Genomic DNA, 56794 nt, shown 5'->3' on the forward strand with positions numbered 1-56794 from the left:
TAAAAATCGCGGAAGGGATGAAACAACAGCGCCTGACGGCGCTGTGTCTGGCATGCCTGCAATCCGGGAAACCGGACCAGGAAAAAACTTGCAGGCCATAACAGTATCTACCAGAGATAGCGAACCGTAGGTGGGATAAGGCGCTCGCGCCGCATCCGACAAATGTGTTCAGCGACAGATTAGCTGGCCTGCTTTTTCATCATACTGAGAATAAATAACAGTGCCGCACATAGCACTACCGACGGACCCGCCGGCGTATCGTAAAATGCGGAAAAGGTTAAACCGCCAGTTACTGCCACCATTCCCACCAAAACAGCGACACCGGCCATCTGTTCCGGCGTGCGGGCAAAGCGACGCGCTGTAGCTGCAGGAATAATCAGCAGCGAAGTAATAATCAACGCGCCGACAAATTTCATCGCTACACCAATCGTCAATGCTGTCACCAGCATCAACAACAATTTCACGCGCTGTAATTTCACACCATCAACAAACGCCAGATCCGGGCTAATCGTCATTGACAGCAAATTGCGCCATTGCCAGAACAGAATCGCCACCACGATGACCACGCCAATCGCAATAGAGATGAGATCTTCTGGCGTCACTGCCAGCAAATCACCGAACAGGTAAGCCATCAAATCAACACGAATGTTAGACATCAGACTAACGACCACCAGGCCCAGCGACAGGGCACTGTGCGCCATAATCCCTAATAACGTGTCGATCGCCAGCTGTGGACGCTTCTCCAGCCATACCAGACCGCCCGCCAGCAGCAGCGTAACGGCAATCACCGCATAGAATGGATTCACGTCCAGCAACAAACCAAACGCGACGCCAAGTAATGAGGCATGAGCCAGCGTATCACCGAAATAAGACATACGACGCCAGACGACAAACGAACCCAGCGGACCCGCGGCACAGGCGAGCATGATCCCGGCTAACCAACCGGGAAATAATAATTCAATCATGAGCGATCATTTCCCCGACGCAAAACAATTCGTCCCTGTAAATCGTGACGATGATTATGATGATGGCGATAGATACCCAGTTGTTCAGCACCACGAGGACCAAACATAGAAATAAACTCCGGATGCAGGGAAACAACTTCCGGTGTGCCGGAACAACAAATGTGGTGATTCAGGCAAAGCACTTCATCGGTTTTTGCCATTACCAGATGCAGATCGTGAGATACCATTAAAACGCCACAATCCAGTTCGCGACGCAGTTGGTCAATAAGGTCATATAACGCCACCTGACCATTCACATCCACGCCCTGAGTGGGTTCATCCAGCACTAATAATTGCGGTCGATTTAACAATGCTCGCGCTAACAGTACACGCTGCGTTTCGCCACCCGAGAGCTTTTGCATCGGTGCGTTAATCAGATGCCCGGCCTGGACACGTTTCAGTGCAGGCAAAATATCTTCTTTATGTGTGCCAGGTCGTAAGCGTAAAAAACGGTTTACGGTCAGTGGCAACGTGGTGTCGAGATACAGCTTCTGCGGTACATAGCCGATGCGTAGTTTTCCGTTGCGCTTGATAACCCCTTCATCGGGTGTTACCAGCCCGAGCACTACCCGTACCAGTGTCGACTTACCTGCGCCGTTTGGCCCAAGTAAAGTCAAAATTTTTCCAGGTTTAAGTTCCAGCGACACATCAGAGAGGACGCGGCGTTGGCCAAAAGAAACCGAGACATTTTCCAGGGAAACCAGACTTGTCATGTTAATTTTAGTCTTGCAGTAGTCATGAAATGTTATAATATCACACTTCTCATATTCATTACGATGATTGGTCGCATTATGTTACATAAAAAAACGCTTCTTTTCGCAGCATTATCCGCCGCTCTCTGGGGCGGTGCAACACAGGCCGCAGATGCCGCCGTTGTCGCTTCGCTTAAACCCGTTGGGTTCATCGCTTCTGCCATTGCTGATGGGGTAACAGAAACGCAGGTTTTACTGCCTGACGGCGCTTCAGAACATGATTATTCACTGCGTCCATCGGATGTAAAACGCTTACAGAACGCGGACTTAGTCGTTTGGGTTGGCCCGGAGATGGAAGCGTTCATGCAAAAACCGGTAAGTAAATTACCAGAAGCGAAACAGGTAACGATTGCGCAGCTAGAAGATGTGAAACCGCTGCTGATGAAAAGTATTCACGACGATGATGATGATCACGATCACGCGGAAAAAAGTGACGAGGATCACCATCACGGCGATTTCAACATGCATCTTTGGCTTTCCCCAGATATAGCGCGGGCTACAGCGGTTGCAATCCATGGAAAATTAGTGGAACTTATGCCGCAAAGTCGAGCCAAACTTGACGCCAACCTGAAGGATTTTGAGGCACAATTAGCCTCAACCGAAACGCAGGTTGGTAACGAGCTCGCGCCGCTCAAGGGGAAAGGTTATTTCGTTTTTCACGATGCTTACGGCTACTTCGAAAAACAGTTCGGACTGACACCGCTTGGTCATTTTACCGTTAACCCTGAGATTCAACCTGGCGCGCAGCGTTTACATGAAATAAGAACACAGTTGGTTGAGCAAAAAGCAACCTGCGTTTTTGCTGAGCCACAGTTCAGGCCAGCGGTCGTTGAGAGCGTCGCACGAGGGACATCCGTTCGTATGGGAACGTTGGATCCCCTGGGGACGAATATCAAACTGGGTAAAACAAGCTATTCAGAATTCCTGAATCAATTAGCCAACCAGTATGCGAGCTGCCTGAAAGGAGATTAATGAGGAAGTGATTACGTGCAACAGATAGCCCGCTCTGTCGCCCTGGCGTTTAATAATTTACCGCGACCACACCGCGTTATGTTGGGGTCGCTCACCGTTCTTACTCTGGCCGTCGCTGTCTGGCGGCCCTATGTTTATCACCGCGATGCCACGCCAATTGTCAAAACCATTGAGCTGGAACAGAACGAAATTCGTTCGCTCTTACCTGAAGCCAGTGAGCCGATTGATCAAGCTGCACAAGAAGATGAAGCCATTCCCCAGGACGAACTGGATGACAAAATCGCCGGTGAAGCGGGCGTGCATGAATATGTTGTTTCCACTGGCGATACGCTAAGCAGCATTCTCAATCAGTATGGTATTGATATGGGTGATATCACCCAACTGGCTGCTGCCGACAAAGAATTGCGTAACCTGAAAATCGGTCAACAACTCTCCTGGACATTAACCGCGGACGGCGAACTGCAGCGCCTCACCTGGGAAGTGTCTCGTCGTGAAACCCGAACCTATGACCGTACTGCCGCTAACGGTTTTAAAATGACCAGCGAAATGCAGCAAGGAGAGTGGGTTAACAATCTGCTGAAAGGTACCGTCGGAGGGAGCTTTGTTGCCAGCGCCAGAAACGCCGGTTTAACCAGCGCCGAAGTGAGCGCAGTGATTAAAGCCATGCAGTGGCAAATGGATTTCCGCAAACTGAAAAAAGGCGATGAATTTGCGGTGTTAATGTCTCGAGAAATGCTTGATGGTAAACGTGAGCAAAGCCAGCTGCTGGGCGTACGTTTGCGTTCAGAAGGTAAAGATTATTACGCAATCCGCGCTGAGGATGGCAAATTCTACGATCGTAACGGTACTGGTCTGGCGAAAGGATTCTTGCGATTCCCGACGGCGAAACAGTTCCGTATCTCGTCTAACTTTAACCCGCGTCGTACTAACCCGGTGACTGGTCGCGTTGCACCGCACAGAGGTGTTGATTTCGCCATGCCACAGGGTACGCCAGTGCTTTCAGTGGGTGACGGTGAAGTGGTGGTTGCCAAACGCAGTGGCGCAGCAGGTTATTATGTGGCTATTCGTCATGGTCGTAGCTACACCACGCGTTATATGCACTTGCGTAAGATTCTGGTGAAACCAGGACAGAAAGTGAAACGTGGCGACCGTATCGCGCTTTCCGGTAATACCGGACGTTCAACCGGGCCGCATCTGCACTATGAAGTATGGATAAACCAGCAGGCCGTAAACCCGCTGACGGCAAAACTGCCGCGTACCGAAGGGCTGACCGGCTCCGATCGTCGCGAATTCCTGGCGCAGGCCAAAGAGATTGTGCCGCAGCTACGGTTTGATTAATTAACATCCATTCGCAGCCGGTACGCAGTCAGTACCGGCTTTTTTTATTTGGTGCGGGGCAAGTTGCGCCGCTACACTATCACCAGATTGATTTTTGCCTTATCCGAAACTGGAAAAGCATGGAAACGAAAAAAAATAATAGCGAATACATTCCTGAGTTTGATAAATCCTTTCGCCACCCGCGCTACTGGGGAGCATGGCTGGGCGTAGCGGCGATGGCGGGTATCGCTTTAACGCCGCCAAAGTTCCGTGATCCCATTCTGGCACGGCTGGGACGTTTTGCCGGACGACTGGGAAAAAGCTCACGCCGTCGAGCGTTAATCAATCTGTCGCTCTGCTTTCCAGAACGTAGTGAAGCTGAACGCGAAGCGATTGTTGATGAGATGTTTGCCACCGCGCCGCAAGCGATGGCAATGATGGCTGAGTTGGCAATACGCGGGCCGGAGAAAATTCAGCCGCGCGTTGACTGGCAAGGGCTGGAGATTATCGAAGAGATGCGGCGTAATAACGAGAAAGTGATTTTTCTGGTGCCGCACGGTTGGGCCGTCGATATCCCTGCCATGCTGATGGCCTCGCAAGGGCAGAAAATGGCAGCGATGTTCCATAATCAGGGCAACCCGGTTTTTGATTATGTCTGGAACACGGTGCGTCGTCGTTTTGGCGGTCGTCTGCATGCGAGAAATGATGGTATTAAACCATTCATCCAGTCGGTACGTCAGGGGTACTGGGGATATTATTTACCCGATCAGGATCATGGCCCAGAGCACAGCGAATTTGTTGATTTCTTTGCCACCTATAAAGCGACGTTGCCCGCGATTGGTCGTTTGATGAAAGTGTGCCGTGCGCGCGTTGTACCGCTGTTTCCGATTTATGATGGCAAGACGCATCGCCTGACGATTCAGGTGCGCCCACCGATGGATGATCTGTTAGAGGCGGATGACCATACGATTGCGCGGCGGATGAATGAAGAAGTCGAGATTTTTGTTGGTCCGCGACCAGAACAATACACCTGGATATTAAAATTGCTGAAAACTCGCAAACCGGGCGAAATCCAACCGTATAAGCGCAAAGATCTTTATCCCATCAAATAAAAAAAGCCTCTCGCGAGGAGAGGCTTCCGCCGTGTGATAAGTTCAAGTTTGCTTCAGAAGATTCGAAATCTGTTGAACTATCATTGAACTGTAGGCCGGATGAGGCGTTTTCGCCGCATCCGGCAACGTACTTACTCTACCGTTAAAATACGCGTGGTATTAGTAGAACCCACGGTACTCATCACGTCGCCCTGGGTGACAATCACCAGGTCACCAGACATCAAGTAACCTTTATCGCGCAGCAGATTAACCGCTTCGCTGGCAGCTGCTACGCCGTCATTAGCGCTATCAAAGTGCACCGGCGTAACGCCGCGATAGAGAGCAGTCAGGTTCAGCGTACGTTCATGGCGTGACATGGCGAAAATTGGCAGACCAGAGCTGATACGGGAGGTCATCAGCGCCGTACGACCCGATTCGGTCATGGTGATGATCGCCGTAACGCCTTTCAGGTGGTTAGCCGCGTACATTGCTGACATGGCGATAGCTTCTTCCACATTGTCGAACTGAACGTCCAGACGGTGTTTAGAAACGTTGATGCTCGGGATTTTTTCCGCACCCAGGCAAACGCGCGCCATGGCTGCAACAGTTTCTGAAGGATACTGACCAGCAGCAGTTTCTGCAGAAAGCATCACAGCGTCAGTACCATCTAGAACGGCGTTTGCTACGTCCATGACTTCTGCACGCGTCGGCATCGGGTTAGTAATCATTGACTCCATCATCTGGGTCGCAGTGATTACTGCGCGGTTAAGCTGACGTGCACGACGGATCAACGCCTTCTGAATGCCGACCAGTTCCGGATCGCCAATTTCCACACCGAGGTCGCCGCGAGCAACCATTACCACGTCAGAGGCGAGGATGATGTCATCCATTGCCTCCTGGCTGCAAACGGCTTCCGCACGTTCAACCTTGGCAACAATTTTCGCATCACATCCTGCATCACGTGCCAGGCGACGGGCATAGTTCAGATCTTCGCCGCAGCGTGGGAAGGAGACAGCAAGGTAATCTACGCCAATCAACGCCGCAGTCTTAATGTCTGCTTTGTCTTTTTCGGTCAGCGCTTCAGCTGACAAACCGCCGCCAAGTTTGTTGATACCTTTATTGTTGGAGAGGGGACCACCGACGGTCACTTCGGTGAACACTTTCATGCCCTGGACTTCCAGTACTTTTAACTGGACGCGACCATCGTCCAGCAGCAGGATGTCACCAGGCACAACGTCAGCAGGCAGGCCTTTGTAGTCGATACCGACTTTTTCTTTGTCGCCTTCACCTTTACCCAGGTTGGCGTCGAGCAGGAATTTATCCCCAATATTGAGGAAAACTTTGCCTTCTTTAAAGGTGGATACACGGATTTTGGGCCCCTGGAGGTCACCCAGAATAGCCACATGACGCCCCAGTTTTGCGGCAATCTCACGAACTTTATCCGCGCGCATTTTGTGATCTTCAGGCGAGCCGTGAGAAAAATTCATACGTACAACGTTGGCACCCGCCGCGATAACTTTTTCAAGGTTATTATCGCGATCTGTTGCTGGGCCTAACGTGGTAACGATTTTAGTTCTGCGAAGCCTTCTGGACATGTAATACTCCGTTGACTGAAACAACCAGGTGTTGCTTGAACATGAAATCCGAATGAAATAACGCCGCGATGGCGATAAATTAATCTCATTCGGATGTCGTATAAGATTAGGACAGTGACAGTCGTTTTTAGCGATCGTCACTTAAATTAAGTAACTGCTTATCAAAACGCGATTCCTTCAGCGCTTCCTTGACCCGCTTCAAGTTATCTCTGAATTTTGCACCGCGCCGCAAAGTAAATCCTGTCGCCAGCACATCTATCACGGTCAGCTGTGCAAGTCGAGAAACCATGGGCATATAAATGTCAGTATCTTCCGGTACGTCGAGGGTAATTGCCAGCGTTGCTTCCCGGGCGAGCGGGGTACCCGCAGAGGTGAGGGCAATTACCATAGCGTCGTTTTCGCGTGCCAGTTGCGCCAGCTCGACCAGATTTTTTGTTCTTCCAGTATGAGAAATCAGCACCACCACGTCTCCGTCGCTACAATTCATACAACTCATGCGTTGCAGCACAATATCATCGGAGTACACAACTGGAACATTAAAACGAAAGAACTTATTCATCGCATCGTGGGCAACGGCGGCTGAAGAGCCTAATCCGAAAAAGGCGATTTTTTTTGCCTGAGTGAGCAAGTCGACGGCGCGGTTGATGGCAGATTTATCCAGTGAATGACGGACATGATCGAGCGTTGCCATTGCGGACTCAAATATTTTCCCCGTGTATGATTCAACGCTGTCATCTTCATTGACGTTGCGATTAACATAGGGAGTGCCATTCGCCAGACTTTGTGCCAGATGAAGTTTAAAATCAGGAAAACCGCGCGTGTCCATGCTGCGACAGAAACGATTCACCGTCGGTTCGCTAACATTGGCTTCCAGCGCCAGAGCAGCAATACTCGAATGGATCGCGTTATCGGGCGAAGCCAGAATGACCTCGGCAACTTTGCGCTCTGATTTGCTCAAATGTTCCAGCTGAGACTGGATTTTTTCCAGCATATTCATGATGTAAAGAGACTCACGGGTAATGACGATTTCCGCACTGAAAGAAATCGAAATGCAGTTTTGTCAGATATTACGCCTGTGTGCTGTGTTAATGACAAAAGCAGATAAAAAAGTTGTTATTTTTTTTCATAACATGATCAGTGTCAGATTTTTACCCAATGGAAAACGATGATTTTTTTATCAGTTTTGCCGCACTTTGCGCTCTTTTACCGTAATCGCACGGGTGGATAAGCGTTTACAGTTTTCGCAAGCTCGTAAAAGCAGTACAGTGCACCGTAAGAAAATTACAAGTATACCCTGGCTTAAGTACCGGGTTAGTTAACTTAAGGAGAATGACATGGCGGTAACGCAAACAGCCCAGGCCTGTGACCTGGTCATTTTCGGCGCGAAAGGCGACCTTGCGCGTCGTAAATTGCTGCCTTCCCTGTATCAACTGGAAAAAGCCGGTCAGCTCAACCCGGACACCCGGATTATCGGCGTAGGGCGTGCTGACTGGGATAAAGCGGCTTATACCAAAGTTGTCCGCGAGGCGCTCGAAACTTTCATGAAAGAAACCATTGATGAAGGTTTATGGGACACCCTGAGTGCACGTCTGGATTTTTGTAATCTCGATGTCAATGACACTGCTGCATTCAGCCGTCTCGGCGCGATGCTGGATCAAAAAAATCGTATCACCATTAACTACTTTGCCATGCCGCCCAGTACTTTTGGCGCAATTTGCAAAGGGCTTGGTGAGGCAAAACTGAATGCAAAACCGGCACGCGTAGTCATGGAGAAACCGCTGGGGACGTCGCTGGCGACCTCGCAGGAAATCAACGATCAGGTTGGCGAATACTTCGAGGAGTGCCAGGTTTACCGTATCGACCACTATCTTGGTAAAGAAACGGTGCTGAACCTGTTGGCGCTGCGTTTTGCTAACTCCCTGTTTGTGAATAACTGGGACAATCGCACCATTGATCATGTTGAGATTACCGTGGCAGAAGAAGTGGGGATCGAAGGGCGCTGGGGCTATTTTGATAAAGCCGGTCAGATGCGCGATATGATCCAAAACCACCTGCTGCAAATTCTTTGCATGATTGCGATGTCTCCGCCGTCTGACCTGAGTGCAGACAGCATCCGCGATGAAAAAGTCAAAGTACTGAAGTCTCTGCGCCGCATTGACCGCTCCAACGTGCGCGAAAAAACCGTACGCGGGCAATATACTGCGGGCTTCGCCCAGGGCAAAAAAGTGCCGGGCTATCTGGAAGAAGAGGGCGCGAACAAGAGCAGCAATACAGAAACCTTCGTGGCGATCCGCGTCGACATTGATAACTGGCGCTGGGCCGGTGTGCCATTCTACCTGCGTACTGGTAAACGTCTGCCGACCAAATGTTCTGAAGTCGTGGTCTATTTCAAAACACCTGAACTGAATCTGTTTAAAGAGTCGTGGCAGGATCTGCCGCAGAATAAACTGACTATCCGTCTGCAACCTGATGAAGGCGTGGATATCCAGGTACTGAATAAAGTTCCTGGCCTTGACCACAAACATAACCTGCAAATCACCAAGCTGGATCTGAGCTATTCAGAAACCTTTAATCAGACGCATCTGGCGGATGCCTATGAACGTCTGCTGCTGGAAACCATGCGTGGTATTCAGGCACTGTTCGTACGTCGCGATGAAGTGGAAGAAGCCTGGAAATGGGTAGACTCCATTACTGAGGCGTGGGCGATGGACAATGATGCGCCGAAACCGTATCAGGCCGGAACCTGGGGACCCGTTGCCTCAGTGGCGATGATTACCCGTGATGGTCGTTCCTGGAATGAGTTTGAGTAATATCTGCGCTCATCCTTTATGGTTATTTTACCGGTAACATGATCTTGCACAGATTGTAGAACAATTTTTACACTTTCAGGCCTCGTGCGGATTCACCCACGAGGCTTTTTTTATTACACTGACTGAAACGTTTTTGCCCTATGAGCTCCGGTTACAGGCGTTTCAATCATAATTTCCATGTATGAAACGCGTTGTGAATCATCCTGCTCTGACAACTCAATTTCAGGAGCCTTTATGAACCCACAATTGTTACGCGTAACAAATCGAATCATTGAACGTTCGCGCGAGACTCGCTCTGCTTACCTCGCCCGGATAGAACAAGCGAAAACTTCGACCGTTCATCGTTCGCAGTTGGCATGCGGTAACCTGGCACACGGTTTCGCTGCCTGCCAGCCAGAAGACAAAGCCTCTTTGAAAAGCATGTTGCGTAACAATATCGCCATCATCACCTCCTATAACGACATGCTCTCCGCGCACCAGCCTTATGAACACTATCCAGAAATCATTCGTAAAGCCCTGCATGAAGCAAATGCGGTTGGTCAGGTTGCGGGCGGTGTTCCGGCGATGTGTGATGGTGTCACCCAGGGGCAGGATGGAATGGAATTGTCGCTGTTAAGCCGCGAAGTGATTGCGATGTCTGCGGCGGTGGGGTTGTCCCATAACATGTTTGATGGTGCGCTGTTCCTCGGTGTGTGCGACAAGATTGTTCCGGGTCTGACTATGGCAGCCCTGTCGTTTGGGCATTTGCCTGCGGTGTTTGTGCCGTCTGGACCGATGGCAAGCGGTTTGCCAAATAAAGAAAAAGTGCGTATTCGCCAGCTTTATGCCGAAGGTAAAGTGGACCGCATGGCATTACTGGAGTCAGAAGCCGCGTCTTATCATGCGCCGGGAACATGTACTTTCTACGGTACTGCCAACACCAACCAGATGGTGGTGGAGTTTATGGGGATGCAGTTGCCAGGCTCTTCTTTTGTTCATCCGGATTCTCCGCTGCGCGATGCTTTGACCGCTGCAGCTGCGCGCCAGGTTACGCGCATGACCGGTAATGGTAATGAATGGATGCCGATCGGTAAGATGATAGATGAGAAAGTGGTGGTGAACGGTATCGTTGCACTGCTGGCGACCGGTGGTTCCACTAACCACACCATGCACCTGGTGGCGATGGCGCGCGCAGCCGGTATTCAGATTAACTGGGATGACTTCTCTGACCTTTCTGATGTTGTACCGCTGATGGCACGTCTCTACCCGAACGGTCCGGCTGATATTAACCACTTCCAGGCGGCAGGTGGCGTACCGGTTCTGGTGCGTGAACTGCTCAAGGCAGGCCTGCTGCATGAAGATGTCAATACGGTGGCTGGCTTTGGTCTGTCTCGTTATACCCTTGAACCATGGCTGAATAATGGTGAACTGGACTGGCGGGAAGGGGCGGAAAAATCACTCGACAGCAATGTGATCGCTTCCTTCGAACAACCTTTCTCTCATCATGGTGGGACAAAAGTGTTAAGCGGTAACCTGGGCCGTGCGGTTATGAAAACCTCTGCCGTGCCGGTTGAGAACCAGGTGATTGAAGCGCCTGCGGTTGTTTTTGAAAGCCAGCATGACGTTATGCCGGCCTTTGAAGCGGGTTTGCTGGACCGCGATTGTGTCGTTGTTGTCCGTCATCAGGGGCCAAAAGCGAACGGAATGCCAGAATTACATAAACTCATGCCGCCACTTGGTGTATTATTGGACCGGTGTTTCAAAATTGCGTTAGTTACTGATGGACGACTCTCCGGCGCTTCAGGTAAAGTGCCGTCAGCTATCCACGTAACACCAGAGGCCTACGATGGCGGGCTGCTGGCAAAAGTGCGCGACGGGGACATCATTCGTGTGAATGGACAGACAGGCGAACTGACGCTGCTGGTAGACGAAGCGGAACTGGCTGCTCGCGAACCGCACATTCCTGACCTGAGCGCGTCACGCGTGGGAACAGGACGTGAATTATTCAGCGCCTTGCGTGAAAAACTGTCCGGTGCCGAACAGGGCGCAACCTGTATCACTTTTTAAGACGACAAATTTGTAATCAGGCGAGAGAAAACTCTGATGAAAAACTGGAAAACAAGTGCAGAATCAATCCTGACCACCGGCCCGGTTGTACCGGTTATCGTGGTAAAAAAACTGGAACACGCGGTGCCGATGGCAAAAGCGTTGGTTGCTGGTGGGGTGCGCGTTCTGGAAGTGACTCTGCGTACCGAGTGCGCAGTTGACGCTATCCGTGCTATCGCCAAAGAAGTGCCTGAAGCGATTGTGGGTGCCGGTACGGTGCTGAATCCACAGCAGCTGGCAGAAGTCACTGAAGCGGGTGCACAGTTTGCAATTAGCCCGGGTCTGACCGAGCCGCTGCTGAAAGCTGCTACCGAAGGGACTATTCCTCTGATTCCGGGGATCAGCACTGTTTCCGAACTGATGCTGGGTATGGACTACGGTTTGAAAGAGTTCAAATTCTTCCCGGCTGAAGCTAACGGCGGTGTGAAAGCCCTGCAGGCGATCGCGGGTCCGTTCTCCCAGGTCCGTTTCTGCCCGACAGGTGGTATTTCTCCGGCTAACTACCGTGACTACCTGGCGCTGAAAAGCGTGCTGTGCATCGGTGGTTCCTGGCTGGTTCCGGCAGATGCGCTGGAAGCGGGCGATTACGACCGCATTACTAAGCTGTCGCGTGAAGCTGTAGAAGGCGCTAAGCTGTAAAAGTCAAAATGCCCGATCAAGGATCGGGCATTTTTGTAGCGTTTTTTTGCCGGGTTTAACCCTGTACTTTTACCTGTCCGGCGGCGTGCTTCGCGCGTTCAATGGCGTCAACAACACTCTCTGCAGTAGCCAGTGCTACCCCCAGACGACGGCTGCCATCAATTTCCGGCTTACCAAATAAACGAATCTGTAAATCTGCGCCTACGGCATTCTGCACATTATCAAACGTGACATTCTGACTGGTCAGTTGTGGCAGAATAACGGCAGAAGCTGCAGGACCATACTGACGGATCCCGCCAACCGGAAGTCCGAGAAAGGCTCGCACATGCAGGGCAAACTCCGAGAGATCCTGAGAAATTAGCGTCACCATCCCGGTGTCATGCGGGCGAGGGGAGACTTCACTGAAAATCACCTCATTACCACAGACAAACAGCTCGACACCAAACAGCCCATAACCGCCCAGTGCCAGCACCACTTTACGGGCAATCTCCTGCGCACGTTCAAGGGCAAGCGGGCTCATTTGTTGTGGTTGCCAGGATTCACGATAGTCGCCATCTTCCTGGCGATGACCTACCGGTGCACAGAAATGGACGCCATCCACCGCGCTGACGGTTAGCAGGGTAATTTCGAAATCAAACTTAACGACGCCTTCAACAATTACGCGGCCCGCTCCGGCGCGACCGCCTTGCTGAGCGTACTCCCATGCATGAGCAAGTTGCTCTGCAGAACGAATAAACGTCTGCCCCTTGCCGGAGGAACTCATCACCGGTTTAACAATGCAGGGATAGCCGATGTCAGCAACCGCCTCGCGGAAAAGGTTTTCGTTATCGGCAAAGCGATAAGTGGAAGTGGGCAGCTGCAGATCTTCTGCCGCCAGGCGACGGATACCCTCGCGATTCATCGTTAATTTCGTTGCGCGCGCGCAGGGGACAACATTCAGTCCTTCCTCTTCAAGTTGGATCAGCATATCGGTGGCAATAGCTTCGATCTCCGGCACGATATAATGTGGTTTTTCCAGTTCAACCACACGGCGTAATGCATCACCATCAAGCATATTAATGACATGGGAGCGATGCGCGACATGCATAGCTGGCGCGTCGGCATAGCGATCGACGGCAATCACCTCTACGCCGAGACGCTGACACTCGATTGCCACTTCTTTACCCAGTTCACCGGAGCCTAATAACATCACGCGAGTTGCTGCCGGACGCAGCGCAGTGCCTAATAACGTCATAACGAATATCCCCTGATTAATTCCGCGCGCAGTATAAACGAAAACGTTTGCGCGTGTCTTTATTGTTGATGTTGATTTCCCAACCGAGAAGAAATATACTGTATAAAATCACAGTTATTATGAGAGGCTGCAAATGGCGGTTGAAGTTAAATACGTAGTCATTCGTGAGGGCGAAGAGAAAATGTCGTTTACCAGCAAAAAGGAAGCCGATGCTTATGACAAAATGCTTGATACGGCGGATCTGCTTGACACCTGGCTGACAAATTCTCCAGTGCAAATGGAAGACGAGCAACGTGAAGCCCTTTCGCTATGGCTGGCAGAACAAAAAGATGTGCTGAGCACCATTCTGAAAACCGGCAAATTACCGTCCCCACAGGTCGTCGGTGCTGAATCCGAAGAGGAAGATGCCTCACACGCGGCCTGAAGCAACTTGCGCTCCTGACAATTTGTACCATGCTTTCTCCTGAATCATTGTGCTATGGAGAAAAACATGAAAAAAAGAGGGGCGTTTTTAGGGCTGTTGTTGGTTTCTGCCTGCGCATCAGTTTTCGCTGCCAATAATGAAACCAGCAAGTCGGTCACTTTCCCAAAGTGTGAAGGTCTGGATGCTGCCGGAATTGCCGCGAGCGTAAAACGTGATTACCAACAAAATCGCGTGGCGCGCTGGGCTGATGATCAAAAAATTGTCGGTCAGGCCGACCCCGTGGCATGGGTCAGTTTGCAGGACATTCAGGGGAAAGATGATAAATGGTCAGTACCGCTAACCGTGCGTGGTAAAAGTGCCGATATTCATTACCAGGTCAGCGTGGACTGCAAAGCGGGAATGGCGGAATATCAGCGGCGTTAATGGCTTCTGATAATTCGATTGACCGTCGGCGGATGCGGCGCGAGTGCCTTGTCCGCCCACAACACACCACAATCGTAGGCCTGAGAAGACGCAACAGCGTCGCATCGGGCAATCAGCATCAAACAGTGCCACTCAAAACGTCAAACTACTTTCACCTAAAATACCCTTATCACCTGATATACAGTAAACACCTTACCTGGCGCGAATTTCTTTGAATAACGGCCTACCGACTCGCTTATTTGCGCATCTTTTGTCTCGATATACATTTTCTGACATCCTCATCCGCTATGCTACAGGCACTAAAAATGGTTATTGAGGAGCAAATATGGCTAACTGGTTAAATCAACTGCAATCCTTGCTTGGGCAAAGCAGTTCTTCTGTCTCCTCGTCTGCGGATCAGGGATTGGGCAAACTTTTAGTGCCAGGCGCATTAGGCGGACTGGCTGGGCTGCTGGTCGCAAATAAATCAGCACGTAAACTTCTTACGAAATATGGCACCAACGCGTTACTGGTTGGCGGCGGAGCGGTAGCGGGTACGGTGCTGTGGAATAAATACAAAGATAAAATTCGCGCGGCGCATCAGGACGAACCGCAGTTTGGCGCGCAAAGTACGCCGCTGGATGAGCGTACGGAACGTTTGATCCTTGCGCTAGTCTTTGCCGCTAAAAGTGATGGTCATATTGATGCCAAAGAACGTGCGGCAATCGACCTGCAATTGCGTGAAGCCGGCGTGGAAGAGCAGGGGCGTGTACTCATTGAGCAGGCAATCGAACAACCGCTGGATCCACAACGCCTGGCTACCGGGGTCCGCAATGAAGAAGAGGCGCTGGAAATCTATTTCCTGAGCTGCGCGGCTATTGATATTGACCATTTTATGGAACGCAGTTACCTGAATGCACTGGGTGACGCGCTGAAAATTCCCCAGGACGTTCGTGAAGGCATTGAACGCGATCTCGAACAACAAAAACGCACTTTGGCGGAATAATTCCGCTCTGGATAGCCTGAAGTTGACGATTTCGGGCTATCCAGAACCGCACGGCCATTTGAGCAGGCTGATTTTCTCTGTCTGCATAACATTCGATATCCGCGCCATTACCTGTCATCATCTAAGCAATGACTACCCTGTTTCGCTTGCATCCCCGGTGAGTTTTGCCACCCTTATAAGATGTTTCAACCAGAAAGAACAATAACATGCTACCAAAAGCCGCCCGCATTCCCCACGCCATGACGCTTCATGGCGATACGCGCATCGATAATTACTACTGGCTGCGGGACGATACGCGTTCTCAGCCGAAAGTCCTGGACTATCTGCAACAAGAAAATAGTTACGGTCATCGGGTGATGGCCTCGCAACAAGCCTTGCAGGATCGCATTTTAAAGGAAATCATCGACCGCATTCCGCAACGAGAAGTTTCTGCGCCCTACATCAAAAATGGCTACCGCTATCGGCATATTTATGAACCAGGCTGTGAATATGCTATCTACCAGCGTCAATCGGCGTTCAGTGAAGAGTGGGACGAGTGGGAAACATTGCTCGATGCCAACAAGCGCGCGGCTCATAGTGAGTTTTATTCGATGGGCGGAATGGCGATTACGCCAGATAACACCATTATGGCACTGGCAGAAGATTTTCTTTCCCGACGCCAGTACGGCATTCGTTTTCGTAATCTGGAAACAGGTAACTGGTACCCGGAACTGCTGGATAACGTTGAACCCAGCTTTGTCTGGGCAAATGACTCCTGGACTTTCTACTATGTTCGCAAGCATCCAGTGACGCTGCTCCCTTATCAGGTCTGGCGTCACGCCATCGGTACGCCAGCATCGCAAGATAAACTGATTTACGAAGAAAAAGACGATACCTATTACGTCAGCCTGCATAAAACGACGTCGAAGCACTATGTAGTCATTCATCTGGCCAGCGCCACCACCAGTGAAGTTCGCCTGCTGGACGCGGAAATGGCCGATGCCGAGCCGTTTGTTTTTCTGCCTCGCCGCAAAGATCACGAATACAGCCTTGATCACTACCAGCATCGGTTTTATCTGCGTTCCAACCGCCACGGTAAAAACTTTGGCTTATACCGTACCCGTATGCGTGATGAGCAACAGTGGGAAGAGTTAATTCCGCCACGTGATAACATTATGCTGGAAGGGTTTACGCTGTTTACCGACTGGCTGGTGGTTGAAGAGCGTCAGCGCGGGTTAACCAGTTTGCGGCAAATTAACCGCAAGTCCCGGGAAGTCATTGGCATTGCCTTTGATGATCCGGCCTATGTGACCTGGATTGCCTACAATCCAGAACCTGAAACCGCGCGATTGCGTTATGGTTATTCTTCCATGACCACACCAGATACTTTGTTTGAACTGGATATGGATACCGGTGAGCGTCGTGTATTAAAACAAACGGAAGTGCCCGGTTTTGATGCGGCGAATTACCGCAGTGAACACCTGTGGATAGTCGCCCGTGATGGCGTCGAAGTTCCGGTTTCGCTGGTCTATCATCGCAAACATTTTCGCAAAGGACACAACCCGCAGCTGGTGTATGGCTACGGTTCTTACGGCGCAAGTATTGATGCCGATTTCAGTTTTAGCCGCTTGAGTTTGTTGGATCGTGGATTTGTCTACGCCATTGTCCATGTTCGTGGCGGCGGTGAACTGGGGCAACAATGGTACGAAGACGGTAAGTTTCTGAAGAAGAAAAATACGTTTAATGATTATCTTGATGCCTGCGATGCATTGTTAAAGCTGGGCTATGGCTCTCCTTCGCTTTGTTATGCGATGGGCGGGAGTGCGGGGGGCATGTTGATGGGCGTTGCAATTAATCAACGCCCGGAATTATTCCATGGCGTTATCGCCCAGGTACCGTTTGTTGATGTTGTAACAACGATGCTTGATGAATCAATTCCTCTTACCACTGGTGAGTTTGAAGAGTGGGGGAATCCGCAGGATCCGCAATATTACGAGTACATGAAAAGCTACAGCCCGTATGACAACGTCACCGCACAGGCTTATCCGCATTTACTGGTAACGACCGGTTTACACGATTCTCAGGTGCAATATTGGGAACCGGCAAAATGGGTGGCTAAATTGCGCGAGCTGAAAACCGATAACCATCTTTTATTGCTCTGTACCGACATGGACTCAGGCCATGGCGGTAAATCTGGCCGCTTTAAATCGTACGAAGGCGTAGCGATGGAATATGCTTTTCTGGTCGCGCTGGCGCAGGGAACATTACCCGCTACGCCTGAGGATTAAGTATTTTCCAGATAATGTTTTAGTGTTAAACGCAGCTCCGGGCTCATGCTGTCCAGGTTATTAAACAACCAGCGCAGATAGCCCGGATCGCGTTCGGCAACGTCGGAAACCGCTTTGCCACGGTATTTGCCAAAGGTGAAGGTCGTCATCAACGACGGACGTCCGGTGATATCGGCCATCTGTTCTGCCGTCCAGCCGGAGGTGTTCATAATATCGATAAGCAACGCAGCGGTGATATAACAGTCATACAACGCGCGGTGATGATGCAGGCCCGGCGGCGTCTGTACATTGAGCTTCCGTGTTTTATATAACGCCATATTGCTGTACTTGATCCCTGGCCACAAACGACGGGCCAGTTTCATAGTGCAAATCCACTCACCGGGCATCTCAGGCAGTACGCGGCGGTCAAAGCTGGCGTTGTGCGCGACATACCATTCACTACCGTAATAGTGTGGGATCACATCTTCAATCCACGGTTTATCGGCGACCATGGCTTCGGTGATGCGATGAATCGCCATCGCTTGTGGACTAATAGGACGATCGGGGCGCACCAGGTGGCTCATGGGGTTGACGATTTTTCCGTCAATGACATCAACAGAGGCAATCTCAACGATCCCTCCCTGCAAACCGCAGGTTTCTGTATCGATAATGCGCAACATGGCATGCTCCAGGCCGAAAAAGCCTAGCGTAATGGAATGATATCGCCTTGCCAACCCTGTGATGAACGCTGACCGACTAACAATAATGAACCACGATCGGCGCGAACGATGAGACGACCATGTTCATCCCATAGTGCACTGTTACCACGGGCATTTGCCATCAGCACAGCAATCGAGTACTGATGTGAAAAAAATTGTAAGCGACGGGCCGAAGCCAGCAGGTCGGGTTCTCCCAGACATTGCCCTGTCGTAAACAGTGAACAGGTCGGGTCCATATCCATACCTTCCGGTTGTTCATCGACCACCGTGATGGTTCTGGAACGACGGCCCAGACATGCACCATGACTCTGATGGTAGATCCCTGGCGTTTTTCGCCACGGTGCGAACACCGCAATTCCACGAATAAAGCGATCGTTATATTCAACGGGAAGACCGGCAATGATAGTCATTCGCCAGGTCGTTGCAGCATAACAAAGCGGGTCTAATAGCGAGAGATCGGGTGGGGCAGGAAGGGCACGTCGCGAATAATCACACCCCAGTAAAGAAAGCGATGGAAAAACTAACAGCTGACATTGTTGCCTGGCGGCGGCCCTCACAAACTCCAGATGATGAGCTACCTGTTCGGTGAGTGAGGTTTTACGAGGCTCATATTGCGCTGCTGCAACTTTCCAGAACGACATAATGACTTCCTTTTCAAAATGACTGCAAATTATGGGTGCGGTTTAGAAAATACTCATAATTTAGCAGGCGTTATGTAAGAAAGTGTAACTATGTATAAGTTTTATTTAAGTTTGGGCTCGTAAGGTAAACGTGACAGATTGACCGAAGCCAAACGGTGGGCGATAAGCCGCTCGCGAAACCAGCTGCGCAAATGTTCAGGCTGTTCACGTTCAACCGCTTCAGCGATCACCGGCATATTGTAGCGTTCTTTAAATGCCACCCCTGCCGCCGCCAAATCGACATTCACTTTATCCATTTCTGTTTGATCCAGTTTAGCCAGATTCTTCAGCATTCTTAATCTCCTCATCATTCGCGGGCAAAAGTTACTAAGAGTGAGCCTGGATGGCAAGCCGGAATTGATGTTCCTCAACTCAGACATTAGACAAGGTTATGCTCTGTAAAAAAGTTATTACAAAAAGGAATAGATAATATGGCTTCAACTGCACGCTCCCTTCGCTACGCGCTGGCAATCCTGACCACTTCGTTGGTGACACCTTCCGTCTGGGCACATGCGCATTTAATGCATCAGTATCCTGCAGCAAACGCGCAACTGACAGCTGCCCCGCAGGCAATCACTTTAAACTTCTCGGAAGGCGTTGAAACAGGATTCAGTGGTGCAAAAATCACGGGGCCAAAAAACGAAAATATTAAAACATTACCGGCGAAGCGAAATGAGCAGGATCCAAAGCAACTGATTGTTCCACTGGCCGATTCGCTGAAACCCGGAACCTACACCGTTAACTGGCATGTTGTTTCGGTGGACGGGCATAAAACGAAAGGACACTACACCTTTAGCGTGAAATAAATCATGCTGGCGTTTACCTGGATCGCGCTGCGATTTATCCATTTCACCTCGCTGATGCTGGTCTTTGGCTTCGCAATGTACGGTGCCTGGCTGGCCCCCTTAACGATTCGTCGCTTGCTGACGAAGCGTTTTCTGCGTTTACAACAGCACGCTGCCGTCTGGAGTTTGATCAGTGCCACTGCAATGCTCGCCGTTCAGGGCGGGTTGATGGGAACGGGATGGTCAGATGTATTTTCGCCAAACATTTGGCAGGCTGTTTTGCAAACGCAGTTTGGTGGCGTCTGGTTATGGCAAATTGTTCTCGCCCTCGTAACGTTGATCGTCGCCCTTATGCAACCGCGGAATATGCCACGTTTGCTGTTTATGCTCACTACCGCGCAATTTTTTCTGCTGGCGGGAGTCGGGCATGCGACGCTGAATGAAGGGGTAACGGCGAAAATCCATCAGACTAATCACGCGATTCACCTGATTTGTGCGGCGGCGTGGTTTGGGGGATTACTGCCGGTGCTCTGGTGTATGCAACTCATCAAAGGCCGTTGGCGATACCAGGCTATTCAGGCGCTGATGCGTTTTTCCTGGTGCGGGCATTTTGCGGTGATCGGCGTACTGGCAAGCGGCGTGCTTAATGCATTGTTGATTACCGGATTTCCCCCCACGCTTACGACTTACTGGGGCCAACTCTTATTGCTCAAAGCCATCCTGGTGATGATTATGGTGGTCATTGCGCTGGTTAATCGTTATGTTCTTGTACCGCGCATGAGGCAGGATGAAGATCGTGCGGCACCCTGGTTTGTGTGGATGACTAAACTCGAATGGGCGATAGGTGCGGTAGTGCTGGTGATCATCAGCCTGCTTGCGACTCTCGAACCTTTTTGATGGATTACGAAAATGATGAAAAAAAGTATTCTGGCGTTTCTGTTACTCACCAGTTCTGCAGCGGCGCTGGCTTCACCGCAGGTGATTACCGTCAGCCGTTTTGAAGTGGGTAAAGACAAATGGGCGTTTAATCGCGAAGAGGTGATGCTGACTTGCCGACCAGGTAATGCTTTGTATGTCATTAACCCAAGTACCCTCGTGCAGTATCCTTTAAACGATATCGCACAAAAGGAAGTTGCCAGTGGGAAGACTAAAGCCCAACCCATTTCGGTGATTCAGATTAATGATCCTAACAATCCCGGCGAAAAAATGAGTCTGGCACCGTTTATAGAACGAGCTGAAAAACTCTGTTAATTACCTAAAATAGCCTTTTGATTTCCAATAAAAAAACCGCCTCAGTTCTTTCACCAGAACGGGCGGTTTTTAACATTTAAGCTGATGACCACCGCGCTTTTTATTGACCATTTTGCACGCAAACTGGAAAACCTGGCGTCGTCATCTATTCTTAAAGAGCAAGGCAACTAAGCCTGCATTAATGCCAACTTTTAGCGCACGGCTCTCTCCCAAGAGCCATTTCCCTGGACCGAATACAGGAATCGTGTTCGGTCTCTTTTTATCTGTTAAAAGCCAGAAGCATTCCCTTCGCTGACTTTATAGTCAACCATAACACACACTCTACTGTCTGAGTCCAGCGTTTTTTAACATTCTTGTTAAGATTATGTGATCTTTAGCGCGGGAGGAAAATATTGATGAAACAGCCTGCGCCCGTTTATCAGAGAATTGTGGGTCATCAATGGCGACATATCTGGCTTTCAGGCGATATACACGGTTGTCTTGAGCAGTTGCGCCGCAAATTATGGCATTGTCGTTTTGATCCGTGGCGAGATTTACTTATCTCAGTGGGAGACGTTATCGATCGTGGGCAGCAAAGTTTACGTTGTCTGCAGTTACTGGAACAACATTGGGTTCGTGCGGTAAGAGGCAATCATGAACAGATGGCGATGGATGCGCTGGCATCCCAGCAGATGTCTTTGTGGTTGATGAATGGCGGCGACTGGTTTATTGCGCTGGCAGATTATCAACAGAAACAAGCGAAAACGGCGCTGGAAAAATGTCAGTATTTGCCCTTTATTCTTGAAGTACACAGTCGCACCGGCAAACATGTTATTGCCCATGCCGATTATCCGGATGATGTTTATGAATGGCAAAAGGACGTCGATTTGCATCAGGTCTTGTGGAGCCGCTCGCGATTAGGTGAACGCCAAAAAGGGCAGGGAATTACAGGTGCTGATCATTTCTGGTTTGGTCATACACCTTTGCGCCATCGCGTGGATATTGGCAATCTGCATTATATTGATACCGGTGCTGTCTTTGGGGGCGAACTGACTGTTGTGCAATTGCAATAATTAAAAATCACCGTATTCCTGTGCAGGTCGCCAGAAACCATCTATAAAATCCTCAATCGGAAAACAACCGCCATGGCGGATCCGTTGATCGCTCATAGAATAAAGACACTGCTGTTCCGTGTTGTAGACATCCACAACAATATCTTCACAACCGCCATCCAGGTAGCAAACAAAAAGTACCAGCGCGAACATTTCATCCCCGAAGTGTGGTGCCGTACCGTTAAGTTTAGGTGAGATTTTACAACGGGGGAATAACCAGGACAAATAACCCGCCATGCCGACGGGTTCTTTTTGGATCAGGCAAGACGCATAATCCAGGCATCAGATTGTTGATCGTAACGGGTACGGTAAAGGACAGAGTGTTCGCCATTTAGCAGGGCAGGGATACTGGTTTCAGCATCCCAGGCATCCAGTTGCATACATAAATCGGGGTCTGATTTACAAGGAATGGTTAACGTTCGATCACCCGGCGATTCGCCGTGTAATTCGCCGTCGTCGATTTCAAAAGCGCCTATGCGCACACTGGTTTTCATCTTCGTGCTCTCCATTTAGCTGCCGATTGTGGTACGACCAGTCCGATCGCACCATTTTTCAGCCTAGTTGAGGCAGCCGAATGTGCCAGTCAAAAAGTGCGCTTTTTTTGTGCGCTGTCAGGCGTTACCGGTAAAAAGTTTCCCGTCTCGCACCAGTTCACGCGGGTAGCTGTTTTTCAGTCGCGAACCAATTCGTTTGGCTAAACCAATCGGCTGATGCTGGAAAGTAACCAATACATCATCCGCTACTGGCGCGGCTTGCGGGTAAACATCGCGCCCGCGATACCACTCTTCCGCTTCCTGCGGTGTCAGTTCAAAAGCGTTCACATTGTCGGGGGAGGCAAGGGCAATAACCGCTTCATGCTGCCAGCGATAACCTTTGTTATGCGTTTCGGCAAGTTTAATCCCCAACCGAGAAAATCGGACTTTACCGATCAGGGCTTCAATGCCTACCGGGAACAACCACAGTTCTTTGTCGCGTTGCCAGAGTCGCAGGTTTCCATCCCAGTTTAAGCCAACACCTGCAGCCGCCTGACGAATTTGACCGGCTTCGCGATCTTTCACCGGGCTAAACGGGAAATTGCCCACTTTGTATTTTGGGGCGGGTAAGACGGGGATCGCCTGAGTTTTACGCAGACGAGCAACGAAGAAGCCTTCGCAGTCGTAAATTTGTGGGAAAACATGCAAAAAGCCTTCTTCGGTCAGCGCCTTATTTGCACCAGGGAAGAGATCGCCAAGCGGTAAAAACTCTACTGCGTCGGGGTAAGTCTCTTTCAGCCACAGGCAAACGGCTTCGTTTTCTTCCCTGTTTAAGGTACAGGTCGAGTAAACCAGCGTACCGCCAGGGCGTAATGCATGAAAGGCGCTGTCGATCAGTTCCCGTTGGGTCGCTGCGATTTCCTGATTGCTTTCTGGTGACCAGTTTTTTAGCGCATCGGGATCTTTACGCACCACGCCTTCGCCGGAGCAGGGAGCGTCCAGCAAAATGGCATCGAACATTTCTGGCAATGCCGCACCAAACACGCGGCCATCAAAATGTGTGAGCGCAACATTACTGATGCCACAGCGGCTGATATTGGCATGTAACACTTTTACCCGACTGGCGGAAAACTCATTGGCAAGGATCGCCCCTTCGTTATTCATCCGCGCGGCAATTTGCGTCGTTTTGGAGCCGGGCGCGGCAGCGACATCCATCACCCGCTGTGGTGCATTACCGTCAGCAAACAAGGCGGCAACGGGCAACATTGAACTGGCTTCCTGAATATAAAACAGGCCGCTTAAATGCTCGGCGGTACTACCCAATGGCAATGCATCTTCATCGTCGCGTTCAATCCAGAAACCTTCTTCACACCACGGAATTGGCGTAAGCGTCCAGCCATAAGGAGCGGTTAATTGCAGGAAATCAGCAACGGAGATTTTCAGCGTATTAACGCGAATGCTGCGGCGCAACGGGCGCTGACAGGCGGCAAGAAAATCATCAAAAGAGAGCGTCGAAGGCATAGCTTCGCGCATTTGTGTCAGAAAGGCGTCCGGGAAATAAACGGTGTGTTGGGCCACGAGCATATACCACTGGCAAAAAAACAGGCGCGCAGTTTAGCATAAACGCTCCGGCGCAGACACGCCGGAGCAGTGGGCATTATTTGGGAAGCGCAGTTCCCCATTCACGCCACTCTTTCGGTTCACTTTCCTGCAACAGGAAGTGCTTGCCTTCCTGGGCTTTCGGTGCCAGTGGCGTACCCGGAGGCGTGGCGAAGGCGATGCCGCCACGGATAAATTGGTTAAAGGTGCCGGTTTTCACTACGCCGCCCGTCAGACCAAAGTCCAGACTGTAACCTGATGCCAACCAGAAGACGGAATTGTTGCGCACCAGGTGTTGATAGCGTTTACTGATGCGCATCGCAATCATCACGCGATCAGACAATGTCCCCAGCGTCATTCCGGTAACCGTACCTACTTCCAGACCACGGAACAGCACAGGCGTACCGATGCCTAACGAACCGGCTTCCGGCGCTTCAACAATAATGCTTAAGCCATCAAGGTAACGTGAATCAGTAATGGTAGCCTCTTGTAATTCAAAGTCGCGCCGAGGATTGCCCCGGCCTGGTTCGACGTTGATATACGGCTGGAGGATAGTATCAAGATGCTCAACGCCAGCTGCCGAAATTTGCGGTGTGACCACTGAGAAGCGCGTACCACCGCGAGCAAAGGTCTGGACATATTCCGGGTAAAGTACCGCCTTTGCCTGTACTTCATTGCGCGCGGTAATCAGATCCAGCGTCTGGATTTGCCCGATATCAATACCGAGATAGCGAATTGGCATCCCGACCGCCAGTTTTCCGGCATCGAAAGCGTGAAGCGTAATTTGCCCGCCAACCGCACGGGCCGCTGTTTCGGAAGCATACAGAATACGCTTGTCGCCTTTACGCTGACTGGCGCTGGCACCGCTGAGGTTATCGAAGCTAATAGCCCCCTTTAATGCTCTGGAGAGCGGGGATGCCTGTACAGTCAGACCACTACCATTCAGCTGAACTTTCGCCCCACCTTCTGCCCAGAACACGCTGTTGCTGGTCAGAAGGTTACGATACTCCGGCTTAATATGCAGATCGATATCAAACGCGTTAGCTCGCGGACGCACAGTAATAACTTCACCAACTTCAAATTTACGGTACAGCACTACCGATCCTGCCTGCACATCCGGCAGCGTCTCTGCACTCAAACTCACGGTTGTGGTGGGTAAATCGCTAAGGCTGTTCTCCAGCGCTTTTTCCAGATTGGCATACAGTGGATAGCTGGCTTTCATCTCGCCTTTATCGCCCGGCAGAATACGTATTCCGCCATTGATCCATTCTGAGGCGCTGGCACCGAGAAACTCAACGCCATCCAGCCCCACCTTCACGTCGACACGGCTGTTGACGACAAATTTGCTATCGCCTTTTACCAGTTCGCGATGCTGAGGCTCGATGGCGACGGTAAAAGTGACGCCTTTGCTGGTGAGTTTACGATCGATAACCTGGCCTACCTGCACGCCGTGAAGAATGAGCGGCTGACCAGCATCAATACCGTAACTTTCTGGTGCTGTCAGGGTCAGCGTCAGAACATCAGGTTCATGCAGCAGTGCTTTTTCACCTGGCACAACAACGAACTCTTTGCGTGGCTCACCATCGCCGGGCACCAACTCAAAGGTTTTTCCGGTCAGCAGGGCGCTGAGATTGGCATCGCTAAGGGATAATTTCGGGTTGCGTAATTCGATGCGGGTATTTTCACGAAGCAGGGTGACGACGCTGGGATCAACGGTCATTTCCCCAGTGACTTTACCACCAGGATTTAAATCCAGTTTAGTCAGCTGTCCGACTTCCAGCCCCTGATACATTAACGGCGTCGAGTCGGCGGTTAATCCGGCCCCACTCGGCAGTTCCAGTTTGATTATTACGCCACGCTGGCTATGGGCCAGGTCTTCATACAGACCAAAGGTATCTTCCGCCTCGGCAGGTTTCGACTCTTCAGGTGAATCGAAGGCAATCGCACCGTTAACCAGTGCCGCCAGACTTTCCAGTTTCACCTTCGCGCCACTGATACTGACGTTGGCATCAACGCCGGAAACGTTCCAGAAACGGCTACCTTTTTTCACCAGATCGGTAAAACGCCGCTCGATCAGGACATCAATCACCACGCCTTGCTTGTTGGGATTGATGGCATAGTCGTAGACTTTACCCACCGGGATCTTGCGGAAATAGACCAATGAACCACTGCTCAGTGAACCGAGATCGGGGGCTTGCAGGTGGATCATCAGATCGCCATTGTCCAGCCGATATTTCGGTTGGGTGTCGAGTGCGACAAAGTGATCCTGCTCTTTACCTTTACCCGGCATCATGCCGATATAATTACCACCGACGAGGGCGTCCAGCCCGGAGACACCTGCCAACGAGGCCTTTGGCGTCACCAACCAGAACTGTGTCTCTTCGCGCAGCGCATCTTTCATATCGGACTTGATGCTGACCTTGACTTCAATCTTACGAAGATCGTCGCTGAGGCTGATATCCTGCACTGTTCCAACTTCAACGCCCTGATAACGAACAGGCGTACGGCCTGGAACAATACCATCCGCCGACATAAAGTCGATGGTGACAGTATTACCCCGGTCCTGATAACTGTCCCAAATCAGCCAACCAGCAATCATTAGCGCGATGAACGGCAGCAGCCAGAAAGGTGAGATACGGCGTTTATTTTTAATCTGCGCTTCAGTCGTCGAAGCGGGCGTTTCCTGACTCATGTGCATCCCAAAGTAAGCGGCTGTCCAGCCATTCCACAGCAAGAATAGTCAAAATTACCGCTGCGCCGAAATAAAACGCAGCCGGTCCCATAGTAAAAGCGAGGATCTGATCGCGATTAATCAGCGACATGGTTAAAGATATGACAAACAGGTCGAGCATCGACCAGCGACCAATCCAGGTCACCATCCGCAGTAACAGAATGCGTGTGCGTAAACCTTGCTGGCATTTAAAATGAATACTCAACAGTAAAGTGAACATGACGATCACTTTAGTAAACGGTACCAGAATACTGGCGATAAACACGATTCCCGCAACCGCAATGTTGCTACTTGCCAGCGACATAATTCCGGAAAGAATCGTATCTTCCTGCCGACCACCATTCAGATAAATGATAGAGATAGGCAACAGGTTGGCAGGTAACAACAAAACGATTGACGCTAACAGCGCCGCCCAGCATTTTTGCAGACTATGACGGCGACGCAGGCGTAGCGGGATATGGCAACGCGGGCAGCGACCACGCTGATCAGGATAGCCGGTAAAATGACACCCAAGACAGACACGGAGTTTCTCGTCCCTTCGCGTAGCGGGGCGCTGCGGATAAAATCGCTCCCACAGTTCTTCGACATTAAGATGTGACAACGTCACCGTCGTTAAAATCACCAACGCCACAAAAGAGAACAAGCCGACACCCGCCTGGATATGGGCATAATCCTGTACCTTTATAGAAGCAACGCCAATGCCGACCAGGTAGATATCCAGCATTACCCACTCTTTAAGTCGTTCAAGCATCAGCAGTACCGGACGTAAATTCATTCCCAGTCGGTTACCAAACCATAAATAAGCTATGGAGGTCACCAGAATGAGGGGGGCACCGATAACGCAGAAAAAGACCATCGACCCCGTTATCGCATCGCCCTGTTTGGTCATTTGCCAGATGCCTTGCATAACGTTGGCGTCAATACGAATGCCTAACAGCCAAATATGCAACAGCGGTTCGCCCCAGGCAAACGGCATCAACAACAGCATAGCGAACGCCATTGCCGCCAGGCGCGTTAGCGACCAGTCGCGCCCGTCACGAATTTTTGCCTGACAGCGCGGACAATAGGCACTTTGATGAGAATTTATCTCGGGCAGGCTAAACAGCATGTCACATTGCGGGCAACGTTGGTAATCACCACGCGGCAGTTCCTCGCCGATAGCCCTCACTGTTATCTTCTTTGTCGGCGTAATTTGTGGTGTGTTAAGAGCCATGACGTGCCAAATGTAATAAGAATTAACATTAATCTTAACCCATGATGGGAATGATCTTGAGCATTAACGCATTTAATGCTTATTTTAATAGGCTGGCAGTTCCAGGTAAGACAACCAAGTGATTATATAATGAACAAAGCAGAATTTTACGCGGATTTAAATCGCGACTTTAACGCGCTGATGGCGGGAGAAACCAGTTTTCTGGCAACGCTTGCGAACACCAGTGCGTTGTTATATGAGCGTCTCACTGACGTAAACTGGGCAGGTTTTTATTTGCTTGACGACGATACACTGGTGCTCGGACCATTTCAGGGCAAAATTGCCTGTGTCCGGATACCCGTTGGGCGCGGCGTATGCGGCACTGCGGTTGCCCGCAATCAAGTGCAGCGTATCGAGGATGTTCACGCGTTTGACGGGCATATTGCCTGTGATGCGGCGAGTAATTCTGAAATTGTTCTGCCACTGGTGGTGAAAAATCAGATTATTGGTGTTCTCGACATCGATAGTACCGTCTTCGGTCGCTTTACAGACGAGGACGAGCAAGGCTTACGTCAGCTTGTGGCACAGCTTGAAAAAGTGCTTGCAACGACGGATTACAAAAAATTCTTTGCGAGCGTCGCAGGATAATCAACGGATAACGTAGCATTTACTGATAGCGTCATTATAATGACGCCTGTTCATGCCTGCGCTTGTTGGCTACGTCCGTTGTAATCAGGAAATTTCATGGAAAATCAACCTAAGTTGAATAGCAGTAAAGAAGTAATCGCGTTTCTGGCCGAACGTTTTCCCCACTGTTTCAGTGCGGAAGGTGAAGCGCGTCCGCTGAAAATCGGTATTTTTCAGGATTTGGTCGATCGTGTTGCCGGGGAAATGAACCTGAGCAAAACGCAATTGCGATCCGCTTTACGTCTCTACACTTCGAGCTGGCGTTATCTTTACGGTGTTAAACCCGGCGCAACACGTGTCGATCTTGACGGCAACCCATGCGGTGAGCTGGACGAGCAACATGTCGAGCATGCTCGCAAGCAGCTTGAAGAAGCGAAAGCGCGTGTTCAGGCACAGCGTGCTGAACAGCAAGCGAAAAAACGCGAAGCTGCCGCAGCTGCTGGTGAGAAAGAAGACGCACCGCGCCGCGAACGCAAGCCACGTCCGACCTCGCCACGCCGCAAAGAAGGCGCTGAACGTAAACCTCGTTCGCAAAAGCCGGTAGAGAAAGCGCCAAAAACAGTAAAAGCACCTCGCGAAGAACAGCACACCCCGGTTTCTGACATTTCAGCTCTGACTGTCGGACAAGCCCTGAAGGTGAAAGCGGGTCAAAACGCGATGGATGCCACCGTATTAGAAATCACCAAAGACGGCGTCCGCGTCCAGCTGAATTCGGGTATGTCTTTGATTGTGCGCGCAGAACACCTGGTGTTCTGAAACGGAGGCCGGGCCAGGCATGAACATGTTTTTTAGGCTTACCGCGTTAGCTGGCCTGCTTGCAATAGCAGGCCAGACCTTCGCTGTAGAAGATATCACGCGTGCTGATCAAATTCCGGTATTAAAGGAAGAGACGCAGCATGCGACGGTAAGTGAGCGCGTAACGTCGCGCTTCACCCGTTCTCATTATCGCCAGTTCGACCTCGATCAGGCATTTTCGGCCAAAATCTTTGACCGCTACCTGAATCTGCTCGATTACAGCCACAACGTGCTGTTGGCAAGCGATGTTGAACAGTTCGCGAAAAAGAAAACCGAGTTAGGCGATGAACTGCGTTCAGGCAAACTCGACGTTTTCTACGATCTCTACAATCTGGCGCAAAAGCGTCGTTTTGAACGTTACCAGTACGCTTTGTCGGTACTGGAAAAGCCGATGGATTTCACCGGCAACGACACTTATAACCTTGACCGCAGCAAAGCGCCCTGGCCGAAAAACGAGGCTGAGTTGAACGCGCTGTGGGACAGTAAAGTCAAATTCGACGAGTTAAGCTTGAAGCTGGCAGGAAAAACGGATAAAGAAATTCGTGAAACCCTGACTCGCCGCTACAAATTTGCCATTCGTCGTCTGGCGCAAACCAACAGCGAAGATGTTTTCTCGCTGGCAATGACGGCGTTTGCGCGTGAAATCGACCCGCATACCAACTATCTTTCCCCGCGAAATACCGAACAGTTCAACACTGAAATGAGTTTGTCGCTGGAAGGTATTGGCGCAGTGCTGCAAATGGATGATGACTACACCGTTATCAATTCGATGGTGGCAGGTGGCCCGGCAGCGAAGAGTAAAGCTATCAGCGTTGGTGACAAAATTGTCGGTGTTGGTCAAACAGGCAAGCCGATGGTTGACGTGATTGGCTGGCGTCTTGATGATGTGGTTGCCTTAATTAAAGGGCCGAAGGGCAGTAAAGTTCGTCTGGAAATTTTACCTGCTGGTAAAGGGACCAAGACCCGTACTGTAACGTTGACCCGTGAACGTATTCGTCTCGAAGACCGCGCGGTTAAAATGTCGGTGAAGACCGTCGGTAAAGAGAAAGTCGGCGTGCTCGATATTCCGGGCTTCTATGTGGGTTTGACAGATGATGTCAAAGTACAACTGCAGAAACTGGAAAAACAGAATGTCAGCAGTGTGATTATCGACCTGCGTAGCAATGGTGGTGGGGCGTTGACTGAAGCCGTATCGCTCTCCGGTCTGTTCATTCCATCCGGCCCGATTGTTCAGGTCCGCGATAACAACGGCAAGGTTCGTGAAGACAGCGATACCGACGGACAGGTCTTCTATAAAGGCCCGCTGGTGGTACTGGTTGACCGTTTCAGTGCTTCGGCTTCAGAAATCTTTGCCGCGGCAATGCAGGATTACGGTCGTGCGCTGGTTGTGGGTGAACCGACGTTTGGTAAAGGCACCGTTCAGCAATACCGTTCATTGAACCGTATCTACGATCAGATGTTACGTCCTGAATGGCCAGCGCTGGGATCTGTGCAGTACACGATCCAGAAATTCTATCGCGTTAACGGCGGCAGTACGCAACGTAAAGGCGTAACGCCAGACATCATCATGCCGACGGGTAATGAAGAAACGGAAACGGGTGAGAAATTCGAAGATAACGCGCTGCCGTGGGATAGCATTGATGCCGCGACTTATGTGAAATCAGGAGATTTAACGGCCTTTGAACCGGAGCTGCTGAAGGAACATAATGCGCGTATCGCGAAAGATCCTGAGTTCCAGAACATCATGAAGGATATCGCACGCTTCAACGCTATGAAGGACAAGCGCAATATCGTTTCTCTGAATTACGCTGTGCGTGAGAAAGAGAATAATGAAGATGATGCGACGCGTCTGGCGCGTTTGAACGAACGCTTTAAACGCGAAGGTAAACCGGAGTTGAAGAAACTGGATGATCTACCGAAAGATTACCAGGAGCCAGATCCTTATCTGGATGAGACGGTGAATATCGCACTCGATCTGGCGAAGCTTGAAAAAGCCAGACCCGCGGAACAACCCGCTCCCGTCAAGTAACATCAATCAGGCACAAGAAATTGTGCCTGATTTTTTAACAGCGGCAAGATGCCGTAAATCAGATGCTACAAAATGTAAAGTTGTGTCTTTCTGGTGACTTACGCACTATCCAGACTTGAAAATAGTCGCGTAACCCATACGATGTGGGTATCGCATATTGCGTTTTGTTAAACTGAGGTAAAAAGAAAATTATGATGCGAATCGCGCTCTTCCTGCTAACGAACCTGGCCGTAATGGTCGTTTTCGGGCTGGTACTGAGCCTGACAGGGATACAGTCGAGCAGCGTTCAGGGGCTGATGATCATGGCCTTGCTGTTCGGTTTTGGTGGTTCCTTCGTTTCGCTTCTGATGTCCAAATGGATGGCATTACGATCTGTTGGCGGGGAAGTGATCGAGCAACCGCGTAACGAAAGGGAACGTTGGCTGGTCAATACTGTAGCAACCCAGGCTCGTCAGGCGGGGATCGCTATGCCGCAAGTGGCTATCTACCATGCGCCGGACATCAATGCTTTTGCAACCGGTGCGCGCCGTGATGCCTCTCTGGTTGCTGTCAGCACCGGTTTGCTGCAGAACATGAGCCCGGATGAAGCCGAGGCGGTAATTGCTCACGAAATCAGCCACATCGCCAATGGTGATATGGTCACCATGACGCTGATTCAGGGCGTGGTGAACACCTTCGTTATCTTTATTTCCCGTATTCTGGCGCAGCTTGCCGCGGGTTTTATGGGCGGAAATCGTGATGAAGGTGAAGAGAGCAACGGCAACCCGCTGATCTACTTTGCGGTTGCAACGGTTCTGGAACTGGTGTTTGGTATTCTGGCGAGCATTATCACCATGTGGTTCTCGCGTCATCGTGAATTCCATGCTGATGCCGGTTCGGCAAAACTGGTTGGTCGCGAGAAAATGATTGCCGCGCTGCAGCGCCTGAAAACCAGCTATGAACCGCAAGAAGCAACCAGCATGATGGCTTTCTGTATTAACGGTAAGTCGAAATCGCTCAGTGAGTTGTTCATGACTCACCCGCCGCTGGATAAACGTATTGAAGCTCTGCGTACGGGTGAATACCTGAAGTAATATGAAGTAAATACTAAAAAGCGCGTCCTGAACGACGCGCTTTTTTTATGCCCTGGCTCGTGGCTGAGTGATACGTAAACCACTGACACAGGCAGCAATCACTGCCAGAATAGCCGCAGCCATCAGCGAGACGTGCGTACCATTATCACCAAACTGATTTAGCATCAGCGCCACCAGCGCCGCGCCACTACTCTGACCCAATAGACGAGCCGTCCCTAACATGCCACTGGCCCCACCGCTACGTTCGCGCGGAGCGGAGGTTATAATGGTGTGGTTATTGGGTGACTGGAATAAGCCAAATCCAGCGCCACATAAGATCATCGGCCAGATAATATTGATATCCGCAGGTGACGCTGGCAGCAGAACCAGGGAAAAAAGCCCCGCAGCCATGATGAATAACCCTAAAGCACCCAGCAATCCTGCATGTACGCGTTCAATCAAATAGCCTGCCAGTGGAGCCATCACCATCGTTGCTAACGGCCACGGTGTCAGAAGTAAACCTGTTTCGACTTCACTACGCCCGAGCACGGTTTGCAGGTAAAAGGGAAGGGAAACCATTGCCAGCATTTGTGCGCAGAAAGAGCAAACAGATGTGCAAATAGAAAGTGAAAACAGCGGGATACGCAGTAAATCCACCGGTAGCAGCGGTACGGGAAGAGAAAGCTGGCGGCGAATAAAGAAAATACCAACGACAACCATTACCACCAGTTCCGCACCAATCAATGTCAGCGATTGCCCCTGAGCGAAACCACTCAATGCAGTAATAAGCAGGCCGAAGGTTAACGCGTTCATCACGGCGCTGGGCAGGTCGAAACGGGGTTTACTGGCGCGAGAACCATTGGGTGGCAGAAAACGCATCGCCAGAAGCAGGGCGATAATACCCAACGGTACGTTGATTAAAAATAACCATTTCCAGGATGCGATGGAGAGGATTGCTGCAGCAATTGTCGGCCCGGCAGCAGAAGAGACGGCAACAATAAACGAGTTTATGCCCATCCCTCTACCCAGAAAACGTTGTGGATAGATCAGGCGGATAAGTGCGGTATTAACGCTCATCAACGCTGCACCGCCGAAACCTTGTATGACACGCGCAAGGGTGAGCATTTGCAGCGAATCAGAAAGGGCGCAGAACAGTGAAGACAACAGAAAAACGACCAGACCGCATTTATAAATACGTCGATAGCCAAACATATCGCCCAGAAACGAAAATGAGAGCAGGGAGATGACAATGGCGATTTGATAGGCGTTCACTACCCAGATGGAACTGGCTGGCGTGGCATGAAGGTCCGTGGCGATTGTTGGCAGGGCGACGTTGGCGATTGCGCCGTCAAGGACAGCCATCGAAATACCAATCACAATGGTTAATATCGCACCGTATCGCTGGGGCAATGGCAGGCCGTCGGCCTGAACTTTTGGCATAGGAATTTTATATCTTTGGTGAATAATCAACAGGGGTATGATTCTAGCACTGATATTCACGGTGGATGTCGCAGAATTGTAACTAACCGGCAAAAGATGGATTGCGACCACCCAGGTGCGAAATTATAATAAAAAACAGTTCTGATTTTTATAAAACACTCGCAATGAGGTGATAAATGGCTAACGCAGATCTGGATAAACAGCCTGATTCTGTATCTTCCGTGCTAAAAGTTTTTGGCATTTTGCAGGCGCTGGGTGAAGAGCGCGAAATAGGGATAACCGAGTTGTCGCAGCGCGTCATGATGTCAAAAAGCACCGTTTATCGCTTTTTACAGACCATGAAAACCTTAGGTTATGTGGCGCAGGAAGGGGAGTCGGAGAAATATTCGCTGACCCTGAAATTGTTTGAACTGGGCGCTCGCGCGTTGCAAAACGTCGATTTAATTCGTAGCGCAGATATCCAGATGCGTGAGATCTCCCGCCTGACCAAAGAAACTATCCACCTCGGCGCACTGGACGAAGACAGTATTGTTTACATCCACAAAATTGACTCAATGTACAATTTGCGCATGTATTCACGGATTGGGCGTCGTAATCCGCTGTACAGCACCGCGATTGGTAAGGTACTGCTGGCATGGCGCGATCGCGATGAAGTGATGCAAATTCTTGAGGGCGTGGAGTATAAACGCAGTACCGAGCGGACCATCACCAGTACAGAAGCGTTATTACCCGTTCTGGACCAGGTGCGCGAGCAGGGGTATGGCGAAGATAATGAAGAGCAGGAAGAAGGGCTGCGATGCATTGCGGTTCCGGTATTTGATCGCTTTGGCGTGGTCATTGCCGGTTTGAGCATCTCCTTCCCGACGTTACGTTTCTCTGAAGAGCGTTTACAGGAATATGTCGCAATGTTGCATACCGCGGCGCGCAAAATTTCTGCCCAAATGGGTTATCACGACTATCCGTTCTGATGAGAGTAAGAACCTGTCTGAATATCAAACAGACAGGTTCTTTATTTAGCATGAGAAAAATAAAGTTGAAGGTGGCGTTATATTAAACGCACTTGCGATAAGAATATTTTACTCATGAGTGAGAATCTGGTTATTTATTACCCTTAACCATTATCGACCACAATATTGCTTTTACGTAACAACGGGCAATCTGTTATCCCCAGAAAACCACTTTTAGTGTGCAGGTATTGTACCGTGCTGGTGCCTCTGGCGGTCAGATAGGTACATTGCAAACCTAATCCCGCGGCATTCTCTTTGCTTCCAATCAAAACGCCATATCCGCTGAGTAATAATCCTATCCATACCAGTGCTATCAGCATAACTGTGCGAATGATGAATCGCATTACAACCTCTTCTCTTTTTATGTTCGCTTAATCGTAGCGGCAATATGCGCTGAAGCAAGCGACTCATTCTGAAAAAGCACGAATATCGACATAGTTAGGCGCTGTTTAACTAACACATGCTAGTTTAATGACATAAGGTAGGTGAAACGGAGATTGGAGTGAAAAAGTTTCGATGGGTCGTTCTGGTTGTCGTGGTGTTGGCTTGCTTGCTGCTTTGGGCGCAGGTATTCAACATGATGTGCGATCAGGATGTACAATTTTTCAGCGGAATTTGTGCCATTAACCAGTTTATCCCGTGGTGATATCATTTTTTCAGCACTAGATTTTCTTCCTCTCCAGCAGTGGTAGAATAGCGCCTCTACTCAGAGGTGGTGAAATGAACGAAGTTGTAAATTCAGGCGTGATGAACATTGCGTTTTTGGTTGTATCGGTGGTGGTTCTTTTTATCGGGCTTATCTTGTGGTTTTTTATCAATCGTGCCAGTTCACGGACTAACGAACAGATTGAACTGCTTGAGGCGTTGCTGGATCAGCAAAAACGTCAAAATGCTCTGTTACGTCGTCTGTGCGAAGCAAACGAACCTGAGAAAGCAGATAAAAAGACCGTTGAGAGTCAAAAATCGGTTGAAGACGAAGATATTATTCGTCTGGTCGCCGAACGATAATCCTTCCTCAATCTTGAGTAACCCCGTCGTTGAAGGGTTACTCAATTCATCCTGATTATACGCACTGTCATGGTGCAACTGCTTCAAATTAAAACTCTGGTCTGACTTCAAATAATCATCATATTATTTATTTGCGTAACGGGATATCAGAAAAAGATATTTAGCCCATTAATTTATTAGGATGTTTACATCGGATTTGTGATTAAGCGTGATATTATTTATTAGCGAAACGTTTCTCTCTTGATTTTTTTGCGCATTCATCAATTTTTCTTATTTTAAATTTACAATATCATTGGGGATTGACTTCTCTTTGGGGTAATTGGTGGCTGTTAACTGACTGTTTTATGAGAAAAAGTGATATAACTTTTTATTCATTGCATAGCAGAAAATGTGATATTGCACGCACTATGTAATAACTTCTCCCATTGGCATGGAACAACTGAACTTATTGAACTATGTTAGAAAATACGTCAGTTTAAGTATCTGCCTGAACTGGCAAGGTTAAGCACAATGATATATCGACGCGTATTCCGTTGCATAAGTGTGCAAAAAAAGTGGAAGACGTATCGAGATTTGTGCGTCTGATCGAGACATGTTTAAAAATGGCTTGCCATAATTAACGTTGTATGTGATAACAGATTTCGGGTTAAACGAGGTACAGTTCTGTTTATGTGTGGCATTTTCAGTAAAGAAGTCCTGAGTAAACACGTTGACGTTGAATACCGCTTCTCTGCCGAGCCTTATATTGGTGCCTCATGCAGTAATGTGTCAGTTTTATCTATGTTATGCCTGCGGGCGAAGAAAACAATCTAAGGAATTTTTCAAATGGCAAAGATTAAAGGTCAGGTTAAGTGGTTCAACGAGTCTAAAGGTTTTGGCTTCATTACTCCGGCTGATGGCAGCAAAGACGTGTTCGTACACTTCTCCGCTATCCAGGGTAATGGCTTCAAAACTCTGGCTGAAGGTCAGAACGTTGAGTTCGAAATTCAGGACGGCCAGAAAGGTCCGGCAGCTGTTAACGTAACAGCTATCTGATCGAATCCACTGATCTGAAGTGTGAATACGCTTCAATCTCGCTATAAAGCCTCGCCGAATGCGAGGCTTTTTACTTTGCTTTATCTTCGCTCCTGGCGTTCGGATATTTGCCCGCCGCGTGATTCGCGTTACACTTGCGGCCTTTAGTATCCTGCCGGAGTTGTCATGTCGTTTTCCTGTCCACTTTGCCATCAGCCTCTTTCGCGTGAAAAAAACAGCTATATCTGTCCCCAGCGACATCAGTTTGATATGGCGAAAGAAGGGTATGTCAATCTGCTGCCCGTTCAGCATAAACGGTCTCGTGATCCGGGCGACAGCGCGGAAATGATGCAAGCACGCCGCGCATTCTTAGATGCCGGACATTATCAGCCGCTGCGTGATGCAATTGTCGCCCAACTGCGGGAACGGCTTGATGAAAAGGCCACGGCGGTGCTGGATATTGGCTGTGGTGAAGGGTATTACACACACGCATTTGCTGATGCGCTGCCCGAAATCACCACGTTTGGCCTGGATGTCTCGAAGGTAGCGATAAAAGCGGCGGCGAAACGCTATCCGCAGGTCACTTTTTGTGTTGCTTCCAGCCACCGTTTGCCGTTTTCCGATACCAGTATGGACGCCATAATACGTATTTACGCGCCGTGTAAAGCGGAAGAATTAGCGCGAGTAGTGAAGCCTGGCGGTTGGGTCATTACTGCCACGCCGGGACCGCGACATTTGATGGAGCTGAAGGGGCTGATTTACAATGAAGTACATCTTCATGCACCACATGCAGAACAACTGGAAGGTTTTACATTACAGCAGAGTGATGAGTTGTGTTATCCGATGCGTCTTCGCGGTGATGAAGCCGTCGCATTATTGCAGATGACGCCGTTTGCCTGGCGTGCGAAGCCAGAAGTCTGGCAAACACTGGCAGCAAAAGAAGTGTTCGACTGCCAGACGGACTTTAATATTCACCTCTGGCAGCGTTCTTATTAACCGTGGAAGTGCGTCCAGAGGATCTGGACGCCGATGCCGATCAGCACCAGCCCGCCGAGAATTTCCGCTTTTTTCCCAATAATTGAGCCGATAAAGCGACCAACCATCATCCCTAAAGTCGACATAATCAAGGTTGCACAACCAATGGCCAATGCGGTCGCGATAATGTTGACCTGAAGGAAAGCAAGACCAACACCCACAGCCATGGCATCCAGGCTGGTGGCAATCGCGGTGGTTACCAGTAGCCAGAAACCGTGCCGACGGCGCGGCTCTTCATCTTCATCATCTGCGCCACGAAAACCCTCAATAATCATTCGCCCGCCGAGGAATATCAGCAGCACAAACGCAATCCAGTGATTCCATTCAAGGACAAACCGGCTGGCTAACATGCCCATTCCCCAGCCGATCAGCGGTGTCAGGGTTTCGACGGCACCAAAAATAAGGCCGGTTCGCAATGCTTCAGAAAATTTCGGTTTATGGAGGGTGGCACCTTTACCGATTGATGCAGCAAATGCATCCATCGACATACCAAACGCAAGAAGAACAGTAGCAGTGATATTCATGACAACGTCCTGACCGGGGTATCCATAAAACACATCATCGCCCCCAGCAAACATGCATACATGAACAACAAGCCGCGATGGGTTTTCGCGTTCATGCAGGCATAGCGATTGATGTGCATATGGTCTCGCCTGACTGAAAGTGTTCAGTCCGTACGTGCCACGTTTTGCAACGAGTATGTTGACACGTACATTTCCGGTATCTGGAAATCGGCTACTCCCCAAATGAGGGCGCAACCTTAACATATTTTGAGAATATAAAACAACTGTTGGAATATATTATTTCATCACTTTATTGATAACGATTTTCATTTAGATTTATATATCAATGAAACGTTAAAATAAATAACAAATAAGGGAAGAGGTAATATAGCCTAAGCTATGTCTGATTATTAAAAATACACTAAACATAGCTTTGGCTAAATTCATAACCTATTGAGTTGAAACGAGAAGCTTATAAATTTTTTCCAGATCGTCGATATTTCGAACGCGGATTAACAGCCGACGCTGTTCTAATTGCATCACCAACACGCCATCTTCCGACAAGTTCATCGCTTTGATTCGGCTATATTCAATCCAGACATTGGCGAAGAAAAAACCTTTTTGTTTAAAGATGATCTTCGGAACGCGGATCCAGAATATATAAAAACCCATCAGAGCCAGTGCACTTAATAACCATGTTGTTATTAGCGCGCCATGATTCGTGACGTTGTTATAGATAAGAATGACAATCAATCCGACGAAGACAACGCTATCGATGCGACCACGCCGGAGCAAAGGAATTGCCAGCAGAGTGGGGCCGTTACGGCGGGGCATGATGAACTGATCGTAGATCGCGAAGGCAAGGAGTGCGGCGATGAAAAGAATCAGTACCAGGTCCGTGATTGTCATTAATCCTCCAGATAAAAAAACGGGGCCAAAAGGCCCCGGTAGTGTACATCAGTCTTACAGTCCCAGCAGGCCGCAAGCGTAACCAGCGATACCGATGACGAAGAAGCCAACGATGATCCACAGCGGGTTAACTTTTTTGCGCAGTAGCCACATACAAGCAAAGGTCAGCAGCAGTGGTACCAGGCCTGGCATTAACTGGTCCAGAATAGTCTGGACAGTGGTAACGTGTTCTTTGCCCGTCTGGTCAGTAATGCGAGAGACAACCAGCGGGATGTTGACATGCGTCCACTTGTTAACTAATGCCCCCATGACAAACAGGCCGAGGATAGACGCCCCTTCCGTCAGTTTTTGCAGGAAACCACCACCCATATCTTTAACGATATCGATACCTTTGGAGTAACCATACGCTACGCCGTAGTAACGGGTTGCCAGACGCACCAGGTTAAACAAGATGAAGAACAGCAGTGGACCTAACAGGCTGCCGCTCATTGCGATACCGGCACCCAGCGCTGCAAATACCGGACGTACGGTTCCCCAGAAGATCGGGTCGCCTACGCCAGCCAGCGGCCCCATCAAACCGACTTTGATACCGTTGATAGCACCGTCATCGATCTCTGCGCCATTAGCACGCTGTTCTTCCAGCGCCAGGGTTACGCCGAGAATCGGCGCAGCCACGAACGGCTGGGTGTTAAAGAACTCCAGGTGACGGCGAATAGCTTGTTTACGAGCTTCGTTGTTCTCAGGGTAGAGTCGACGAATTGCCGGTACCATAGAGAAGCAGAAACCCAGTGCCTGCATACGTTCGAAGTTCCATGAACCCTGGAAGAGGTTAGAACGCAGGAAGACGCCACGAATATCACTTTGAGTGAGTTTTTTCTCGGTGGTAGTTTGAGTTGTATCAACCATTTCGCTCACCTGTTAGTCCAGTTCGTTATCGAGATCGTTGTTACCAGCTGCCTGAGCAGGCGCACCGGCTACGCGGTTGTATTTCGGGCTAAGTTGGATGTAGAGCACTGCCATAACAGTACCAATCACACCCAGAGCAACCAGGTTAAAGTTGGTGAATGCTGCGGTTACGAAGCCGAGGTAGAAGAACGGCATCAGGTAGCCAGCACGCATCATGTTGATAACCATTGCATAACCAACCACCACGATCATGCCACCGGCGATATTCAGACCATTGGTCACCACTTCCGGAATCGCATTCAGCATGTTCTGGACTTCGCTGGTACCAACAGACAGCGCAACGATGACGGCCGGAATAGCCACACGCATTGCTTGCAGGAACAGAGAAGAAACGTGGATCCAGGAAATCGCTGTCAGGTTGCCGTTATCAGCAGCCTTATCCGCAGCGTGCTGGAAAGCAACGGTAATAGTACGAACGATGATGGTCAGTACCTGACCCGCAGCGGCCAGAGGGATTGCCAGTGCGATACCTGCACCAATGCTCTGATGACCTGCGATAACCAGAATAGTAGAAATGATGGAAGCCAGAGCGGCGTCAGGCGCAACTGCAGCACCGATGTTCATCCAGCCCAGCGCGATCATTTCCAGCGTACCACCGATAATAATACCGGTTTTCATATCGCCAAGAACGATACCCACCAGGGTACACGCGATTAGCGGACGGTGAAACTGAAATTCATCGAGGATTGATCCCATACCTGCGATACAGGCTACGATAAATACCAGCACAATTTGAAGAGTGGTAATCTCCATTGTACTTCTCCTGTTTACGTAAGACTTAAGTGTGAAAACTGAGTGATAATCAACACAATACGTTACTTATCGATTTTGCTGATCAGATCCATCATTTTCAGTTTCGGATCGGTGGAAACCTTACGGACTTCCAGCTCAATACCGCGCGCATTCAGTTTCTTGAACGCCTCGATATCTTTTTCATCAACCGAAACCGCGTTATTCACCTGGGTTTTACCCTGACGGAATGCCATACCACCGACGTTAACAGAGGTGATTTTCACGCCGCCTTCAACGAGACGCTCTACATCTGTTGGGTTGGTAAATAACAGCATTACGCGTTCGCCAGCATATTTCGGGTTGTTGTAGACGCGAATCATTTTGGCAACATCAACTACGTGTGCTGTTACGCCCGGAGGTGCAACCTGGGTGAGCAGTGTCTTACGAACGGTATCCGCAGCCACTTCATCACTAACAACAATAATACGGGAGACATTGGTTTCTTTGGTCCAGCGGGTGGCGACCTGACCGTGAATCAGACGGTCGTCGATACGCGCAAGGCCAATAACCATGTAGTCGTTTGGTCCCATTGGTTTTGCCGGAGTTGGAGCCGCTTTTGGTGCTGCGGCAGCGGGTGCTGGCGCGGCTTTTTCAACCGGTTTGGCTTTCAGAGCTTTCACGCCTTCACGGCCTGTTTCTACTGCCAGCGCAACCAGTTCATCAAAGCTTGGGTCATCATCACGGGCCATTAACGTTTCCACGAGCATTGGAATGTTAACGCCTGCAATGACTTCATAATGCTCTTTGTCGACGACAATGCGGCTGGCAGCATTGAATGGGCTGCCTCCCCATGTATCAACGAGAAACAGCACGCCTTTAGTGGTGTCGAGTTTTGCCAACTGAGCGTTGTACTTTTCAATCAGCGTTTCGGCATTTTCACCTGGAACGAAATCGATCCAGCCGACGTTTTCCTGCTCGCCTAACAGCATTTCTGCGGTTTTAAGCAACTGCTCTGCAGCCCAACCATGTGTGCCTATAACAATAGCAATGGTCACTTGCTACCTCCTTTATTATCGTTAACACCTCAACGTGCCAGATGTATTTTTGAATCGTCGTCCACAATCGAATCGATTCAGATAAGGGCTACAACCAAAAACCCCTGCGTTTCGCGATTTATTTTAGATATCGAAAAAATTATTTTATGTGATGAAGATCCGTAATTTAACTTTCGATTAGCAGAAATTTCGAAAGGTAAAATATCCTTGTCACATTCGTTTGCAAAGGAAGGTAAATCTTTGCCAAATCAGATGTGTCTCTGATATGTTTAACTCCTGTTTAACAACCATGGAGTATAGGGCAGTAGCCCGCAGTATGGATCGTCACCGACGTCATTTCAGCATCAGGCCTTTTAACGCCTGCCTTTCTGGCACTTTATGCCGCACCTTTCGTTTGCATTTTGTCGTTACGCCTGCATTATTTCTGGCGTCGAATAGCTATTCCTTAAGCAGGAGCTTGTCATGGAATTCTTAATGGACCCCTCAATTTGGGCGGGGCTACTCACGCTTGTTGTTCTGGAGATTGTGCTGGGTATCGATAACCTGGTCTTCATCGCCATTCTTGCTGACAAACTGCCGCCAAAACAACGCGATAAAGCGCGTTTGCTGGGATTATCACTGGCGCTGATTATGCGTCTGGGGCTGCTGTCGCTGATTTCATGGATGGTCACGCTGACCAAACCGCTATTTACCGTCATGGATTTCTCCTTCTCCGGACGCGACCTGATTATGTTGTTCGGGGGGATATTCTTGCTGTTCAAAGCAACAACCGAACTGCATGAACGGCTGGAAAACCGCGATCATGATTCCGGCCACGGTAAAGGCTACGCCAGTTTCTGGGTGGTCGTCACACAGATCGTCATCCTTGACGCCGTCTTCTCGTTGGATGCGGTAATTACGGCAGTAGGGATGGTTAACCATCTGCCAGTGATGATGGCGGCGGTAGTGATTGCGATGGCGGTTATGCTGCTGGCATCGAAACCGCTGACGCGATTTGTTAACCAGCATCCCACGGTGGTGGTGCTCTGTCTGAGCTTCCTGTTAATGATAGGTCTGAGTCTGGTGGCAGAAGGTTTCGGTTTCCACATTCCGAAAGGTTACCTGTATGCCGCGATTGGCTTCTCGATCATCATCGAAGTGTTTAACCAAATTGCGCGTCGCAACTTTATTCGTCACCAGTCGACTTTGCCGCTGCGAGCGCGTACTGCCGATGCCATCCTGCGTTTGATGGGCGGGAAACGTCAGGCCAATGTCCAGCACGATGCCGATAACCCGATGCCGATGCCGATCCCGGAAGGTGCATTTGCCGAAGAAGAACGTTACATGATTAACGGCGTACTGACGCTGGCGTCGCGTTCTCTGCGCGGGATCATGACGCCGCGCGGTGAAATAAGCTGGGTTGACGCTAATCTCGGGGTCGATGAAATCCGCGAGCAACTGCTCTCTTCACCGCACAGTCTGTTCCCGGTATGTCGCGGTGAACTGGATGAAATCATCGGTATCGTACGTGCTAAAGAACTGCTGGTGGCGCTGGAAGAGGGCGTTGATGTGGCGGCGATTGCTTCGGCGTCTCCGGCGATTATCGTCCCGGAAACCCTCGATCCGATCAACCTGCTGGGCGTACTGCGTCGTGCTCGCGGGAGCTTTGTTATCGTGACCAACGAGTTTGGTGTGGTACAAGGTCTGGTCACGCCGCTGGATGTGCTGGAAGCCATTGCGGGTGAATTCCCGGACGCTGACGAAACGCCGGAAATCATTACCGACGGTGACGGCTGGCTGGTAAAAGGCGGTACAGATTTGCATGCCTTGCAGCAGGCGCTTGATGTTGAGCACCTTGCCGATGACGATGATATCGCGACGGTCGCGGGCCTCGTGATCTCGGCAAATGGTCACATTCCCCGTGTGGGCGATGTGATTGATGTAGGGCCACTGCATATCACCATCATTGAAGCCAATGATTATCGTGTTGATCTGGTTCGCATTGTTAAAGAGCAACCGGCGCACGATGAAGATGAGTAAGTGTTAACGTAACGGCATAACGGGCGTGATATGTCCATTATGCCGGGCGGGCGGCGGTTGGCTGCCCGCCAGCCATTTGGGAAAATCACGTAGCGGCATCGGCTGTGCGTACAAATACCCTTGCAAAATATGCACGCCATGACGGCGCAAATACTTCGCCTGTTCTTGTGTTTCCACACCTTCCGCCACCAGTTCAATATTCAGTCTTTGCGCCAGTGCGATGATGATATCGGTCACCGTCGAGTTAACCGCGTCAGAACCTATAGCTGCGGTAAATGACTTATCAATTTTCAGCACGTCAGGACGTAATGTTTCAAGCCAGGAAAATGAACTATTGCCGGTGCCGAAGTCATCAATCGCCAGTTTGACGTTTTTACGATGTAGCTCGCGGGCAATCCGATAATCAACATCCAGTAAGGCATCGCGTTCGGTGATTTCGAGGATCAGTTGCTGAATCGGGTGAGCGCTAAACCAGTACTGATTGAGATCTTTTATCAGCACACCACGGCGAAAATGGCTGGGTGCGACGTTAATGCCAACATGAAACTGACTACTCATTGGGAAAACATGCCGCTGACGGATGGTTTCTGCCATCACATAGCGGGTCAGTGGCACAATTAAATGATGTTCTTCCGCGATAGGAATAAACACATCCGGTGAAATCCAGCCCTGACGTGGATTGTTCCAGCGCAGCAAAATCTCTACACCAATACATTGCTGGCTGCGCGCATTAAGCAAAGGCTGGCAGAACAATTCGAACTCATGTTGCGCCAGGCCCAGATTGATTTCACGGGAAAAACTCATCCGGTAAGCGGTCGCCAGCCAGGCGATATAGCCCACAAGTAAACTTAGCAGCACCGCCAGCGGTAATTGTGTTGGAAGATAGTGCCATGCCAGCGCCGTAGCCCCCGGACCATTAACGTTAATGGTAAAAGGAAAGCGTTGCGAAGAAACCTGGTAGTTTTCATTGTTTTCAGGTTGCGGAAGGGAATCTACCAGCCCATTACCATAGAGCAAATGCCGATCGTCCACCGTCAGGCTGGCGCTACTGATTTGCGGCAGTTGTGGCTCAAGCAGCATTGCCGCCAGTAAGTCGATGTTAATCATCTCCATGACCCCAGCTTTGCTACTGCCCGCTGCTGGCGTCCACTGAATCAAAACCGGACTGCCTTTAATCAGGGCACGGTCGATCGTCAGGCGTAAAAGTGGTTGCGGTGCAGGAAGTTCAGCCAGAATGTCCACGACGGGCACATTGCGATAACCAAAAATGCTGGAGCAATAAAGTGTGCCGTCTTGCACCAGGCCAATGGATCGCACAGTTTGGAGTTTTGCCGCCTGTTTACGTAATGGCAAATGGGCGACAGAGCAGGGCAGACCAATCAGCGGAAGCAAGACTTCGCTACCTGCCTGTAGGGGAAGCAGTACTTTATCTAATTCCTCTACAGCGTGATTGGCGAATTGTACTACCCGTTGTTGATTTAAGTTACGCTGTGAAATAAATCGCACGCTCAGGGTCGAAGCGAGCGTAACGAGGGCGCAAATCGTACAAACAATCATTCGATTACGGCGATAGGTTTTAATGATCCGTTGTGCTTTTTGCATGCGGGCCACCCTGTAAGCGTATGGCGACAAACGCCTGACGCAACAGTGGAAGTGTAGTGGGGAATATTACAGCAGACGAGAAAGCGGGGATAAATTCGCCCATCCGTTGCAGATGGGCGAGTAAGAAGTATTAGTCACACTGGACTTTGATTGCCAGACCACCGCGTGAGGTTTCGCGGTATTTGGCGTTCATGTCCTTACCGGTTTCGTACATCGTTTCGATGACCTTATCCAGCGAGACGCGCGGTGCGCTGGTGCGGCGCAGAGCCATCCGTGCGGCGTTAATCGCCTTCACAGAGGCAATAGCATTACGCTCAATGCACGGCACCTGAACCTGCCCTGCAACCGGGTCGCAGGTCAGACCGAGGTTGTGCTCCATGCCAATTTCCGCCGCCACACAAACCTGTTCCGGGCTACCGCCCAACAGCTCGGCAAGGCCCGCAGCAGCCATTGAACAGGCAACACCCACTTCGCCCTGGCAACCGACTTCCGCACCGGAAATAGAGGCGTTCATTTTATACAGTGCACCAATCGCACCCGCTGCCATAAAGTAGCGGGTATAGATGTCCGGGCTGACGGACTCAATAAAGTGGTCATAGTAAGCCAGCACTGCCGGAACAATGCCACAAGCACCGTTGGTTGGCGCAGTTACCACGCGACCACCGGCGGCGTTCTCTTCGTTAACTGCCAGCGCAAACATGTTTACCCAGTCAATGACATTCATCGGATCGTTAGACAGTTTATCGCTGGAAACCAGCATCCGGCGCAGGGCAGACGCACGACGCGGCACGCGCAGCGGGCCTGGCAGTACGCCTTCGGTGTTCATCCCGCGATCGATACATGCCTGCATGGTTTGCCAGACATGCGCGAAATACTCGTCGATCTCTTTCTTGCTGTGCAGCGCCAGTTCATTCTGCATAGCGAGACCAGACAGCGAATAGCCGGTTTCATTGCAGTACGCGAGCAGTTCGGTGGCAGATTTGAACGGATACGGCACGCTCACTTCGTTGGCGGCATCCTGACCAAAGTGTTCTTCATCGACGATAAAACCGCCGCCGATGGAATAATAAGTTTTGCTGTAGACGACTTCATCGCCGTTATAGGCGTGGATTTGCATACCGTTTTCATGCAGCGGCAGGTTACCGTTATGAAAACGCATCCCGTTGTCGCGCGGGAAATCCACTTCATGCCGTCCCTGTGCCAGCAGCAGACGTTCGCGCTCTTCTACGTCGCGAATAAAACCGGGAATACTGTCGATATCCACGGTGGCAGGTTCGTTACCTGCAAGACCCATAATAATGGCGATATCGGTGTGGTGGCCTTTACCCGTCAGCGACAGTGAACCATAAACGTCCACGGCAACGCGAGTAACGCTATCCAGTAAGCCTTTTTCGACCAGATCATCGACGAACTGTTTACCCGCCTTCATAGGCCCTACGGTATGGGAAGATGAGGGACCAATCCCCACCTTAAACATGTCGAATAGACTAATCACGATAATACTCCTGACAAGGTGACTGGACTTCCAGTAACGAACTAATAACAGCGCATAGTGTAAGAGGGAACGCGGCGACTGGCTTAACTATTCACATGAATTAAACTAATCAAAAACCGCGATTTAACTAATATTGCGATGATTGTCTCAAGTAGTGTTTTGTAGATGTAAAGATAAGTATAGTCAGGGTTTCACACCAATTTGCAGTGCCAGCTCACGAATTATGCCTGCGGTCATTCCCCATACAAAATACTGTTCGTACCAGGACAGCCATACCCGATGTGAATCGCCACGGCGGTAGATATCTAAAGGATGATAACGACCCAGATGTAATGCCTGGGCGAGCGGCATTTCAAAGACGGCGGAGACTTCATCTTCACTGGCGCGATACGGCAGATCGGGCGGGATAATGCCGACCACTGGGGTTACCTGATAGCCAGTGACGCTATCGACGGGCGGTAGCACGCCGATAACCTCAACGGCGGAAGGCGGTATAGCGACCTCTTCTTCAGCTTCGCGCAGCGCGGCGGCGATAACGGATGTGTCCGTGTCATCGACTGCACCTCCAGGGAATGCCACTTGTCCGGCGTGTTTACGCAGATGAATCGAACGCTGAGTCAGCAACAACCCCGGTTGCGGTCGACGGACGATGGGGATTAACACGGCAGCCTGACGATGATTTAGGGTTTCCCGGTTAATTTGCGGGCGCAAAAGTTGAAAGCGCGATAAAAAATCATCAAGCGTCAGGCTACGGTATTCCACGTCTTACTTCTCCAGTTGGCGTAATATCTTATTAACTTTATCAAAAGTTTCCTGATATTCCGCTTCTTCCTGGCTATCGGCGACAATTCCACCCCCCGCAGAGCAGTAAATTTGTCCGTTAATGGCAGTCAGCGTGCGGATAGTAATGCTGGTGTCCATGTTGCCGCAAAAGCTCAAATAGCCAATGCTGCCGCACCAGGCATTGCGTCGCTGCGGTTCCAGTTCGTCGATAATTTCCATAGCCCGTACTTTCGGAGCCCCAGTTATTGAGCCACCAGGAAAAGCCGCGCGCAGCAGATCGCTGGCGTGTAACTGTTCTGGTAGTTGCGCCGTTATGGTGCTGACCAGATGATGCACGGCAGGGAAGGGTTCCACCACGAACAGCTCTGGTACTTTTACCGAACCTGCTACGGCAACACGACCGATATCATTACGCATTAAATCGACAATCATCAGATTTTCGGCACGATCTTTCGCTGAGTTCGCCAGTTTCTCTGCTTGTTTGCTATCTTCCTGAGGATCGGGCAGGCGTGGTAGCGTGCCTTTAATCGGGCGGGTCTGGATTTCACTGTTATCACAAAGGATAAACCGCTCTGGCGAAAGGCTTAAAATCGTGCCTTGTTCAAGGCGTAAAAAAGCGCTAAACGGCGCGCGGTTGGCCTGATTAAGCTGAAGGAATGCCTGCCATTCATCGCCAGAATAGGTCGCATGAAAACGCTGGGCGAGATTCACCTGATAGCAATCACCGCTGTGCAGATATTCCTGTACCTGGCGAAATTTTTCGCCGTACTGCTCGCGGGTCATATTGGATTGCCAGTCGGAAGTGAGCGTGAAATCTTCCTGTGGGGAGAATTGCTGGCTTTCCAGCCATGCCCGACGGGCATTGACATCATTATGACTCAGCAAAGAAACTGTTTGACGCTGGTGGTCAACAACCAGCGCCCAGTCGTAGATACCCACTGCCATATCCGGCAGAACGATATCTTGCTGCGCAATTTCTGGCAGTGACTCAAAACGGCGGCCCAGATCGTAGCCAAACAACCCCAGCGCGCCGCCCTGAAATGGCAAATCTTCGTTATGCGCTGGGCGAATGTCTGCGCGATCCAGCACCTGCTGGAGCACCTGTAGCGGGTCATCAGTGGTCGTTGTACGTTTATCGCTTTCACTAATAACGGTTTCTTTACCGAAAGTAGTTAAAGTGCAAATTGGCTCGGCGACCACAATATCAAAGCGGCTATACGGATGATCGGCATAGCCGGAGTGTAAAAGCATCGCCCACGGCAGGTGGCTTAAGCGTGAGAAATAAAATTCAGCGGCGTCCTGACGCCAGGGTAAAGTAATCACAGCGGGAGATAACGTCTTCATCAGTCCTGACTCTACTGGCTATGTGCCGGGTAGCATGAAATAATTAGCGCCAACAATTTAGCAGGAGTTAACAATGTTTGCAGGTTTACCTTCACTCACCCATGAACAGCAGCAAAAAGCTGTCGAGCGGATCCAGGAACTGATGGCACAAGGGATGAGCAGCGGCCAGGCAATCGCGTTGGTGGCAGAAGAGCTGCGTGCCAACCATTCCGGCGAGCGAATCGTGGCGCGTTTTGAGGATGAAGACGAGTAACACACTTATCCGTATCGCTTTCGTTATAGAAGCCGATAGTTATTTGATTGTGAGAAAAAGGACGCTTTTCATATGTGATTAAAAGCGTCCTGACCCATTTATGCTGATATAAATTTAACTTAGACCAGTGCTTTTAGTTCTTCCTGCATATATGTTGAAAAGTATTCAGGATTTTTAATCACAATGCGTTCACCAGACTCCATTTTTTTTGCCCATCCAACCATTTTTTCCGTGAACCCCGGGTTCCAGCCTTCCTGGTCAGCTCGCGCCGTAATATCAGCGGCACTCGCGGGTACTCCCAGTTCTTTCAAATATTTAAAGATTCCCTTCGCCGTGCTTTCATTCATCGAACTTGGTGTTGGTGCTGATACATCCATGGCACCAATGAAATCCAGGGCTTTATCTATTACAGCAGGCATATTCTTATCCTTAAAATTAACCATGTTATCGATAAGGCTATATATGACCTTAATTTGCATCTAATATCAAAGGGATTATAACGATATGGCACGAGTTAACCTGTTGACATTCAGGTGTTTTAAGGGTAGCAGCTCATGGTGTGTTATCCAGTAAGAGGGAGAAAATTAACGGTCAGTTCTCACGCTATAACCAAATTGTTCAGCTAAGAAAGAAAACCAGAGATGCTAATCGAAGGGCGAACACAACGGCATGGTTATATTTATTTATATAGTTAGCTTTATAGCTAAAATTGAAATTATAAAAATAAATAATGAATTAGCAGGAGCATCAACAGTAATATCTTAATCTCTGGTCGATTTATGTAAACCGACCAGTATTATCGATAAATTATCGTCTGACTTATTTTGCTTCGATAAAGCTTACACCGCAGCCACAATCTTAATTTCAACTTTATACTTCGGGTTCATCAAACCCGCTTGTACCGTGCAGCGCACCGGCGCATGACCCGCGACAACCCAGGCATCCCACGCTTTATTCATCGCCGCGAAGTCGTTTTTATCAGCCAGGAAAATGGTGGCATCCAGAATGCTCGATTTATTGCTGCCCTGTTTTCCCAGCACGGCGTCAATCTGCGCCAGCGTGTTGGCGGTTTGCTCAAAAGCATCGGCGTCGAGGTTTTCCGGTACACCAGTGTAGTAGAGCGTGTTGTTGTGGATTACTACATCAGACCAGCGGGCTTGAGCATCGATACGAACGATAGTCATCATTTTGTCCTCATTATCCTTCCATTTTCGTGCTGCAAAGACTGCCACAATGTGAGGTCGCCGTCACCACTTCAACTGGCGAAAGCGCCCTCATCCTGACATAATCCCTGTTCAAATCAACAGGGGGTAGTGTGACGGACGATTTTGCACCAGACGGTCAGCTGGCGAAAGCGATACCAGGCTTTAAGCCGCGAGAACCACAGCGACAGATGGCGGTAGCCGTCACCCAGGCGATAGAAAAAGGCCAGCCGCTGGTGGTGGAAGCAGGAACCGGTACGGGCAAAACCTACGCTTACCTGGCTCCTGCGCTGCGGGCGAAAAAGAAAGTCATTATCTCGACCGGCTCAAAAGCGTTGCAGGATCAGCTCTACAGCCGCGATTTGCCAACAGTCTCAAAGGCATTGAAATATACGGGCAACGTGGCGCTGCTGAAAGGGCGCTCAAACTACCTCTGCCTCGAGCGTCTCGAACAGCAGGCGCTGGCGGGGGGCGATCTGCCGGTACAAATCTTAAGCGATGTGATCCTGCTGCGCTCCTGGTCTAATCAAACAGTCGATGGTGATATCAGCACCTGCGTCAGCGTGGCGGAAGATTCACAGGCGTGGCCGCTGGTCACCAGCACCAACGATAACTGCCTTGGCAGCGACTGCCCGATGTATAAAGATTGCTTTGTGGTCAAAGCACGCAAAAAAGCGATGGACGCCGATGTGGTGGTGGTGAATCATCATCTGTTTCTGGCGGATATGGTGGTGAAAGAGAGCGGTTTTGGCGAACTGATCCCGGAAGCGGACGTCATGATCTTCGACGAAGCCCACCAGCTGCCCGACATTGCCAGCCAGTATTTTGGTCAGTCACTCTCCAGTCGACAACTGCTCGACCTGGCAAAAGACATCACCATCGCCTATCGCACCGAATTAAAAGATACTCAGCAGTTACAAAAGTGCGCCGACCGCCTTGCCCAGAGCGCGCAGGATTTTCGCCTGCAACTCGGTGAGCCTGGTTATCGTGGCAACCTGCGCGAACTGTTAGCTAATCCGCAAATTCAACGGGCGTTTTTACTGCTCGATGACACCCTGGAACTTTGTTATGACGTGGCGAAACTGTCGCTGGGGCGTTCCGCCTTGCTGGATGCGGCATTTGAGCGCGCCACGTTGTATCGTACGCGGCTGAAACGGCTAAAAGAGATCAATCAGCCGGGCTACAGCTACTGGTACGAATGCACTTCGCGCCATTTTACTCTGGCACTCACGCCGCTCAGCGTGGCGGATAAATTCAAAGAGTTAATGGCGCAAAAACCCGGTAGCTGGATCTTTACCTCAGCAACGCTGTCGGTGAATGACGATCTGCATCATTTTACCTCGCGGCTTGGCATTGAACAGGCAGAGTCGTTGCTGTTACCCAGCCCGTTTGATTACAGCCGCCAGGCGTTACTCTGTGTGCCGCGCAACCTGCCGCAAACCAATCAACCGGGCTCCGCACGGCAACTGGCGGCAATGCTGCGACCGATCATCGAAGCTAACAACGGTCGTTGTTTTATGCTTTGTACCTCGCACGCCATGATGCGCGATCTGGCCGAGCAGTTCCGCGCTACCATGACGCTTCCCGTTTTGTTGCAGGGGGAAACCAGCAAAGGGCAACTGTTGCAGCAATTTGTCAGCGCCGGTAACGCGCTTCTTGTGGCAACCAGCAGCTTCTGGGAAGGGGTGGATGTGCGTGGCGATACATTGTCATTGGTGATTATCGACAAGTTGCCGTTTACCTCGCCGGATGATCCACTATTAAAAGCGCGCATGGAAGATTGCCGTTTGCGTGGTGGTGACCCGTTCGATGAAGTACAACTGCCGGATGCGGTGATTACTCTCAAGCAGGGAGTAGGGCGACTGATTCGCGACGCCGACGATCGCGGCGTGCTGGTGATTTGCGATAATCGGCTGGTGATGCGCCCTTACGGCGCGACGTTTCTCGCCAGTCTGCCGCCAGCGCCGCGCACCCGTGACATTGCCCGTGCGGTTCGTTTCCTTGCGATACCATCCTCCAGGTAATTTGTGATGGAGTATGGTATGATGCGCGCCTTTTTATTGATCTAAGCACGAAGACCCATGCGAATTCTGGCTATCGATACCGCGACAGAGGCCTGCTCTGTCGCCCTGTGGAACGACGGTACTGTCAACGCTCATTTTGAGCTTTGCCCTCGTGAACATACTCAACGAATCTTACCGATGGTGCAGGATATCCTGACCACCAGTGGAACTTCCCTGACGGACATAAATGCTCTGGCTTACGGGCGCGGCCCCGGTAGCTTTACTGGCGTGCGCATTGGTATTGGTATTGCGCAGGGGCTGGCGCTTGGCGCGGATCTGCCGATGATTGGCGTTTCCACGCTCATGACCATGGCGCAAGGGGCGTGGCGCAAAAACGGCGCAACCCGCGTGCTGGCAGCCATTGACGCGCGAATGGGGGAAGTTTACTGGGCCGAATATCAGCGCGATGAAAACGGCGTCTGGCACGGTGAAGAAACCGAAGCCGTACTCAAACCTGAACTCGTTCATGAACGGATGCAACAGCTTTCCGGCGAATGGGTGACGGTAGGGACGGGCTGGCAAGCCTGGCCGGATCTCGGTAAAGAGAGCGGGTTGGCCCTGCGCGATGGCGATGTGTTACTGCCTGCCGCCGAAGATATGCTGCCGATTGCCTGCCAGATGTTTGCCGAGGGAAAAACCGTCGCGGTAGAACATGCCGAACCGGTTTATTTACGTAACAACGTCGCATGGAAGAAACTTCCGGGCAAAGAATGAATCTTAAGAGTATGCCCTGAGAAAAAAGGAGTCGCATCATGGCGGTTCAAAAGAATGTTATCAAAGGCATACTGGCAGGTACGTTTGCGCTAATGCTGAGCGGTTGTGTCACTGTGCCGGACGCCATTAAAGGCAGCAGTCCCACGCCGCAACAAGATTTAGTTCGGGTGATGAGTGCGCCGCAGCTGTACGTTGGTCAGGAGGCTCGCTTTGGCGGCAAAGTGGTTGCGGTACAAAACCAGCAAGGGAAAACCCGCCTGGAAATTGCCACCGTACCACTGGACAGCGGAGCCAGACCGACGCTGGGAGAACCTTCTCGCGGTCGCATTTATGCCGATGTGAATGGTTTTCTTGATCCGGTCGATTTCCGTGGGCAGCTGGTGACAGTTGTCGGGCCAATCACCGGTACGGTTGACGGAAAAATCGGCAACACGCCCTATAAATTTATGGTGATGCAGGCAACAGGTTACAAACGTTGGCATTTAACCCAGCAGGTGATTATGCCGCCTCAGCCGATTGATCCATGGTTTTATGGCGGTCGTGGCTGGCCCTATGGCTACGGTGGATGGGGCTGGTATAATCCCGGCCCCGCGAGAGTACAAACTGTTGTAACTGAATAATTGCTTGTTTTTAAAGAAAAAGAAACAGCGGCTGGTCCGCTGTTTCTGCATTCTTACGGTAAAGATAAAAATAAATAGTGACGCGCTTCGCAACCTTTTCGTTGGGTAATTATCAAGCTGGTATGATGAGTTAATATTATGTTAACGGCATGTATATCATTTGGGGTTGCGATGACGACGAACACGCATTTTAGAGGTGAAGAATTGAAGAAGGTTTGGCTTAACCGTTATCCCGCGGACGTTCCGACGGAGATCAACCCTGACCGTTATCAATCTCTGGTAGATATGTTTGAGCAGTCGGTCGCGCGCTACGCCGATCAACCCGCGTTTGTGAATATGGGGGAGGTGATGACCTTCCGCAAACTGGAAGAACGCAGTCGCGCGTTTGCCGCTTATTTGCAACAAGGGTTGGGACTGAAGAAAGGCGATCGTGTTGCGTTGATGATGCCTAATTTATTGCAATATCCGGTGGCGCTGTTTGGCATTTTGCGTGCCGGGATGATTGTCGTAAACGTTAACCCGTTGTATACCCCGCGTGAACTTGAGCATCAGCTTAACGATAGCGGCGCATCGGCGATTGTTATCGTGTCTAACTTTGCTCACACTCTGGAAAAAGTGGTTGATAAAACCGCCGTTCAGCACGTAATTCTGACCCGTATGGGCGATCAGCTATCTACGGCAAAAGGCACGGTAGTCAATTTCGTTGTTAAATACATCAAGCGTCTGGTGCCGAAATACCATCTGCCAGATGCCATTTCATTTCGTAGCGCCCTGCACAACGGCTACCGGATGCAGTACGTCAAACCCGAACTGGTGCCGGAAGATTTAGCTTTCCTGCAATACACCGGCGGCACCACTGGTGTGGCGAAAGGCGCGATGCTGACTCACCGCAATATGCTGGCGAACCTGGAACAGGTTAACGCGACCTATGGTCCGCTGTTGCATCCGGGCAAAGAGCTGGTGGTGACGGCGCTGCCGCTGTATCACATTTTTGCACTGACCATTAACTGCCTGCTGTTTATCGAACTGGGGGGGCAGAACCTGCTTATCACTAACCCGCGCGATATTCCAGGGTTGGTAAAAGAGTTAGCGAAATATCCGTTTACCGCTATCACTGGCGTTAACACCTTGTTCAATGCGTTGCTGAACAATAAAGAGTTCCAGCAGCTGGATTTCTCCAGTCTGCATCTTTCCGCAGGCGGTGGGATGCCTGTTCAGCAAGTGGTGGCAGAACGTTGGGTTAAACTGACTGGACAGTATCTGCTGGAAGGTTATGGCCTGACCGAGTGCGCACCGCTGGTCAGCGTTAACCCGTATGATATTGATTATCATAGTGGTAGCATCGGTTTACCGGTGCCGTCGACGGAAGCCAAACTGGTGGATGATGATGATAATGAAGTACCACCTGGTCAACCGGGTGAGCTTTGTGTCAAAGGACCGCAGGTGATGCTGGGTTACTGGCAGCGTCCGGATGCTACCGATGAAATCATCAAAAATGGCTGGTTACACACCGGCGACATCGCGGTGATGGATGAAGAAGGATTCCTGCGCATTGTCGATCGTAAAAAAGACATGATTCTGGTTTCCGGTTTTAACGTCTATCCCAACGAGATTGAAGATGTCGTCATGCAGCATCCTGGCGTACAGGAAGTCGCGGCTGTTGGCGTACCTTCCGGCTCCAGTGGTGAAGCGGTGAAAATCTTCGTTGTGAAAAAAGAACCATCGCTTACCGAAGAGTCACTGGTGACTTTTTGCCGCCGTCAGCTCACGGGCTACAAAGTACCGAAGCTGGTGGAGTTTCGTGATGAGTTACCGAAATCTAACGTCGGAAAAATTTTGCGACGAGAATTACGTGACGAAGCGCGCGGCAAAGTGGACAATAAAGCCTGAGCGTTAAGTCAGTCGTCAGACGCCGGTTAATCCGGCGTTTTTTTTGACGCCCACTAAAGAGAATACAATTTGAATTACCAAATGATTACCACGGACGATGCGCTGGCTTCTTTGTGTGAAGCCGTCCGTGCCTTTCCGGCGATAGCCCTGGATACTGAATTTGTTCGTACGCGCACCTATTACCCGCAACTGGGTCTAATTCAACTTTTTGATGGTGAGCATCTGGCGCTAATTGATCCTCTCGGGATCTCCGACTGGTCACCGCTGAAGGCGATCCTGCGCGATCCGTCCATCACAAAATTTCTCCATGCAGGCAGTGAAGATCTGGAAGTGTTCCTCAATGTCTTTGGCGAATTACCACAACCCCTGATTGACACGCAAATCCTTGCTGCCTTCTGCGGACGCCCGATGTCATGGGGTTTTGCTTCCATGGTGGAAGAGTATTCCGGCGTTACGCTGGACAAGAGTGAATCGCGCAC

General features: G+C 50.3%; 59 protein-coding genes (1 of these 59 cut by a window edge). 32 read left to right on the forward strand and 27 right to left on the reverse strand.

Features of this window, described 5'->3' with window-relative positions; all coding sequences use genetic code 11:
* Positions 1 to 179 precede the first annotated feature (179 nt).
* Complete coding sequence (gene znuB / locus ACJHYW_RS00005) at positions 180 to 965, reverse strand: zinc ABC transporter permease subunit ZnuB (RefSeq protein WP_000571479.1); 786 nt, start codon at positions 963 to 965, stop codon at positions 180 to 182.
* Entirely contained in the window at positions 962 to 1717 is a 756-nt protein-coding gene (gene znuC / locus ACJHYW_RS00010) for a zinc ABC transporter ATP-binding protein ZnuC (RefSeq protein WP_000202996.1), read from the reverse strand. Before znuC ends, znuB begins: the two co-directional genes overlap by 4 nt.
* A 78-nt stretch (positions 1718 to 1795) precedes the next feature.
* Here znuC and znuA point away from each other — a divergent pair, with 78 nt between their 5' ends.
* From znuA to lpxM, 3 genes are all read left to right on the forward strand, one after another.
* Positions 1796 to 2728 carry a zinc ABC transporter substrate-binding protein ZnuA gene (gene znuA, locus ACJHYW_RS00015; protein WP_024179478.1) on the forward strand — a complete coding sequence of 311 codons (933 nt, stop codon included), beginning with the start codon at positions 1796 to 1798 and terminating at the stop codon, positions 2726 to 2728.
* 15 nt (positions 2729 to 2743) lie between these two features.
* Positions 2744 to 4066, forward strand: a complete 1323-nt coding sequence (gene mepM / locus ACJHYW_RS00020) for a murein DD-endopeptidase MepM (RefSeq protein ID WP_001184045.1) — start codon at positions 2744 to 2746, stop codon at positions 4064 to 4066.
* 119 nt (positions 4067 to 4185) lie between these two features.
* A complete protein-coding gene (lpxM, locus tag ACJHYW_RS00025; RefSeq protein ID WP_000448381.1) occupies positions 4186 to 5157 on the forward strand; it encodes a lauroyl-Kdo(2)-lipid IV(A) myristoyltransferase in 972 nt (323 codons plus the stop codon).
* A 131-nt stretch (positions 5158 to 5288) separates the two neighbouring features.
* On the opposite strand, the gene pyk is transcribed toward lpxM, so the two are convergent.
* Together pyk and hexR are read right to left on the reverse strand one after the other, a co-directional pair.
* On the reverse strand, positions 5289 to 6731 hold the full coding sequence (gene pyk / locus ACJHYW_RS00030; protein WP_000091149.1) for a pyruvate kinase: 1443 nt from the start codon (positions 6729 to 6731) through the stop codon (positions 5289 to 5291).
* A 127-nt stretch (positions 6732 to 6858) separates the two neighbouring features.
* Positions 6859 to 7728: a DNA-binding transcriptional regulator HexR gene (hexR, locus tag ACJHYW_RS00035; protein WP_001056694.1), complete on the reverse strand. Its 870-nt coding sequence runs from the start codon at positions 7726 to 7728 to the stop codon at positions 6859 to 6861.
* 337 nt (positions 7729 to 8065) lie between these two features.
* Between hexR and zwf the strand changes: the two genes are divergently transcribed.
* The 3 genes from zwf (at position 8066) to kdgA (ending at position 12265) form a co-directional block, all read left to right on the forward strand.
* Complete coding sequence (gene zwf, locus ACJHYW_RS00040; RefSeq protein ID WP_000301727.1) at positions 8066 to 9541, forward strand: glucose-6-phosphate dehydrogenase; 1476 nt, start codon at positions 8066 to 8068, stop codon at positions 9539 to 9541.
* Between the two features lie 234 nt (positions 9542 to 9775).
* Positions 9776 to 11587 carry a phosphogluconate dehydratase gene (gene edd / locus ACJHYW_RS00045; RefSeq protein WP_001069467.1) on the forward strand — a complete coding sequence of 604 codons (1812 nt, stop codon included), beginning with the start codon at positions 9776 to 9778 and terminating at the stop codon, positions 11585 to 11587.
* A 36-nt stretch (positions 11588 to 11623) separates the two neighbouring features.
* Positions 11624 to 12265: a bifunctional 4-hydroxy-2-oxoglutarate aldolase/2-dehydro-3-deoxy-phosphogluconate aldolase gene (gene kdgA, locus ACJHYW_RS00050; RefSeq protein ID WP_000800513.1), complete on the forward strand. Its 642-nt coding sequence runs from the start codon at positions 11624 to 11626 to the stop codon at positions 12263 to 12265.
* Between the two features lie 55 nt (positions 12266 to 12320).
* On the opposite strand, the gene purT is transcribed toward kdgA, so the two are convergent.
* The gene (gene purT, locus ACJHYW_RS00055) at positions 12321 to 13499 is read right to left on the reverse strand and encodes a formate-dependent phosphoribosylglycinamide formyltransferase (protein ID WP_000173454.1); all 1179 of its coding nucleotides are present in this window, start codon (positions 13497 to 13499) and stop codon (positions 12321 to 12323) included.
* A gap of 133 nt (positions 13500 to 13632) precedes the next feature.
* Here purT and yebG point away from each other — a divergent pair, with 133 nt between their 5' ends.
* From yebG to ptrB, 4 genes are all read left to right on the forward strand, one after another.
* Entirely contained in the window at positions 13633 to 13923 is a 291-nt protein-coding gene (gene yebG, locus ACJHYW_RS00060; protein WP_000257738.1) for a DNA damage-inducible protein YebG, read from the forward strand.
* A 66-nt stretch (positions 13924 to 13989) separates the two neighbouring features.
* The gene (gene yebF / locus ACJHYW_RS00065) at positions 13990 to 14346 is read left to right on the forward strand and encodes a protein YebF (protein WP_001295500.1); all 357 of its coding nucleotides are present in this window, start codon (positions 13990 to 13992) and stop codon (positions 14344 to 14346) included.
* A gap of 325 nt (positions 14347 to 14671) precedes the next feature.
* Positions 14672 to 15331 (forward strand): tellurite resistance TerB family protein, encoded by a 660-nt coding sequence (locus ACJHYW_RS00070; protein ID WP_000024761.1) that lies wholly within the window; start codon positions 14672 to 14674, stop codon positions 15329 to 15331.
* 206 nt (positions 15332 to 15537) lie between these two features.
* Positions 15538 to 17598, forward strand: a complete 2061-nt coding sequence (gene ptrB, locus ACJHYW_RS00075; RefSeq protein ID WP_000936976.1) for an oligopeptidase B — start codon at positions 15538 to 15540, stop codon at positions 17596 to 17598.
* On the opposite strand, the gene exoX is transcribed toward ptrB, so the two are convergent.
* The 3 genes from exoX to holE form a co-directional block, all read right to left on the reverse strand.
* The gene (gene exoX / locus ACJHYW_RS00080; protein ID WP_000944256.1) at positions 17595 to 18257 is read right to left on the reverse strand and encodes an exodeoxyribonuclease X; all 663 of its coding nucleotides are present in this window, start codon (positions 18255 to 18257) and stop codon (positions 17595 to 17597) included. The genes ptrB and exoX overlap by 4 nt on opposite strands.
* Positions 18258 to 18280: 23 nt before the next feature.
* Positions 18281 to 18937, reverse strand: a complete 657-nt coding sequence (yobB, locus tag ACJHYW_RS00085; RefSeq protein ID WP_000011651.1) for a carbon-nitrogen hydrolase family protein YobB — start codon at positions 18935 to 18937, stop codon at positions 18281 to 18283.
* Positions 18938 to 19038: 101 nt separating this feature from the next.
* On the reverse strand, positions 19039 to 19269 hold the full coding sequence (gene holE, locus ACJHYW_RS00090; protein ID WP_000916763.1) for a DNA polymerase III subunit theta: 231 nt from the start codon (positions 19267 to 19269) through the stop codon (positions 19039 to 19041).
* Between the two features lie 138 nt (positions 19270 to 19407).
* Between holE and yobA the strand changes: the two genes are divergently transcribed.
* The 4 genes from yobA to pphA all read left to right on the forward strand — a co-directional run bounded on the left by yobA (position 19408) and on the right by pphA (position 22064).
* Positions 19408 to 19782 (forward strand): CopC domain-containing protein YobA, encoded by a 375-nt coding sequence (gene yobA, locus ACJHYW_RS00095; protein WP_000168737.1) that lies wholly within the window; start codon positions 19408 to 19410, stop codon positions 19780 to 19782.
* A 3-nt stretch (positions 19783 to 19785) separates the two neighbouring features.
* Positions 19786 to 20658: a copper homeostasis membrane protein CopD gene (gene copD / locus ACJHYW_RS00100; protein WP_000879323.1), complete on the forward strand. Its 873-nt coding sequence runs from the start codon at positions 19786 to 19788 to the stop codon at positions 20656 to 20658.
* 12 nt (positions 20659 to 20670) lie between these two features.
* The gene (locus ACJHYW_RS00105) at positions 20671 to 21012 is read left to right on the forward strand and encodes a YebY family protein (RefSeq protein WP_000976484.1); all 342 of its coding nucleotides are present in this window, start codon (positions 20671 to 20673) and stop codon (positions 21010 to 21012) included.
* 395 nt (positions 21013 to 21407) lie between these two features.
* Entirely contained in the window at positions 21408 to 22064 is a 657-nt protein-coding gene (pphA, locus tag ACJHYW_RS00110; protein ID WP_000812752.1) for a protein-serine/threonine phosphatase, read from the forward strand.
* Here the strand turns inward: pphA and ACJHYW_RS00115 are convergent, their stop codons facing one another.
* From ACJHYW_RS00115 to yebS, 5 genes are all read right to left on the reverse strand, one after another.
* On the reverse strand, positions 22065 to 22256 hold the full coding sequence (locus ACJHYW_RS00115) for a YebW family protein (RefSeq protein WP_001296140.1): 192 nt from the start codon (positions 22254 to 22256) through the stop codon (positions 22065 to 22067).
* A 104-nt stretch (positions 22257 to 22360) separates the two neighbouring features.
* Positions 22361 to 22597, reverse strand: a complete 237-nt coding sequence (locus ACJHYW_RS00120) for a YebV family protein (RefSeq protein WP_001295499.1) — start codon at positions 22595 to 22597, stop codon at positions 22361 to 22363.
* 117 nt (positions 22598 to 22714) lie between these two features.
* Positions 22715 to 24154 (reverse strand): 16S rRNA (cytosine(1407)-C(5))-methyltransferase RsmF, encoded by a 1440-nt coding sequence (gene rsmF / locus ACJHYW_RS00125; protein ID WP_024179479.1) that lies wholly within the window; start codon positions 24152 to 24154, stop codon positions 22715 to 22717.
* Positions 24155 to 24233: 79 nt separating this feature from the next.
* Positions 24234 to 26867 carry a lipid-binding membrane homeostasis protein YebT gene (gene yebT, locus ACJHYW_RS00130; RefSeq protein WP_061092668.1) on the reverse strand — a complete coding sequence of 878 codons (2634 nt, stop codon included), beginning with the start codon at positions 26865 to 26867 and terminating at the stop codon, positions 24234 to 24236.
* The gene (yebS, locus tag ACJHYW_RS00135; RefSeq protein WP_001361420.1) at positions 26836 to 28119 is read right to left on the reverse strand and encodes a membrane integrity lipid transport subunit YebS; all 1284 of its coding nucleotides are present in this window, start codon (positions 28117 to 28119) and stop codon (positions 26836 to 26838) included. Before yebS ends, yebT begins: the two co-directional genes overlap by 32 nt.
* Positions 28120 to 28248: 129 nt before the next feature.
* Between yebS and msrC the strand changes: the two genes are divergently transcribed.
* From msrC to htpX, 4 genes are all read left to right on the forward strand, one after another.
* Entirely contained in the window at positions 28249 to 28746 is a 498-nt protein-coding gene (msrC, locus tag ACJHYW_RS00140; RefSeq protein ID WP_024181821.1) for an L-methionine (R)-S-oxide reductase, read from the forward strand.
* Positions 28747 to 28842: 96 nt separating this feature from the next.
* Complete coding sequence (gene proQ / locus ACJHYW_RS00145; protein ID WP_022645796.1) at positions 28843 to 29541, forward strand: RNA chaperone ProQ; 699 nt, start codon at positions 28843 to 28845, stop codon at positions 29539 to 29541.
* A gap of 19 nt (positions 29542 to 29560) precedes the next feature.
* Positions 29561 to 31609 carry a carboxy terminal-processing peptidase gene (gene prc, locus ACJHYW_RS00150; RefSeq protein ID WP_001055782.1) on the forward strand — a complete coding sequence of 683 codons (2049 nt, stop codon included), beginning with the start codon at positions 29561 to 29563 and terminating at the stop codon, positions 31607 to 31609.
* 191 nt (positions 31610 to 31800) lie between these two features.
* The gene (gene htpX / locus ACJHYW_RS00155; RefSeq protein ID WP_000984517.1) at positions 31801 to 32682 is read left to right on the forward strand and encodes a protease HtpX; all 882 of its coding nucleotides are present in this window, start codon (positions 31801 to 31803) and stop codon (positions 32680 to 32682) included.
* 45 nt (positions 32683 to 32727) lie between these two features.
* On the opposite strand, the gene ACJHYW_RS00160 is transcribed toward htpX, so the two are convergent.
* Positions 32728 to 34101: an MFS transporter gene (locus tag ACJHYW_RS00160; RefSeq protein WP_001328842.1), complete on the reverse strand. Its 1374-nt coding sequence runs from the start codon at positions 34099 to 34101 to the stop codon at positions 32728 to 32730.
* Between the two features lie 176 nt (positions 34102 to 34277).
* On the opposite strand from ACJHYW_RS00160, the gene kdgR reads away from it, so the two are divergent.
* Positions 34278 to 35069, forward strand: a complete 792-nt coding sequence (gene kdgR, locus ACJHYW_RS00165; RefSeq protein ID WP_001262188.1) for a DNA-binding transcriptional regulator KdgR — start codon at positions 34278 to 34280, stop codon at positions 35067 to 35069.
* 143 nt (positions 35070 to 35212) lie between these two features.
* Here the strand turns inward: kdgR and ACJHYW_RS00170 are convergent, their stop codons facing one another.
* Positions 35213 to 35452 carry a YobH family protein gene (locus ACJHYW_RS00170; RefSeq protein WP_001211011.1) on the reverse strand — a complete coding sequence of 80 codons (240 nt, stop codon included), beginning with the start codon at positions 35450 to 35452 and terminating at the stop codon, positions 35213 to 35215.
* Between the two features lie 158 nt (positions 35453 to 35610).
* Between ACJHYW_RS00170 and mgrB the strand changes: the two genes are divergently transcribed.
* The 5 genes from mgrB (at position 35611) to rlmA (ending at position 38126) form a co-directional block, all read left to right on the forward strand.
* On the forward strand, positions 35611 to 35754 hold the full coding sequence (mgrB, locus tag ACJHYW_RS00175; protein ID WP_000714550.1) for a PhoP/PhoQ regulator MgrB: 144 nt from the start codon (positions 35611 to 35613) through the stop codon (positions 35752 to 35754).
* Positions 35755 to 35828: 74 nt separating this feature from the next.
* Positions 35829 to 36116: a YebO family protein gene (locus tag ACJHYW_RS00180; RefSeq protein WP_001006850.1), complete on the forward strand. Its 288-nt coding sequence runs from the start codon at positions 35829 to 35831 to the stop codon at positions 36114 to 36116.
* 669 nt (positions 36117 to 36785) lie between these two features.
* Complete coding sequence (locus tag ACJHYW_RS00185; protein WP_001295496.1) at positions 36786 to 36929, forward strand: DUF2627 domain-containing protein; 144 nt, start codon at positions 36786 to 36788, stop codon at positions 36927 to 36929.
* Positions 36930 to 36941: 12 nt separating this feature from the next.
* The gene (cspE, locus tag ACJHYW_RS00190; RefSeq protein WP_001062678.1) at positions 36942 to 37151 is read left to right on the forward strand and encodes a transcription antiterminator/RNA stability regulator CspE; all 210 of its coding nucleotides are present in this window, start codon (positions 36942 to 36944) and stop codon (positions 37149 to 37151) included.
* 165 nt (positions 37152 to 37316) lie between these two features.
* Positions 37317 to 38126, forward strand: a complete 810-nt coding sequence (gene rlmA / locus ACJHYW_RS00195) for a 23S rRNA (guanine(745)-N(1))-methyltransferase (RefSeq protein ID WP_000010122.1) — start codon at positions 37317 to 37319, stop codon at positions 38124 to 38126.
* Here the strand turns inward: rlmA and mntP are convergent.
* The 6 genes from mntP to manX form a co-directional block, all read right to left on the reverse strand.
* Complete coding sequence (mntP, locus tag ACJHYW_RS00200) at positions 38123 to 38689, reverse strand: manganese efflux pump MntP (RefSeq protein WP_001296134.1); 567 nt, start codon at positions 38687 to 38689, stop codon at positions 38123 to 38125. The genes rlmA and mntP overlap by 4 nt on opposite strands.
* On the reverse strand, positions 38686 to 38808 hold the full coding sequence (locus tag ACJHYW_RS00205) for a hypothetical protein (RefSeq protein WP_000547919.1): 123 nt from the start codon (positions 38806 to 38808) through the stop codon (positions 38686 to 38688). Before ACJHYW_RS00205 ends, mntP begins: the two co-directional genes overlap by 4 nt.
* 310 nt (positions 38809 to 39118) lie before the next feature.
* Positions 39119 to 39577, reverse strand: a complete 459-nt coding sequence (locus ACJHYW_RS00210) for a DUF986 family protein (protein ID WP_000156267.1) — start codon at positions 39575 to 39577, stop codon at positions 39119 to 39121.
* Positions 39578 to 39631: 54 nt separating this feature from the next.
* Positions 39632 to 40483 (reverse strand): PTS mannose transporter subunit IID, encoded by an 852-nt coding sequence (gene manZ / locus ACJHYW_RS00215; protein ID WP_000228655.1) that lies wholly within the window; start codon positions 40481 to 40483, stop codon positions 39632 to 39634.
* Positions 40484 to 40495: 12 nt separating this feature from the next.
* A complete protein-coding gene (gene manY / locus ACJHYW_RS00220) occupies positions 40496 to 41296 on the reverse strand; it encodes a PTS mannose transporter subunit IIC (RefSeq protein ID WP_000406926.1) in 801 nt (266 codons plus the stop codon).
* 62 nt (positions 41297 to 41358) lie between these two features.
* Positions 41359 to 42330: a PTS mannose transporter subunit IIAB gene (manX, locus tag ACJHYW_RS00225; RefSeq protein ID WP_000150543.1), complete on the reverse strand. Its 972-nt coding sequence runs from the start codon at positions 42328 to 42330 to the stop codon at positions 41359 to 41361.
* A gap of 316 nt (positions 42331 to 42646) precedes the next feature.
* On the opposite strand from manX, the gene ACJHYW_RS00230 reads away from it, so the two are divergent.
* Together ACJHYW_RS00230 and yoaE are read left to right on the forward strand one after the other, a co-directional pair.
* A complete protein-coding gene (locus ACJHYW_RS00230; RefSeq protein ID WP_001327808.1) occupies positions 42647 to 42805 on the forward strand; it encodes a protein YoaL in 159 nt (52 codons plus the stop codon).
* Entirely contained in the window at positions 42793 to 44349 is a 1557-nt protein-coding gene (gene yoaE / locus ACJHYW_RS00235; protein WP_000394983.1) for a CNNM family cation transport protein YoaE, read from the forward strand. The genes ACJHYW_RS00230 and yoaE overlap by 13 nt, the downstream gene beginning before the upstream one ends.
* A gap of 3 nt (positions 44350 to 44352) precedes the next feature.
* Here the strand turns inward: yoaE and ACJHYW_RS00240 are convergent, their stop codons facing one another.
* From ACJHYW_RS00240 to pabB, 4 genes are all read right to left on the reverse strand, one after another.
* Positions 44353 to 45951 (reverse strand): EAL domain-containing protein, encoded by a 1599-nt coding sequence (locus tag ACJHYW_RS00240; RefSeq protein WP_001361422.1) that lies wholly within the window; start codon positions 45949 to 45951, stop codon positions 44353 to 44355.
* A gap of 130 nt (positions 45952 to 46081) precedes the next feature.
* Positions 46082 to 47446, reverse strand: a complete 1365-nt coding sequence (gene sdaA, locus ACJHYW_RS00245; RefSeq protein ID WP_000624298.1) for an L-serine ammonia-lyase — start codon at positions 47444 to 47446, stop codon at positions 46082 to 46084.
* Positions 47447 to 47629: 183 nt separating this feature from the next.
* A complete protein-coding gene (locus ACJHYW_RS00250; RefSeq protein ID WP_000456733.1) occupies positions 47630 to 48208 on the reverse strand; it encodes a CoA pyrophosphatase in 579 nt (192 codons plus the stop codon).
* A gap of 3 nt (positions 48209 to 48211) precedes the next feature.
* On the reverse strand, positions 48212 to 49573 hold the full coding sequence (pabB, locus tag ACJHYW_RS00255; protein ID WP_000854993.1) for an aminodeoxychorismate synthase component 1: 1362 nt from the start codon (positions 49571 to 49573) through the stop codon (positions 48212 to 48214).
* Positions 49574 to 49646: 73 nt separating this feature from the next.
* On the opposite strand from pabB, the gene ACJHYW_RS00260 reads away from it, so the two are divergent.
* A complete protein-coding gene (locus ACJHYW_RS00260; RefSeq protein WP_000457334.1) occupies positions 49647 to 49826 on the forward strand; it encodes a YoaH family protein in 180 nt (59 codons plus the stop codon).
* Positions 49827 to 49945: 119 nt separating this feature from the next.
* Here ACJHYW_RS00260 and ACJHYW_RS00265 read toward each other — a convergent pair whose 3' ends face one another.
* Positions 49946 to 50245: a DUF1889 family protein gene (locus ACJHYW_RS00265; RefSeq protein ID WP_001111989.1), complete on the reverse strand. Its 300-nt coding sequence runs from the start codon at positions 50243 to 50245 to the stop codon at positions 49946 to 49948.
* A gap of 420 nt (positions 50246 to 50665) precedes the next feature.
* Positions 50666 to 51010 carry a RidA family protein gene (locus tag ACJHYW_RS00270; protein ID WP_024179480.1) on the reverse strand — a complete coding sequence of 115 codons (345 nt, stop codon included), beginning with the start codon at positions 51008 to 51010 and terminating at the stop codon, positions 50666 to 50668.
* A gap of 131 nt (positions 51011 to 51141) precedes the next feature.
* Here ACJHYW_RS00270 and ACJHYW_RS00275 point away from each other — a divergent pair, with 131 nt between their 5' ends.
* From ACJHYW_RS00275 to rnd, 5 genes are all read left to right on the forward strand, one after another.
* Entirely contained in the window at positions 51142 to 53052 is a 1911-nt protein-coding gene (locus ACJHYW_RS00275) for an ATP-dependent DNA helicase (protein ID WP_000128847.1), read from the forward strand.
* Between the two features lie 57 nt (positions 53053 to 53109).
* Positions 53110 to 53805, forward strand: coding sequence for a tRNA (adenosine(37)-N6)-threonylcarbamoyltransferase complex dimerization subunit type 1 TsaB (gene tsaB, locus ACJHYW_RS00280; protein ID WP_001220958.1), 696 nt, complete (start codon positions 53110 to 53112; stop codon positions 53803 to 53805).
* Positions 53806 to 53843: 38 nt separating this feature from the next.
* Positions 53844 to 54425, forward strand: coding sequence for a Slp family lipoprotein YeaY (gene yeaY / locus ACJHYW_RS00285; RefSeq protein WP_000290578.1), 582 nt, complete (start codon positions 53844 to 53846; stop codon positions 54423 to 54425).
* A 204-nt stretch (positions 54426 to 54629) separates the two neighbouring features.
* The gene (gene fadD / locus ACJHYW_RS00290) at positions 54630 to 56315 is read left to right on the forward strand and encodes a long-chain-fatty-acid--CoA ligase FadD (protein ID WP_077249133.1); all 1686 of its coding nucleotides are present in this window, start codon (positions 54630 to 54632) and stop codon (positions 56313 to 56315) included.
* 81 nt (positions 56316 to 56396) lie between these two features.
* A protein-coding gene (gene rnd / locus ACJHYW_RS00295; RefSeq protein WP_001306170.1) for a ribonuclease D crosses the window boundary here: on the forward strand, positions 56397 to 56794 show its 5' portion. Its footprint extends 718 nt past the window's final position; 398 of the gene's 1116 nt are visible here — the first part of the coding sequence; it begins with the start codon at positions 56397 to 56399; the stop codon falls past the right edge of the window.

Source organism: Escherichia sp. WS3063, assembly GCF_046486595.1.
GTDB lineage: Bacteria > Pseudomonadota > Gammaproteobacteria > Enterobacterales > Enterobacteriaceae > Escherichia > Escherichia coli.

Excerpts from the sequence above, each read along its gene's own strand:
- znuB (WP_000571479.1), bottom strand. The coding sequence starts at position 965 with ATGATTGAATTATTATTTCCCGGTTGGTTAGCCGGGATCATGCTCGCC.
- znuC (WP_000202996.1), bottom strand. The coding sequence starts at position 1,717 with ATGACAAGTCTGGTTTCCCTGGAAAATGTCTCGGTTTCTTTTGGCCAA.
- znuA (WP_024179478.1), top strand. The coding sequence starts at position 1,796 with ATGTTACATAAAAAAACGCTTCTTTTCGCAGCATTATCCGCCGCTCTC.
- lpxM (WP_000448381.1), top strand. The coding sequence starts at position 4,186 with ATGGAAACGAAAAAAAATAATAGCGAATACATTCCTGAGTTTGATAAA.
- pyk (WP_000091149.1), bottom strand. The coding sequence starts at position 6,731 with ATGTCCAGAAGGCTTCGCAGAACTAAAATCGTTACCACGTTAGGCCCA.
- hexR (WP_001056694.1), bottom strand. The coding sequence starts at position 7,728 with ATGAATATGCTGGAAAAAATCCAGTCTCAGCTGGAACATTTGAGCAAA.
- zwf (WP_000301727.1), top strand. The coding sequence starts at position 8,066 with ATGGCGGTAACGCAAACAGCCCAGGCCTGTGACCTGGTCATTTTCGGC.
- edd (WP_001069467.1), top strand. The coding sequence starts at position 9,776 with ATGAACCCACAATTGTTACGCGTAACAAATCGAATCATTGAACGTTCG.
- kdgA (WP_000800513.1), top strand. The coding sequence starts at position 11,624 with ATGAAAAACTGGAAAACAAGTGCAGAATCAATCCTGACCACCGGCCCG.
- purT (WP_000173454.1), bottom strand. The coding sequence starts at position 13,499 with ATGACGTTATTAGGCACTGCGCTGCGTCCGGCAGCAACTCGCGTGATG.
- yebG (WP_000257738.1), top strand. The coding sequence starts at position 13,633 with ATGGCGGTTGAAGTTAAATACGTAGTCATTCGTGAGGGCGAAGAGAAA.
- yebF (WP_001295500.1), top strand. The coding sequence starts at position 13,990 with ATGAAAAAAAGAGGGGCGTTTTTAGGGCTGTTGTTGGTTTCTGCCTGC.
- ACJHYW_RS00070 (WP_000024761.1), top strand. The coding sequence starts at position 14,672 with ATGGCTAACTGGTTAAATCAACTGCAATCCTTGCTTGGGCAAAGCAGT.
- ptrB (WP_000936976.1), top strand. The coding sequence starts at position 15,538 with ATGCTACCAAAAGCCGCCCGCATTCCCCACGCCATGACGCTTCATGGC.
- exoX (WP_000944256.1), bottom strand. The coding sequence starts at position 18,257 with ATGTTGCGCATTATCGATACAGAAACCTGCGGTTTGCAGGGAGGGATC.
- yobB (WP_000011651.1), bottom strand. The coding sequence starts at position 18,937 with ATGTCGTTCTGGAAAGTTGCAGCAGCGCAATATGAGCCTCGTAAAACC.
- holE (WP_000916763.1), bottom strand. The coding sequence starts at position 19,269 with ATGCTGAAGAATCTGGCTAAACTGGATCAAACAGAAATGGATAAAGTG.
- yobA (WP_000168737.1), top strand. The coding sequence starts at position 19,408 with ATGGCTTCAACTGCACGCTCCCTTCGCTACGCGCTGGCAATCCTGACC.
- copD (WP_000879323.1), top strand. The coding sequence starts at position 19,786 with ATGCTGGCGTTTACCTGGATCGCGCTGCGATTTATCCATTTCACCTCG.
- ACJHYW_RS00105 (WP_000976484.1), top strand. The coding sequence starts at position 20,671 with ATGATGAAAAAAAGTATTCTGGCGTTTCTGTTACTCACCAGTTCTGCA.
- pphA (WP_000812752.1), top strand. The coding sequence starts at position 21,408 with ATGAAACAGCCTGCGCCCGTTTATCAGAGAATTGTGGGTCATCAATGG.
- ACJHYW_RS00115 (WP_001296140.1), bottom strand. The coding sequence starts at position 22,256 with ATGTTCGCGCTGGTACTTTTTGTTTGCTACCTGGATGGCGGTTGTGAA.
- ACJHYW_RS00120 (WP_001295499.1), bottom strand. The coding sequence starts at position 22,597 with ATGAAAACCAGTGTGCGCATAGGCGCTTTTGAAATCGACGACGGCGAA.
- yebT (WP_061092668.1), bottom strand. The coding sequence starts at position 26,867 with ATGAGTCAGGAAACGCCCGCTTCGACGACTGAAGCGCAGATTAAAAAT.
- yebS (WP_001361420.1), bottom strand. The coding sequence starts at position 28,119 with ATGGCTCTTAACACACCACAAATTACGCCGACAAAGAAGATAACAGTG.
- msrC (WP_024181821.1), top strand. The coding sequence starts at position 28,249 with ATGAACAAAGCAGAATTTTACGCGGATTTAAATCGCGACTTTAACGCG.
- proQ (WP_022645796.1), top strand. The coding sequence starts at position 28,843 with ATGGAAAATCAACCTAAGTTGAATAGCAGTAAAGAAGTAATCGCGTTT.
- prc (WP_001055782.1), top strand. The coding sequence starts at position 29,561 with ATGAACATGTTTTTTAGGCTTACCGCGTTAGCTGGCCTGCTTGCAATA.
- htpX (WP_000984517.1), top strand. The coding sequence starts at position 31,801 with ATGATGCGAATCGCGCTCTTCCTGCTAACGAACCTGGCCGTAATGGTC.
- ACJHYW_RS00160 (WP_001328842.1), bottom strand. The coding sequence starts at position 34,101 with ATGCCAAAAGTTCAGGCCGACGGCCTGCCATTGCCCCAGCGATACGGT.
- kdgR (WP_001262188.1), top strand. The coding sequence starts at position 34,278 with ATGGCTAACGCAGATCTGGATAAACAGCCTGATTCTGTATCTTCCGTG.
- ACJHYW_RS00170 (WP_001211011.1), bottom strand. The coding sequence starts at position 35,452 with ATGCGATTCATCATTCGCACAGTTATGCTGATAGCACTGGTATGGATA.
- ACJHYW_RS00180 (WP_001006850.1), top strand. The coding sequence starts at position 35,829 with ATGAACGAAGTTGTAAATTCAGGCGTGATGAACATTGCGTTTTTGGTT.
- ACJHYW_RS00185 (WP_001295496.1), top strand. The coding sequence starts at position 36,786 with ATGTGTGGCATTTTCAGTAAAGAAGTCCTGAGTAAACACGTTGACGTT.
- cspE (WP_001062678.1), top strand. The coding sequence starts at position 36,942 with ATGGCAAAGATTAAAGGTCAGGTTAAGTGGTTCAACGAGTCTAAAGGT.
- rlmA (WP_000010122.1), top strand. The coding sequence starts at position 37,317 with ATGTCGTTTTCCTGTCCACTTTGCCATCAGCCTCTTTCGCGTGAAAAA.
- mntP (WP_001296134.1), bottom strand. The coding sequence starts at position 38,689 with ATGAATATCACTGCTACTGTTCTTCTTGCGTTTGGTATGTCGATGGAT.
- ACJHYW_RS00205 (WP_000547919.1), bottom strand. The coding sequence starts at position 38,808 with ATGCACATCAATCGCTATGCCTGCATGAACGCGAAAACCCATCGCGGC.
- ACJHYW_RS00210 (WP_000156267.1), bottom strand. The coding sequence starts at position 39,577 with ATGACAATCACGGACCTGGTACTGATTCTTTTCATCGCCGCACTCCTT.
- manZ (WP_000228655.1), bottom strand. The coding sequence starts at position 40,483 with ATGGTTGATACAACTCAAACTACCACCGAGAAAAAACTCACTCAAAGT.
- manY (WP_000406926.1), bottom strand. The coding sequence starts at position 41,296 with ATGGAGATTACCACTCTTCAAATTGTGCTGGTATTTATCGTAGCCTGT.
- ACJHYW_RS00230 (WP_001327808.1), top strand. The coding sequence starts at position 42,647 with ATGGATCGTCACCGACGTCATTTCAGCATCAGGCCTTTTAACGCCTGC.
- yoaE (WP_000394983.1), top strand. The coding sequence starts at position 42,793 with ATGGAATTCTTAATGGACCCCTCAATTTGGGCGGGGCTACTCACGCTT.
- ACJHYW_RS00240 (WP_001361422.1), bottom strand. The coding sequence starts at position 45,951 with ATGCAAAAAGCACAACGGATCATTAAAACCTATCGCCGTAATCGAATG.
- pabB (WP_000854993.1), bottom strand. The coding sequence starts at position 49,573 with ATGAAGACGTTATCTCCCGCTGTGATTACTTTACCCTGGCGTCAGGAC.
- ACJHYW_RS00260 (WP_000457334.1), top strand. The coding sequence starts at position 49,647 with ATGTTTGCAGGTTTACCTTCACTCACCCATGAACAGCAGCAAAAAGCT.
- ACJHYW_RS00265 (WP_001111989.1), bottom strand. The coding sequence starts at position 50,245 with ATGCCTGCTGTAATAGATAAAGCCCTGGATTTCATTGGTGCCATGGAT.
- ACJHYW_RS00270 (WP_024179480.1), bottom strand. The coding sequence starts at position 51,010 with ATGACTATCGTTCGTATCGATGCTCAAGCCCGCTGGTCTGATGTAGTA.
- tsaB (WP_001220958.1), top strand. The coding sequence starts at position 53,110 with ATGCGAATTCTGGCTATCGATACCGCGACAGAGGCCTGCTCTGTCGCC.
- yeaY (WP_000290578.1), top strand. The coding sequence starts at position 53,844 with ATGGCGGTTCAAAAGAATGTTATCAAAGGCATACTGGCAGGTACGTTT.